This is a genomic window from Flavobacterium notoginsengisoli, assembly GCF_014207905.1.
Classification (GTDB): domain Bacteria; phylum Bacteroidota; class Bacteroidia; order Flavobacteriales; family Flavobacteriaceae; genus Flavobacterium; species Flavobacterium notoginsengisoli_A.
In genome coordinates, this window is the sequence record NZ_JACHLB010000010.1 from 57,672 (window position 1) to 115,342 (window position 57,671).

Annotated in this window: 43 protein-coding genes and 4 tRNA genes (1 of these 47 only partly in view); 36 read left to right on the forward strand and 11 right to left on the reverse strand. The window is 33.4% G+C overall.

Annotated features, from left to right (window positions below):
* Window positions 1-1,671, reverse strand: the 5' portion of a protein-coding gene (lysS, locus tag HNP35_RS22315) for a lysine--tRNA ligase (RefSeq protein ID WP_184167685.1). Its footprint begins 33 nt before the window's first position; only the first 1,671 of its 1,704 coding nucleotides appear in the window; it begins with the start codon at window positions 1,669-1,671; the stop codon falls past the left edge of the window.
* 274 nt (window positions 1,672-1,945) lie between these two features.
* Between lysS and HNP35_RS22320 the strand changes: the two genes are divergently transcribed.
* From HNP35_RS22320 to HNP35_RS22335, 4 genes are all read left to right on the forward strand, one after another.
* The gene (locus HNP35_RS22320) at window positions 1,946-2,671 is read left to right on the forward strand and encodes a hypothetical protein (RefSeq protein ID WP_184167682.1); all 726 of its coding nucleotides are present in this window, start codon (window positions 1,946-1,948) and stop codon (window positions 2,669-2,671) included.
* Window positions 2,672-2,770: 99 nt separating this feature from the next.
* Window positions 2,771-3,523: a hypothetical protein gene (locus HNP35_RS22325; protein WP_184167679.1), complete on the forward strand. Its 753-nt coding sequence runs from the start codon at window positions 2,771-2,773 to the stop codon at window positions 3,521-3,523.
* Between the two features lie 5 nt (window positions 3,524-3,528).
* On the forward strand, window positions 3,529-4,227 hold the full coding sequence (gene lipB, locus HNP35_RS22330; protein ID WP_184167676.1) for a lipoyl(octanoyl) transferase LipB: 699 nt from the start codon (window positions 3,529-3,531) through the stop codon (window positions 4,225-4,227).
* 301 nt (window positions 4,228-4,528) lie between these two features.
* Window positions 4,529-5,380: a nuclear transport factor 2 family protein gene (locus HNP35_RS22335; protein ID WP_184167673.1), complete on the forward strand. Its 852-nt coding sequence runs from the start codon at window positions 4,529-4,531 to the stop codon at window positions 5,378-5,380.
* 123 nt (window positions 5,381-5,503) lie between these two features.
* Here HNP35_RS22335 and HNP35_RS22340 read toward each other — a convergent pair whose 3' ends face one another.
* The gene (locus HNP35_RS22340; RefSeq protein ID WP_184167670.1) at window positions 5,504-6,169 is read right to left on the reverse strand and encodes a ribonuclease HII; all 666 of its coding nucleotides are present in this window, start codon (window positions 6,167-6,169) and stop codon (window positions 5,504-5,506) included.
* 587 nt (window positions 6,170-6,756) lie between these two features.
* Here HNP35_RS22340 and HNP35_RS22345 point away from each other — a divergent pair.
* The 7 genes from HNP35_RS22345 to HNP35_RS22375 all read left to right on the forward strand — a co-directional run bounded on the left by HNP35_RS22345 (window position 6,757) and on the right by HNP35_RS22375 (window position 17,226).
* Complete coding sequence (locus HNP35_RS22345) at window positions 6,757-9,870, forward strand: SusC/RagA family TonB-linked outer membrane protein (RefSeq protein WP_184167667.1); 3,114 nt, start codon at window positions 6,757-6,759, stop codon at window positions 9,868-9,870.
* Between the two features lie 9 nt (window positions 9,871-9,879).
* On the forward strand, window positions 9,880-11,460 hold the full coding sequence (locus tag HNP35_RS22350; RefSeq protein WP_184167664.1) for a RagB/SusD family nutrient uptake outer membrane protein: 1,581 nt from the start codon (window positions 9,880-9,882) through the stop codon (window positions 11,458-11,460).
* 180 nt (window positions 11,461-11,640) lie between these two features.
* Window positions 11,641-13,614 carry a putative porin gene (locus tag HNP35_RS22355; RefSeq protein WP_184167661.1) on the forward strand — a complete coding sequence of 658 codons (1,974 nt, stop codon included), beginning with the start codon at window positions 11,641-11,643 and terminating at the stop codon, window positions 13,612-13,614.
* A gap of 43 nt (window positions 13,615-13,657) precedes the next feature.
* Complete coding sequence (locus HNP35_RS22360) at window positions 13,658-15,019, forward strand: pyridoxal-phosphate dependent enzyme (RefSeq protein WP_184167658.1); 1,362 nt, start codon at window positions 13,658-13,660, stop codon at window positions 15,017-15,019.
* Window positions 15,020-15,097: 78 nt separating this feature from the next.
* Window positions 15,098-15,580: a 3'-5' exonuclease gene (locus HNP35_RS22365; RefSeq protein ID WP_184167654.1), complete on the forward strand. Its 483-nt coding sequence runs from the start codon at window positions 15,098-15,100 to the stop codon at window positions 15,578-15,580.
* 72 nt (window positions 15,581-15,652) lie between these two features.
* A complete protein-coding gene (locus HNP35_RS22370) occupies window positions 15,653-16,924 on the forward strand; it encodes a DUF2851 family protein (RefSeq protein WP_184167651.1) in 1,272 nt (423 codons plus the stop codon).
* 74 nt (window positions 16,925-16,998) lie between these two features.
* Window positions 16,999-17,226, forward strand: a complete 228-nt coding sequence (locus tag HNP35_RS22375; RefSeq protein WP_026730439.1) for a PspC family transcriptional regulator — start codon at window positions 16,999-17,001, stop codon at window positions 17,224-17,226.
* A 51-nt stretch (window positions 17,227-17,277) separates the two neighbouring features.
* Here the strand turns inward: HNP35_RS22375 and HNP35_RS22380 are convergent, their stop codons facing one another.
* A complete protein-coding gene (locus HNP35_RS22380) occupies window positions 17,278-18,747 on the reverse strand; it encodes an APC family permease (RefSeq protein ID WP_184167648.1) in 1,470 nt (489 codons plus the stop codon).
* A 433-nt stretch (window positions 18,748-19,180) separates the two neighbouring features.
* On the opposite strand from HNP35_RS22380, the gene HNP35_RS22385 reads away from it, so the two are divergent.
* From HNP35_RS22385 to HNP35_RS22475, 19 genes are all read left to right on the forward strand, one after another.
* Window positions 19,181-19,912, forward strand: a complete 732-nt coding sequence (locus tag HNP35_RS22385; RefSeq protein ID WP_317618028.1) for a ComEA family DNA-binding protein — start codon at window positions 19,181-19,183, stop codon at window positions 19,910-19,912.
* Between the two features lie 14 nt (window positions 19,913-19,926).
* A complete protein-coding gene (locus tag HNP35_RS22390) occupies window positions 19,927-21,069 on the forward strand; it encodes an acyl-CoA dehydrogenase family protein (RefSeq protein ID WP_184167641.1) in 1,143 nt (380 codons plus the stop codon).
* Between the two features lie 122 nt (window positions 21,070-21,191).
* Entirely contained in the window at window positions 21,192-21,386 is a 195-nt protein-coding gene (gene rpsU / locus HNP35_RS22395) for a 30S ribosomal protein S21 (RefSeq protein WP_026730435.1), read from the forward strand.
* Between the two features lie 97 nt (window positions 21,387-21,483).
* Complete coding sequence (locus tag HNP35_RS22400) at window positions 21,484-22,377, forward strand: tyrosine-type recombinase/integrase (protein WP_184167638.1); 894 nt, start codon at window positions 21,484-21,486, stop codon at window positions 22,375-22,377.
* A 33-nt stretch (window positions 22,378-22,410) separates the two neighbouring features.
* Entirely contained in the window at window positions 22,411-22,713 is a 303-nt protein-coding gene (hpf, locus tag HNP35_RS22405; protein ID WP_035652108.1) for a ribosome hibernation-promoting factor, HPF/YfiA family, read from the forward strand.
* Window positions 22,714-22,803: 90 nt separating this feature from the next.
* A tRNA-Thr gene (locus HNP35_RS22410) sits at window positions 22,804-22,877 on the forward strand.
* 58 nt (window positions 22,878-22,935) lie between these two features.
* Window positions 22,936-23,016, forward strand: a tRNA-Tyr gene (locus tag HNP35_RS22415).
* A gap of 81 nt (window positions 23,017-23,097) precedes the next feature.
* Window positions 23,098-23,169: transfer RNA gene (locus tag HNP35_RS22420), tRNA-Thr, on the forward strand.
* A 55-nt stretch (window positions 23,170-23,224) separates the two neighbouring features.
* On the forward strand, window positions 23,225-24,412 hold the full coding sequence (gene tuf / locus HNP35_RS22425) for an elongation factor Tu (RefSeq protein WP_026730432.1): 1,188 nt from the start codon (window positions 23,225-23,227) through the stop codon (window positions 24,410-24,412).
* Between the two features lie 56 nt (window positions 24,413-24,468).
* A tRNA-Trp gene (locus HNP35_RS22430) sits at window positions 24,469-24,539 on the forward strand.
* Between the two features lie 18 nt (window positions 24,540-24,557).
* The gene (secE, locus tag HNP35_RS22435) at window positions 24,558-24,755 is read left to right on the forward strand and encodes a preprotein translocase subunit SecE (RefSeq protein WP_184167635.1); all 198 of its coding nucleotides are present in this window, start codon (window positions 24,558-24,560) and stop codon (window positions 24,753-24,755) included.
* A 10-nt stretch (window positions 24,756-24,765) separates the two neighbouring features.
* Window positions 24,766-25,317, forward strand: coding sequence for a transcription termination/antitermination protein NusG (gene nusG, locus HNP35_RS22440; protein WP_008466925.1), 552 nt, complete (start codon window positions 24,766-24,768; stop codon window positions 25,315-25,317).
* A gap of 67 nt (window positions 25,318-25,384) precedes the next feature.
* Window positions 25,385-25,822, forward strand: a complete 438-nt coding sequence (rplK, locus tag HNP35_RS22445; RefSeq protein WP_008466923.1) for a 50S ribosomal protein L11 — start codon at window positions 25,385-25,387, stop codon at window positions 25,820-25,822.
* 13 nt (window positions 25,823-25,835) lie between these two features.
* On the forward strand, window positions 25,836-26,525 hold the full coding sequence (gene rplA, locus HNP35_RS22450) for a 50S ribosomal protein L1 (protein ID WP_008466920.1): 690 nt from the start codon (window positions 25,836-25,838) through the stop codon (window positions 26,523-26,525).
* 22 nt (window positions 26,526-26,547) lie between these two features.
* Window positions 26,548-27,051 carry a 50S ribosomal protein L10 gene (gene rplJ / locus HNP35_RS22455; protein WP_184167632.1) on the forward strand — a complete coding sequence of 168 codons (504 nt, stop codon included), beginning with the start codon at window positions 26,548-26,550 and terminating at the stop codon, window positions 27,049-27,051.
* A gap of 89 nt (window positions 27,052-27,140) precedes the next feature.
* Window positions 27,141-27,512 carry a 50S ribosomal protein L7/L12 gene (rplL, locus tag HNP35_RS22460; protein ID WP_008466917.1) on the forward strand — a complete coding sequence of 124 codons (372 nt, stop codon included), beginning with the start codon at window positions 27,141-27,143 and terminating at the stop codon, window positions 27,510-27,512.
* A 266-nt stretch (window positions 27,513-27,778) separates the two neighbouring features.
* Window positions 27,779-31,591 carry a DNA-directed RNA polymerase subunit beta gene (rpoB, locus tag HNP35_RS22465; RefSeq protein ID WP_111376088.1) on the forward strand — a complete coding sequence of 1,271 codons (3,813 nt, stop codon included), beginning with the start codon at window positions 27,779-27,781 and terminating at the stop codon, window positions 31,589-31,591.
* 281 nt (window positions 31,592-31,872) lie between these two features.
* Window positions 31,873-36,180: a DNA-directed RNA polymerase subunit beta' gene (gene rpoC, locus HNP35_RS22470; protein WP_184167629.1), complete on the forward strand. Its 4,308-nt coding sequence runs from the start codon at window positions 31,873-31,875 to the stop codon at window positions 36,178-36,180.
* A 10-nt stretch (window positions 36,181-36,190) separates the two neighbouring features.
* On the forward strand, window positions 36,191-36,502 hold the full coding sequence (locus tag HNP35_RS22475; RefSeq protein ID WP_109192123.1) for a DUF3467 domain-containing protein: 312 nt from the start codon (window positions 36,191-36,193) through the stop codon (window positions 36,500-36,502).
* Window positions 36,503-36,751: 249 nt separating this feature from the next.
* Here HNP35_RS22475 and HNP35_RS22480 read toward each other — a convergent pair whose 3' ends face one another.
* Together HNP35_RS22480 and HNP35_RS22485 are read right to left on the reverse strand one after the other, a co-directional pair.
* Complete coding sequence (locus HNP35_RS22480) at window positions 36,752-38,344, reverse strand: peptide chain release factor 3 (RefSeq protein ID WP_184167626.1); 1,593 nt, start codon at window positions 38,342-38,344, stop codon at window positions 36,752-36,754.
* A gap of 148 nt (window positions 38,345-38,492) precedes the next feature.
* The gene (locus HNP35_RS22485) at window positions 38,493-39,935 is read right to left on the reverse strand and encodes an alpha-amylase (protein ID WP_184167623.1); all 1,443 of its coding nucleotides are present in this window, start codon (window positions 39,933-39,935) and stop codon (window positions 38,493-38,495) included.
* 498 nt (window positions 39,936-40,433) lie between these two features.
* Between HNP35_RS22485 and HNP35_RS22490 the strand changes: the two genes are divergently transcribed.
* From HNP35_RS22490 to HNP35_RS22505, 4 genes are all read left to right on the forward strand, one after another.
* A complete protein-coding gene (locus tag HNP35_RS22490; protein WP_184167621.1) occupies window positions 40,434-41,867 on the forward strand; it encodes a peptidylprolyl isomerase in 1,434 nt (477 codons plus the stop codon).
* Between the two features lie 78 nt (window positions 41,868-41,945).
* On the forward strand, window positions 41,946-42,899 hold the full coding sequence (locus HNP35_RS22495; RefSeq protein ID WP_184167619.1) for an AAA family ATPase: 954 nt from the start codon (window positions 41,946-41,948) through the stop codon (window positions 42,897-42,899).
* 413 nt (window positions 42,900-43,312) lie between these two features.
* Window positions 43,313-46,084: a bifunctional aconitate hydratase 2/2-methylisocitrate dehydratase gene (locus HNP35_RS22500; RefSeq protein ID WP_184167617.1), complete on the forward strand. Its 2,772-nt coding sequence runs from the start codon at window positions 43,313-43,315 to the stop codon at window positions 46,082-46,084.
* A 129-nt stretch (window positions 46,085-46,213) separates the two neighbouring features.
* Window positions 46,214-48,478 (forward strand): aconitate hydratase, encoded by a 2,265-nt coding sequence (locus HNP35_RS22505; RefSeq protein ID WP_184167615.1) that lies wholly within the window; start codon window positions 46,214-46,216, stop codon window positions 48,476-48,478.
* Between the two features lie 66 nt (window positions 48,479-48,544).
* Here the strand turns inward: HNP35_RS22505 and HNP35_RS22510 are convergent, their stop codons facing one another.
* Both HNP35_RS22510 and HNP35_RS22515 read right to left on the reverse strand, forming a co-directional pair.
* Window positions 48,545-49,945, reverse strand: coding sequence for a Kelch repeat-containing protein (locus HNP35_RS22510; RefSeq protein WP_184167613.1), 1,401 nt, complete (start codon window positions 49,943-49,945; stop codon window positions 48,545-48,547).
* 87 nt (window positions 49,946-50,032) lie between these two features.
* Entirely contained in the window at window positions 50,033-51,415 is a 1,383-nt protein-coding gene (locus tag HNP35_RS22515; protein WP_184167611.1) for a Kelch repeat-containing protein, read from the reverse strand.
* 268 nt (window positions 51,416-51,683) lie between these two features.
* Between HNP35_RS22515 and HNP35_RS22520 the strand changes: the two genes are divergently transcribed.
* On the forward strand, window positions 51,684-52,817 hold the full coding sequence (locus tag HNP35_RS22520; protein ID WP_246453651.1) for a peptidoglycan endopeptidase: 1,134 nt from the start codon (window positions 51,684-51,686) through the stop codon (window positions 52,815-52,817).
* Between the two features lie 7 nt (window positions 52,818-52,824).
* Here the strand turns inward: HNP35_RS22520 and HNP35_RS22525 are convergent, their stop codons facing one another.
* The 4 genes from HNP35_RS22525 to HNP35_RS22540 all read right to left on the reverse strand — a co-directional run bounded on the left by HNP35_RS22525 (window position 52,825) and on the right by HNP35_RS22540 (window position 56,034).
* Window positions 52,825-53,208, reverse strand: coding sequence for a response regulator (locus HNP35_RS22525; protein ID WP_184167605.1), 384 nt, complete (start codon window positions 53,206-53,208; stop codon window positions 52,825-52,827).
* Entirely contained in the window at window positions 53,198-54,622 is a 1,425-nt protein-coding gene (locus HNP35_RS22530) for a sensor histidine kinase (protein WP_184167602.1), read from the reverse strand. Before HNP35_RS22530 ends, HNP35_RS22525 begins: the two co-directional genes overlap by 11 nt.
* Before the next feature lie 279 nt (window positions 54,623-54,901).
* A complete protein-coding gene (locus tag HNP35_RS22535) occupies window positions 54,902-55,660 on the reverse strand; it encodes a methyltransferase domain-containing protein (RefSeq protein ID WP_184167599.1) in 759 nt (252 codons plus the stop codon).
* 29 nt (window positions 55,661-55,689) lie between these two features.
* Window positions 55,690-56,034: a hypothetical protein gene (locus tag HNP35_RS22540; RefSeq protein WP_184167596.1), complete on the reverse strand. Its 345-nt coding sequence runs from the start codon at window positions 56,032-56,034 to the stop codon at window positions 55,690-55,692.
* 223 nt (window positions 56,035-56,257) lie between these two features.
* Between HNP35_RS22540 and HNP35_RS22545 the strand changes: the two genes are divergently transcribed.
* Complete coding sequence (locus HNP35_RS22545; protein ID WP_184167593.1) at window positions 56,258-57,670, forward strand: APC family permease; 1,413 nt, start codon at window positions 56,258-56,260, stop codon at window positions 57,668-57,670.
* Window position 57,671: the final 1 nt, after the last annotated feature.

A 57,671-nucleotide genomic window follows, 5' to 3' on the forward strand; every position in this document is an offset into this window, starting at 1 on the left:
ATCAACGACAACTTTAGTCAAACCGTGTTTAGATAAGTTTTTCATAGAAGCATCCCATTTTTTACCGCTTAAATTAGCTGTAATTTTTAGTTGCGTTAGATCCATTCTGTTTTCATTCTTCGTAAGCAAGTCAATAATGAATTTTTCTTCATCAGAAAGTTCAATTTGAGCTTGTTTTTTCTCAGGACGCATTTGAGGGAACAATAAAACTTCTTGAATAGAAGCGTTATTTGTTAAATACATAATCAAACGATCCATTCCAATTCCCATTCCAGAAGTTGGAGGCATACCGTATTCAAGAGCTCTTAAGAAATCTTCATCGATAATTCCGTTTGCTTCATCGTCACCTTTCTCAGAAAGACGCATTTGATCTTCAAAACGCTCTCTTTGATCAATAGGATCATTTAATTCAGAATAAGCATTTGCAATTTCTTTACCGCAAACCATTAATTCAAAACGCTCAGTCAAGTCTGGATTGTCGCGGTGTTCTTTACAAAGTGGAGACATTTCTTTTGGATAATCTGTAATGAAAGTTGGCTGAATATAATTTCCTTCACATTTTGCTCCAAAAATCTCATCAATCAATTTTCCTTTACCCATTGTTTCGTCAACTTCGATTCCCATTCCTCTTGCAGCTTCAAACAATTCCTGTTCTGTTTTTCCAGAAATATCAAAACCAGTAAAATGTTTGATAGAATCTGTCATTGTTACACGTGCATAAGGCGCTTTAAAGTTGATTTTGTGCTCGCCAAAAGTAACTTCGCTTGTACCATTTACAGCAATCGCACAATGCTCAAGAAGACCTTCAGCAAAATCCATCATCCAGTTGTAGTCTTTGTAAGCTACATATATTTCCATTGCAGTGAATTCTGGATTATGCGTTCTGTCCATACCTTCGTTACGGAAGTTTCTAGAGAACTCATAAACACCTTCAAATCCACCAACAATTAATCTTTTTAAGTATAACTCATTCGCAATACGCATATAAAGCGGAATATCAAGTGAGTTGTGGTGCGTAATAAATGGTCTTGCCGAAGCTCCACCAGGAATTGACTGTAAAACCGGAGTATCAACTTCCAAATATCCTGCATTGTTAAAATACTCTCTCATTGCAGTAAACAATTTTGTTCTCTTAAGGAAAGTTTCTTTAACCTGCGGATTTACCGTTAAATCTACATAACGCATTCTGTAACGTAATTCAGCGTCATTGAAAGCATCGTGTACATTTCCTTCTTCGTCAACTTTCGGTAACGGAAGCGGACGTAATGTTTTACTTAAAAAAGTAAAACCATTAACACGAATACATTTTGCACCAACTTGTGTAGTAAACAATTCACCTTCAATACCAATAAAGTCACCTAAATCAGTAAGTTTTTTGAATACTTGGTTGTATAAAGTTTTATCATCACCTTCACACAAAACATCGCGATTCACGTACAATTGAATACGTCCTTCGCTATCTTGTAATTCAGCAAAACAAGCTTTACCTTGATCACGAACACTCATCAAACGTCCCGCAACGATAACCTTCTTACCTTCCTCAAAAGATTCCTTTATCTGCTTTGAAGTATGATTTACAGGAAAAAGATTAGCTGGATAAGGATTGATTCCCAGATTGCGTAAATTTTGAAGTTTTTCTCTTCTGATGATTTCTTGTTCTGATAATGCCATTTTGTGCTATTTTTTTAAGTGTGCAAAGATAAAAAAAAGAATGCAGATTTTAGAATGCAGATTTTAGATTTTTTGAAGCAGCAATTTATTGGCTTTCAATCACCTTTAGTCCCGCTATCCGTTACAATCTTTTATGCCGAACACCGGCATAAAAGGATTTCCACTTCTATCGGGGCTAGTTTATAGGTTTTTGTTTTTATAAGATCTTTTTTGTAAGAAATTAAATAAAAAACTAAGTATCTTAGCAACTTGTAACCTTGTAGTCTACTAAAAAATGAAATACCTATCGTGCTTATTAATTCTAATTTTATTTGTAAGCTGTCAAATTACCGAGACAATTATAATCAATTCAGACGGAAGTGGTACAATAGAAATAGAGCAACTTAGAGATGAAAATAGTTATATGCAATTGGTTGGCGAAGAATATTCTAAAGAAAATGTATTTCAGGATACCACGTATATTTTTAAAGGATATATCGAAAAATACAAACAAAACTTTGCGAAATATAAACCAGAAGAACAGCAATTGTTTCAAAAATATGCCAATGTAAAAACACAGATCAAACGAAGTTCTTATGAAAAAGAATTCAGAACCGTTTTCACACTTCATTTTGATAAAGTGCACGAAATTCCAGATTTGTTCAAAACGGAAGATTATGCATCAGATATTCAGCATAATTATGCTTTAACGGCAGAAGAACATTATTTTAGAATAGGCTATGCGTTTGACGGAAAAGTATTCAAACGTTCAGACGCAATTATCAATACAGCTGAATTTGAAAAAGCAAAATTACAAGTTGAAAATTTCGAGAAAAAGTACAGTTCTTCAAAATTGGCTCAGATTTATGTTTTGAAATATCATTTTCCAAAAAAAATAAAATCGGTTTCCAATCTAAAAGCAATAATCAATTCAGATAAAAAATCTTTAACATTAGAATTTAAATTATCTGATTGTTTGCGCAATCCAGAAATGACAAATCTTGAAGTGGTTTTGGAATAATAAAAAAGAAAGTTGAAAAACTCAACATCTTAGTAACTTAGGATCTCAGAATCTCAAAACCTAAAAAACTTCGTATCTTTGATGAAAAATTGTACTCTTATGAAATTATACAAATTATTAAGTTTTTCTTTTTTAATAGCAACATTAACAAGTTGTACTTTTACTGAAAACATTTACATTAACGATAATGGCACTGGAAAATTTTCTGTAGATATGGACGGTTCTTCTCTAATGGAAATGGCTGGCGATCAGATTGCGGGTCAAATGGGAGAAGAGGCTAAAAAAGATATAGACTCGACTTTTACATTCAAACAATTATTCGAACAGAAAAAAGATAGTATTGCAAAATTGTCTCCAGAGACTCAGAAAGAACTTAAAAAACTGGAAAATTTTGTTGTTACAACCAAAATGAGTTCTGCTAAAAAACAGTTTTTAATGACTTTAGGAACCGATTTTAAAAATGTAAACGAACTTCAAGATATTTTACAAACCTTAAGTACATTTCAAAAATTAGAAGGAGGAGCGGGTGCGAGTCCTTTAGGAAATGGTTTTGGAGATAATAATAGTAAATTAAGCTACACTTACGACGGAAAAAAATTTACAAGAAGAGCAGTAATCGACCAACAAAAATTGGCTGCAAAACCTAAAGATTCTGCAGGAGATATGTCAAAAATGATGTTTGCATCTTCAAATTATATTGTCAAATACCATTTTCCAAAAAAAATAAAAAAAGTTTCTAATCCGAATGCATTATTTAGCGACGATAGAAAATCACTTACCATTCAATACTCTTTTACGGATTATATGGAGAATCCCGACAAACTTAACTTCGATGTTGAGTTTGAAAAATAATTAAAATGAACAAAAAAATCCAACTTCAGGATCTTGGAAAAAGAGATTATAAATCGACTTGGGAATATCAGGAAGAAATTTTCAAAGATATAGTCGATTTAAAAATCAAGAACAGAAGAGAAGAACTTGATCTGCCAACACCAAATTATTTATTGTTTGTTGAGCATCCGCACGTTTATACTTTAGGTAAAAGCGGAGATTTAGAAAACTTATTATTAAACGAGAAACAACTAGAAGCAAAAGGAGCAACTTTCTACAAAATCAATCGTGGTGGCGATATAACCTATCACGGACCAGGACAGATTGTAGGTTATCCGATATTAGACTTAGAGAATTTCTTTACCGATATTCATAAATATTTGCGTTTTCTCGAAGAATCAATTATTCTCACACTAGCAGAATATGGTTTAGAATCGGGTAGAAGCGAAGGGGAAACCGGAGTTTGGCTCGGCGTTGGAACTCCATTTGCACGTAAAATTTGCGCAATGGGCGTACGAGCGTCGCGTTGGGTAACCATGCACGGTTTTGCTCTAAATGCAAATGTAGATTTAGGATATTTCGATAATATAATTCCGTGTGGTATTCGCGGAAAAGGTGTAACTTCTTTAAACGTTGAACTTGGTGTAGAAAAGGTTGACGAAGAAGAAGTAAAAGCTAAAATTATCAAACATTTAAAAGAGTTATTTGAAGCAGAATTTATCTAAAATTCTCTTCTAGATATTATAAACCGTTTCAAGTTATTTGAAACGGTTTTTTGTTTTATTCCGTAAATGCTACTAGTTTAGGTTTAATTCGACTGTTTTGTGTCTAAAAAAGAAATTTCAAAATTTAAACAGAAAGCGTTTTTTTATAAAAATAGCTTCCAAAAAAACGAAAAAACAATTGGCAAAAGTTAAGATTTTGAAAGTATGGCAAATTATAGGACTAACGTAATTTTATTCTGTATTTGTGCTAAATTTGAAAACATCACAAGTAAAGTTTAATCAAAATCTAACCAAATTCCTTATGAGAAAAATCTACTTATTATGTTTTCTATTTATTCTTAATGGTCTTTTTGCTCAGAAGAAAGAAAAATTATATCCAATTACTGCATACGAAAAAGTTTGGCAAGAGAAAAACAGCGATTCCAGATTGAAATTGATCAAAACAATTTGGCTGGAAGACAGTACTTTTGAAGATCCCTCGGCATCTATAAAAGGAGTAGTGGCCTTTAATAATGTAATAAACGAATTTTATAAAAAGTTTCCAGACGCAATCTTAACATCGGGGCCAAAAATTGTAAAAGACAATTATGTGACTTGGGAATGGAAAATTGTCGATTCGAAAAATAAGCTGATCATGGGAGGCCGCGATTTTGCACGATTAAATGGAAAAGGGCAAGTGAGTAAAATTATTGGTTTTTGGGATAAAGATGCAGCATTGTCTGAAGCTGACCTTTTAAAAAATCTTGAAGCTGATAATTTAAAAGTAGTGGCAAAATATTACGAATGCCTTTTTAAAACAAGAGATTTTAATACAATGGCAACTTTGATAGAAGATGGTGCTATTTACAATCAAGCAATAGGACTGCCGTACGGAGGAACTTTTATAGGTTTTAGCGAATGGAATAAAATGTTTGCTAAGTCAACAGAATTTTTTGATTTGCAAATAGAAAAAGAACCGACTTACTTTAGTGATGCTTCTAAAAATGAAGTTATCATTTATTTCACAATTAGCTGTAAATCTAAAAAATCTGGTAAAACTATGTCAATGCCAATATCAGAACACTTTGATTTAAAAAATGGAAAAATAACTGCAGTGAGACCTTTCTATTATGATACAAAGCAATTTGCAGAATTTTTAAAAAGTAAAAAGTAAAAAGTAAAAAGTAAAAAGTAAAAAGTAAAAAGTAAAAAGTAAAAAGTAAAAAGTAAAAAGTAAAAAGTAAAAAGTAAATAGTGACTAGTAATTAGAAAAAAAACGACCTGAATGGTCGTTTTTTTATTCGAAAAAATTCAGTTCGAGTTGTTCTGGCAAAAGCCTAAAACTCATTCGATGATATTTTGTAGTGCCGTATTTTTTTATGGCTTCTCGATGTTCTTTAGTTGGATAGCCTTTATTTTTTTTCCAGTTGTACATCGGGAATTCTTCATGAATCATATCCATATATTCGTCTCGATATGTTTTGGCTAATACAGAAGCTGCGGCAATACTTAAATATTTTCCGTCACCTTTTATGATACTTTGATTAGGTATTGATTTTAGTAATGCAATTTCTTCAGAAGTAAATTGTTTTCCACACGTATTTTTAAGGCCAAGTTTAGCATTTAAAGCACGATTTCCATCTACTATAATATATTCAGGAACGTGTTTGAGTTTTAAGATGCATTCTTGCATTCCTTTCATAGAAGCATTCAGTATATTTATTTCATCAATCTCATCTGGAAACAAATGGGTAACAGCAAAACATAAAGCTTCTTGTTCTATAATAGGTCTTAAAAGTGCTCTTGCTTTTTCAGAAAGCTGTTTACTATCATTTAAAGTTTGATTTTCAAAATGTTCAGGTAAAATTATTGCGGCGGCGGTAACTGGACCCGCAAGACATCCTCGGCCAGCTTCGTCAGTTCCAGTTTCTAAAATAAATCCTGAGAAATTTTTTTCGAGCATTTTATTCATTTTGAAACACAAATATTATCATTTTTTAAAGATTGACCTAAAATTGAAGTTCTAAAAAAATAAAATATTTTTTTTGTAAGATATTTAAGAATATATTTGTAGGAAAATTAACAAAAATATGGAGTTACATGTTAAGTAACTGAGGTAGAGTTTTTCGTTTTTTAAGGTTTGAAAATCAGATTATAGCCACACTTATTTCCTGAAAAATAAATTAGAGATAATTTTTTTTGTTTCAAAAAAATGATTGAAAGACAAAAACCTCAAAAATGTGAGTTTAACATTTTTTTTTAATCCATGTTTTGTTAGGATAATATTTATAAAATATCATAACTGTAACTTAAAAAAGTGAGATTTGTTACACTTAATTATGTTAATTATTTGTTAAAATTAGAAAGTGATAAAAAAAGCGTTTTTAACCATTTTGTTAAATATAACTAGGTTTAAGCGTGGTTTTGTTGCTTTATTAATTGTAAGTGTTAAGGAAACATTAAAATAACATTAGAAAGTGTTAATAAATCGTTTGTGATTTTAAGAAATAATTATGATGTTTGCGAACTACTAATTCAAAATAACTTAAAATGAAATTAAAATTAAAATGGATTTGTACGCTCCTTGTAGCGTTATCTATGCAGTTTTCTTTTGCTCAGGAGAGAACTGTAACTGGAAAGGTATCTGATAAGACAGGTGTTATTCCAGGAGTAAATGTCCTTGTGAAAGGATCTAAAACAAGTACTCAGACAGATTTTGATGGAAGCTATTCTATCAAAGCAAAAACGGGTGATGTTTTGATTTTCTCTTACGTAGGAATGAACAACAAAAATGTAACCGTAGGAACTTCTAACACAATTAGCGTTGAATTGGAGTCTGAGGCACAATTAATGAACGAAGTTGTGGTTGTTGGTTACGGTGTACAGAAAAGAAAAGAGGTAACAGGATCTATCTCTAAAATTGCTGGAAAAGACATTGCTAACTTAGTTACTCCATCTTTCGAAGGTGTTTTAGCTGGTAGAGCAACGGGAGTTCAGGTTTTAACAAATACTGGTCTTTTGGGTGCTGCTCCAAAAATTAGAATTAGAGGTATCGGATCTATTTCTGGTAGTACAGAGCCATTAATTGTAGTAGATGGTATTCCAATTTTTTCTGGAGATATTGGAGGAGTTTCTGCAACAAACGGTTTAGCAGATATTAATCCTGAAGATATTGAGTCTTTTGATGTATTAAAAGATGGAGCTGCAACGGCTATTTATGGATCTCGTGCTGCCAATGGGGTAATTTTGATTACAACTAAGAGTGGTAAAAAAGGTACTTTAAAAGTAAGCTATTCAAGCGTTTTTGGTGTTGCAAGTGCTGCTAAAACATACGATTTGTTGCAAACTCCGGACTTCTTGGTGATTTCTAATGAGAAAAGAACAAACGCAGGCCAAACTCCTTGGGCTGTTGGAAATACGTACAATACAGATTGGCAAGCAGCTGTTTTAAGAAATGCTCCACAAGTAACGCATAATCTTAATTTTAGCGGAGGTTCTGAGAAAACTAAATACTACTTGTCTTTAGGACTTTCAGATATGGATGGTATCAACTTGGCTAATAGCATGAAAAAATACTCTATTAGAACAAACATTGATCAGGAAATAAACAAATGGTTAAGTGTTGGAACAAACTTAGCTGTAAGTAGAACAGAATACGATGGTTTGAATAGTAATGCTAGTGGTCTTTCTGGAAACATCTTTAATACAATCAGACAGTTACCTAATATTCCAATTTATGATGCTTTAGATCCAACAGGATACAACCTTTCAGCAAATAATGCTACAGTTGGTCAGTGGGATAACACGGCAGCTGTTGGGGATAACATTACAAACATCATGTATGTTTTAGACCACAATAAATACAAGTCTACAACAACGAGAATTATCGCAAGTGCTTATGCAAATGCGCAAATTACTAAAGATTTAAGCTATAAATTACAAATTAGTGCTGATAATGCTATGACTGATGGTTTTCAATATTGGAACCCTATTCATGGTGATGGACGTGGATCTAATGGTTTAGTTTACCAAGATAACAGAAATCTTTTGAGATGGAACTGGCAAAATATCTTGAACTACAAACATACTTTTGCAGAAAACCACAACATTGGTTTAACAGGAGTTGCTGAATACCAAAAATCTAGAGACAAATTGTTATGGGGTCAAGGAAGTGACATCATTAGTGATTTCTTTGATGAGAATCTTGTAACAAATACATTCAACACTAAAGATGCAGGTGGAGGTATTACAGAAAAAGGTATTATTTCTTACTTAGGTCGTTTTACTTATAACTTTAAAGAAAAATACTTTTTACAAGCTTCTCTTAGACGTGACGGAATTTCACAATTTGAATCTGATGTTAGATACCACAACTTCCCTGGAGTTTCTGCTGGTTGGACAGTTTCTAAAGAAAGTTTCATGGAAGGAATTAGCGGAGTGCTTTCTGATTTGAAATTCAGAGGTTCTTATTCTGAAGTAGGTAACGTTGATGTATTGAATGGTGCAGCTTATCCTTCTAAAGACCTTACAATTGGTTCTCCTTATGGGCCATCAAACGGAATTGGATACTACCAATTTAGTAATCCTTTATTGCAGTGGGAAACTTCTAGTAAAGTTGACTTTGGTGTAGATTTAGGATTCATGAACAATCGTTTGACTTTAGCTTTTGATTATTTCAAAAATAACATTGATAACTTAGTGTTGGCAGCTCCAACATCTCCTTCTATTGGTATTCCAAATAATACAGTTAACCAAAACGTTGGTAAAATGTACAATCAAGGATATGAGTTCTCTCTTAACTTTAAAGCAATCAATACGCAAAATTTCTCTTGGGATCTTTCTTCTAACTTAACTCTTACTAAGAATAAAGTTACAGCTCTTTACCAAGGACAGTCTATCGTAGGTGGTTCTTCTACAGATACAAATATTGCCCCAAATATTATTATTGCTGAAGGTGAGTCAATCAACTCTTTATATGGTTTCCAATATTGGGGAGTTAACCCTGCAAATGGTAACCCAGTTTATTACAAAGCAGATGGAAGTTTAGTTCAAGGTAATTTAAGTACTCAAACTTACTTCAAATTTGATGCTAATAACCCAGGTGGACCGATGGATGCTACAACAGCAGCTACTTTAAGTACAGCTGATAAAAAGATCTTAGGAAATACATTGCCAACATATTATGGGTCAGTTTCATCTAATATGAAATATAAAAACATCGATTTTGGTTTCATGTTCAGATTTAGTGGAGGAAATGAAATCTTCAACTCTACAAGAAGAGAGTTGATGAATCAAAACTTCAACAATAACGGAACTGAAATCTTAGGAAGATGGCAAAGTGCTGCTAATCCTGGAGACGGATGGACACCAAGATTATATGCAAGTTCAAATACATTTACTAACCTTTCTGGAAGTGCTAGTACACGTTTTGTTGAAAAAGGAGATTTTATCTCACTTGATAACATTACTTTAGGTTATACATTGCCAAAAGTATTATTAGACAAAATTGGTGTAGATACATTTAGACTTTTTGTTCAAGGACAAAACATCTGGTTAATTTCAGATTACAAAGGATTGAATCCTGAAATGGAAACTTCTGGAGTAGATATTAATGGTACTCCACGTGCAAAAGTGGTATCAGTTGGATTAAATGTAAGTTTATAATAAAGAAATATGAAAAATATAATAAAAACAATTTTACTTTCTGCAGTGGTACTTGGGATGAGTTCATGTACAGAAGAAAAAGTAATCGATCTAAAGCCGATCAACAATATCTTAAGTCCTGATGCTTTTACTACACCTACATTAATATCAACATATATGAATGGGGTTTATAATGCAGCTGCAATAGGACAGTATAATGCCGCTCCAACTAGCCCGAACGGTGGTCGTGGATATGTATGGGGAGCAGCTTATGTTGAACAAGGTGAAGCTAGAGGAGAAGATGTTGTGAATATGGCAACTTTCTATGAGTTAACTTATAGAGGTACTTATGATCCAACAACTGCTAATAACGTTTACTATTGGGTTGATGGTTACAGATTGATCAACAGATGTAACCTTATGATTGAAGGAACTAATGAAGCTGTAGCAAAAGGTATTATTACTAAAGCAATTGGTGACAATTATATTGGACAGTCTAAATTCTTAAGAGCAATTACGCACTTAGAATTATTGACTTATTTTGCTAGACCTTATCACTATACTCCTGGTGCAACTCACCCTGGTATTCCTTACAGAACAGTTGGAGTAAATACATTCGAAGAAATTGAGTCTGAATCTGCAAAACCAAGAAATACAGTAGCGGATTGTTATGATAAAATTTTAGCTGATTTAAATGATGCTGAGGCTTTAATTACTTCAGGTAGCAGTACTGCTTTTGCATCTAGACCAATTGGTAGAGCTTCTAAGTGGGCAGCTATTGCTTTCAAAACTAGACTTTATCTTCAAAAAAGAGATTGGCCAAATGTTTTGGTTGAAGGAGCTAAATTAAACGGAGCTTTTGCATTAACTGCAGATCCATACGCACCTTTCCAAAACACTACTGGAACTAATGCTAGTAACTCAGAGTCTATTTTCTCTATTCAGCATTCAGCTACGGCTAATCCAGGTGTAAATGCTGCTTTAGCTAGTATCTTAAAAGATAGAGCTTTAGTATGTATCAGCCCAATCATTTGGAGAGATCCACAATGGTTAGCTGATGATAAACGTAGAGAAGATGGAAAGTTTATCTATACAGCATCTAGCATTAAATATACTAACAAGTATACAGATGTGACAAACAGAACTGATGCTGCTCCAATTATTAGATATGCTGAAGTAGTGTTGAATATGGCTGAAGCTCAAGCTCGTCAATCAAATTTACCGGCAGCTTTAACTTTATTAAACTCTGTAAGAAACAGATCTTTGGCAAATCCAACTACTCAGGCTTATACAGCTGCTTCTTTTACAACAGATGCTGCAATGGTTGCTGCTATTCTTAAAGAAAGAAGAATTGAGTTTTTACAAGAAGGACGTAGATGGACTGATATTCACAGATTACAAGGAGATCCAATAGCAGCGGTTGCTACAAGCGGTATTCCTGCTAAAATGGCAAATGCTGCGCCTACTGCTGCTGCATTCGTTTTAGGAAATACTTATGTAATAGCTACTCCTATTGCGGCAATTCCTGCAGCTGACCGTAGATTCTTATGGCCAATACCACAATTAGAAATGAATACAAATCCAGGTTTAGGACAAAATCCTGATTGGTAATAGGTAATTATTTTGAATTTTTTTTGGGAGCCCCGTATACTTTTGTATACGGGGTTTTCGTTTCAAAATAGTGAAACAATTTTCACTTTATATTATATATTATGTTTTTTCGTTAATACGTTTTTATCTTTACCTTTGCTCAGCATATTTTGTCAAAATAAATTTATACAAAGTCATCAAATGAGAATATTCATTTTCCTATATCTATTAGTTTTACCAACTTTATTGTTTTCTCAAGAAAAAAAAGCCGCTCCTAAAAAGGATTTAGATATGAATACGGAATATTCTAGTATTACAGATACCGTAAAGAAGAAAAAAGCGAAAATAGCAACCATAGACCAATATAAGATAGTTACCTTAGAGCATGATACTATTTATGCAGATACTTCGCTGACTATAAAAAGTGCTTACAGGCAAAATCATCTTAGAAAAGACCTTTTCGGACTTTTGGAGTTTTCGAATATCGGGCAACCATTAAATACATTGCAATATAGTTTGACAAGTTTTTCTCCGTATCCTGAAATAGGATTTACAGGAAAACATTCTAATTATATGCAGGCAGATCAAATAAGGTATTATTCTGCAGCAACGCCTTTTACGGAATTGTTTTTTAATACAACAATTAATAAAGGACAGAATGTAGATTCCTTTATCACTTTAAATACATCAAAGAATCTTAATTTTTCAATCGCTTATAGAGGTTTAAGATCTGAGGGAGATTATATTAATCAATTAGTTAGCGCAGGTAATTTCAGATTTACAACTAGTTATGCTACAACTAGCAGGCGTTATGCGATCAACGCGCATTTTGCTAATCAAGATATAATGAACGAAGAAAATGGAGGGATCACAAATGTGTCCAATTTTGAAAGTGATGATCCCGATTTTAAAAACCGACAAAGATTGCAGGTTTATTTAACAGATGCAGAATCTCTATTGAAAGGAAGAAGATTATTTTTTGATCATGCCTTTAGAGTCAATCCAACTGATGGAAATAATAATTTATATCTAACGCATCAGTTTAATTATGAGTATAAAAATTATAATTATAAACAGCCAACTGTAGCTTCTTCAATTACAGATAATAATAATGTTACTACAAAAGTAAATCGTTTCGGAGATTCTTATGTAGCAAGCAACATCAATGATGAAACAAAATATGAAAGGCTGTATAATAAAGTAGGAGCTGCTTATGAGAACTCTCTTTTAGGGAAGTTTAACTTTTTTATAGACGATTACAGATCCAATTATAAATACGAAAGAGTCATTGTTGATTCTTTAGGTCATGCAGTTCCGGCTAATTTATATATGCAGATTAATAATGTGGGAGGTCAATATGAATATCAGAAAAATAAATGGAACGGTAGATTTTTATATTCAAGATCAATTACCAATCAATCGCTTTCAGATTTAGATGCTAAATTGAGATACGATTTAAACGAAAAAATCAAGTTTGATTTTAGATATCGTAACATCAATAAACTGCCAAATAATAATTATAATTTATTTCAAAGTAGTTGGATTTCATATAATTGGTCGCATAATTTCAAAAATGAAAAAATAAATTCGTTAAGTGCAGAAATAACAACTCCTTGGTTAACAGGACAAGTTCAATACACTGTACTGAAAGATCATTTGTATTTTAGAGACACGTCGGCAGTAGCAAATGTTCAAATTGTTACACCAGAACAGTATGGGAATGTCATAAATTATTTAGAAATAAAAGCTAGCCGTGAATTTAAATTTGGTCCTTTTGCATTAGATAATACACTTTTATATCAAAAAGTAGATCAATCAGATTTGATTTTAAACGTTCCAGATTTTGTAACCAGAAATACGTTTTATTATTCAAATCATTTTTTCAAAAAAGCATTGTTTATTCAAACAGGTATTGTATTTAATTATCTGACGAAATATTATGGAGATGATTACAATCCGGTTGTTGCAGAATTCTTTGTTCAGCAAGAAAAAAAGACGGGCGGTTTTGCCACATTTGATCTCTTTGTAAATGCTAGAATTCGTCAGACACGTTTTTACTTAAAAGCGGAACACATAAATGCGCTTTTCTCACAAAGCGATTATTACTCGGCACCTAATAATCCTTATCGTGATTTTGTATTGCGTTTTGGTTTAGTTTGGAATTTCTTCCAATAAAAGCCGAATTTAATTAGAACCACTATCTTAAACTCAAATAAAAATGGACTTTTCAAAAAACATTTTAGAAACAATTGGCAACACGCCATTGGTAAAACTCAACAAAATTGTTGCTGAAATTGATGCGTTAGTATTGGCAAAAGTCGAAACCTTTAATCCAGGTAATTCTGTGAAAGACAGAATGGCTGTAAAAATGATTGAAGATGCAGAGGCTGATGGCCGATTGAAACCTGGAGGAACTATTATTGAAGGAACTTCAGGAAATACAGGAATGGGATTAGCACTTGTAGCAATCGTAAAAGGATATAAGTTAATTTGCGTAATCTCAGATAAACAGTCTAAAGAAAAAATGGACATTCTTCGTGCTGTTGGAGCCAAGGTTGTTGTTTGTCCTACAGATGTAGAACCGACAGATCCTCGATCTTACTATTCGGTTTCTAAGCGTTTGGCAGAAGAAACACCAAATTCTTGGTATGTAAATCAGTATGATAACATGTCAAATTCATTGGCACATTACGAACAAACAGGTCCAGAAATTTGGAAACAAACTGAGGGTAAAATCACGCATTTCGTAGTTGGTGTTGGAACGGGAGGAACAATTTCTGGTGTTGGAAAATATTTGAAAGAGAAAAATCCAAACATTAAAATTTGGGGAATCGATACTTATGGTTCAGTTTTTAAAAAATACCACGAAACTGGAATTTTTGATGAGAATGAAATTTATTCTTACATAACAGAAGGAATTGGAGAAGATATTTTACCTAAAAATGTCGATTTCTCTTTAATAGATGGATTTACAAAAGTAACAGATAAAGATGCAGCGGTTTATACTAGAAAAATTGCTTTAGAGGAAGCTATTTTTGTTGGAAATTCTGCCGGAGCATGTATTAAAGGTTTACTCCAGTTAAAAGAACATTTTAAACCTGATGATGTTGTTGTAGTGCTTTTTCATGATTCTGGAAGCCGTTATGTTGGTAAAATGTTCAATGATGATTGGATGCGTGAACGTGGATTTTTAGAAGAAAACGTTACTAAGGCCGAAGATGTGATTAAAGATCATATTGATAAAGAATTAATTGTTGTACGTACAGAAGAATTAGTTTCGCACGCAATTGAACGTATGCGTAAGTATAAAATTTCGCAAATTCCTGTTGTCGATATTAACGGATTTGTCGGCTCTGTTGATGAAACAGACTTATTTAGAAGTTATGTGGCAGATAAAAATGTAGCCGAAAAACCAATTAAAGAAGTAATGGGAAAACCATTTCCAATTGTAAAATTAGGAACGCCAATCGAAGAAGTGTCAAAACTTTTCTCAAAAGAAAATGATGCAGTATTGGTTGACTTAGGAAATGGACACCATCATATTATTACGAAATATGATATTATCGGTTCGATAAAATAGGGATCTAAAAATAAAATTAATCCATAAATCTGATTGTTTAACGATTGGATTTGTGGATTTTTCATTTAAAAATTTAAAATGAATTTTACAGCAATTGATTTTGAAACAGCAACTGGATATCATCCTTGTTCGGTAGGAATTGTTACAGTTCAAAACGGGGTAATTATAGACGAATTTGTGTCTTTAATTAAGCCTCCAAATAATGAATATAATCCATTTACTATCCGTGTTCATGGGATTTATCCTAAAGATACAATTAATGCGAAATCTTTTTTTCAAGTTTATCCCGAAATTGAAAAGAGATTGAAAAATCGTGTTGTTGTGGCGCATAACGAAAGTTTTGATCGTAATGTTTTAATGAAAACAATGTTGCTTCATGGCTTGAATTACGAGGATTTAAACATTGCAGCAAAATGGGAGTGTACCGTCAAAATCTATAAAGCAAAAGGATTTAAACCAACAAAATTAAGTGATTGTTGTCGCCAAATGAATATCCAGCTTAATCATCACGAGGCTTTGTCAGATGCGCGTGCTTGCGCTAAACTATATATGCTTAAATAAATTATTTTTTGTAAGAAAAGTAATAAAAAAATATTATTTTTAGATTTTAAAAATATGCTTTAAAATTTAAAAATGAGAGAAGACTTTCTTCATTATCTCTGGAAATTCAAGAAGTTTGATTCTTTGAATTTAAAAACTGCTAAAGGAGAGGTAATTACAGTTCTTAAAATAGGTGATTATTTGGAGCTTTCGGGCCCGGATTTTTTCAACGCCCATATAGAAATTGGAAATCAAAAATGGGCAGGCAATGTTGAGATCCATTTAAAATCTTCAGATTGGTATCTTCACAATCATGAAAATGATCCTGCATATAAAAATGTTATTCTGCATGTAGTGTGGGAAAATGATACAGCAATTTTTAGAGAAGACAATACAGAAATTCCTGTTTTGGTTCTTAAAGATTATGTGGAAAAAGAAATAATTGAAAACTACAGCGCATTAGTTTCTCCAAAAACTTGGATTTCATGTGAGAAGCAACTGAAGGATGTAGATCGATTTGTTTTTGCGAGCTGGAAAGAGAGATTATTTTTAGAACGTTTAGAACGTAAATCTAAGTTTATTTATGATTTATTAGAAGAGACAAATAAAGATTGGGAAGCTGTTTTGTTTTGCCTTTTAGCAAAGAATTTTGGTTTAAATACGAATGGAAATTCCTTTCTGCAAATTGCTAAATCAATTCCGTTTTCAATTATTAGAAAAGAAAGTTTTGAAAACGAAAACCTCGAAGCGTTATTCTTTGGGACTGCTGGTTTATTAAATGTGGAAAAAGAAGACATCTATTTTAAAGATTTAAAATTTAGATATTTTTATTTGCTGCATAAATATCAATTAGAGAGAACGTTTGTAGAACCGCTGCAATTTTTTAAACTCCGCCCAGATAATTTTCCAACAATTAGACTTTCGCAGTTGGCAGGTTTATATCACAAGTATCAAAACTTATTTTCTAAAGTAATCGATTTAAAAGCTGTTGATAGTGTTTATAATTTGTTTGCTGTTTCGGTAAGTAATTATTGGATAGATCATTATCAATTTGATAAAGAAAGTCCTAAGAAAGCAAAGTCATTATCAAAATCGTTTTTAGATTTGATAGTTATAAACACTATTATTCCTATTCAGTTTGCTTATTCTGCTACATTAGGAGAAACCGATATCGAAAATTTAATGGATTTCATGAATGAAGTCGCGCCAGAGAAAAATGCGGTAATAGATAAATTTAATTCGTTTGGAATAAAATCAAAAAATGCATTTGAAAGTCAGACTTTATTAGAACTAAAAAATGAATATTGTAATCATAAAGCTTGTTTGAAATGTGGAATTGGAGTAGAGCTTCTAAAAAATAATTAGATAATTTTGTATTTTTGTAACTCACATTATTATGTGAAATCTAAAATCTTAACTCAAAAATCTAAAATTATAAAATGTCTGCTATTTTAAAACTTAAATTCTTTTTTGAAAAATACGGTTTTCATGTTTCTTCAAGATTGGCAGATAAACTTGGAATGCGCGTAACAAATGTGAGATTGTTTTTTATTTATATCTCTTTTGTTACAGCTGGTTTAGGATTTGGAGTCTATCTGACTTTGGCATTTTGGATTCGATTGAAAGATTTAATTCGCTCAAAAAGAACATCAGTATTTGATTTATAAAAAAAAGCTCCAAATTTAGATTTGGAGCTTTTTATTTGAAAATAGTATTTTTTATTCTTCAGTAGTATCTTGATTAAGTCTTGATCTTTTCTTGCTGTATCCGAAATAAACCAGAATACCAATAGCAAGCCAGCCAAGTGATAATAATTGAGCATCGATACTCAAATTGATAATTAAATATGTATTGATTGCAATACCTAATACTGCAATAACTGGCAATGCAGGAACTTTAAATGTTCTGTTTAATCCAGGTTGTTTAACTCTCAAGATCCAAACAGCAATACAAACCATTGTAAAGGCAAATAAAGTACCGAAACTTGTCATATCTGCTAACTTGTTAATTGGGGTAAATGCGGCAACTGTAGCGATGATACCTCCTAAAATCATTAAGTTAGTTTTTGGCGTTCCAGAAATAGGATTTACTTTAGAGAAAACAGATGGAATTAAACCGTCTTTAGACATTCCAAGGAAAATTCTAGATTGTCCCATAATCATTACCATTAATACAGAAACTAAACCAATTGTAGCAGCAATTGTAATAATAAATCCTGCCCAACCTTGTCCTGCAATGTCAAAAGCATAAGCAACAGGAGCTTTAATAGCTTCTGGATATTTTCCTAGTGGGTTAAAGTCTTGGTAATTCATCATTCCTGTTAATACTAAAGAAACAAGAATATATAAAGTTGTACAGATTAATAATGAAGCAATAATAGCAAACGGAACATCTTTTTTAGGATTGATAGCTTCTCCAGCTTGTGTAGATACGGCATCAAAACCAACATAAGCAAAGAAAATTGCTGCAGCTCCCGAAACAATACCTCCAATTCCGTAAGCATTGTGAGTAGTTTCCTTTTCAATAATTTGAGTGGCTTCTGGAATAAATGGGCTCCAGTTTGCAGTATTAATAAAGAAAAGACCAGCAATAATTACGAAGATCACCGCAGATACTTTAAGGATAACAATTGCATTATTTGCTTTTGCAGCACTTTTTGTTCCTTTAATAAGTAATGAAATAACTAGTATAACGATTAAGAAAGCAGGAAGATTCATTGAAAATCCTTCTCCTGTGTAGCTTGTAGGGTCTGTTGTAAGCCATTCAGGGAGTTGAATGTGAAATATTTTAAGCAATTTATTAAAATATCCTGACCAGGAAACGGCGACGGTCATCGAGCCCATTGCATATTCGAGAATAAGTCCCCAGCCAATTATCCAAGCAAAAATTTCTCCAATAGTACCATAAGCATATGCATAAGCAGATCCTTCAACAGGTAATATCGAAGCAAATTCAGAATAGCAAAGAGCCGCAAATACACAGGCAATACCTGCAATAATAAACGAAATTGCTAATGCTGGACCTGCATGATAATAAGCCCCAGTACCAGTAAGTACAAAAATTCCTCCACCGATAATGGCACCAACACCAATGGCAGTAAGACTCCATTTTCCTAGGACTCTCTTTAAATCACTTTTTTTCATATCAGCCTCAAAGGCAGATATTGGTTTAACTCTCCAAATTGACATACTATTTTATTGGTTTATTTGTTATTAAGTGCCAAATGTATTGTTTTTTGTAAAAAATAAAAACATTTATCATGTTTTAAGTTATAAAATCTTTATTTTTTTTACAGTACTCTCAAGAATATTTCCTTATGTGTTGACATTCATTAAATTAATTGCTTATTTATAAAACATTCAATAATTTTTTAAAAACTACTTTTCTTACTAATTTTTATTGATAAATTTGAAAGTTTTTTCTTTCTTTTTTATTTAGTTATAAAACTAAAGTTTTTTTTATATCATGAATTTCAAGCAGTTTAGTAGGTTTTTTCATTTTTCAAAGCAACAGCAAATAGGAGTATTTATTCTCTTTGTTATAATAATTGGATTGCAGTTTTTCTATTTATTTTCTGATTTTGAAGTTTTGGATATAAAAGACCTAAATAAAGATAAGTGGATGGCTTATCAATCTGAAATAGATAGACTTAAATTAAATACAGAAGGTAAAAAAACGACTAATTATCCGTTTAATCCTAATTTTATTTCTGATTATAAAGGTTATAAATTAGGAATGACCGTTGAAGAGATAGATCGTTTAATGAAATTCCGAAAAGAAAATAAATATGTAAACTCGCCAGAAGAGTTTCGGAAAATCACAGGAATTTCAGATTCATTATTGAAAAAGATAGCTCCCTTATTTAAATTTCCAAATTGGACAAAGCAAAAAGCCAATTTAAAAGCACAGCAAATAGATTTTGTTCGAAATGATTTTCCAAAAAAAGAAAAGCTGAAAGTAATGGATATCAATGAAGCTAGTCAAGAAGATTTGATGAAATTATATGGAATTGGAGAAGGATTATCAGGAAGAATACTAAAGCAAAAAGAGATTCTAGGTTGTTTTGTTTCAATGGAGCAGATGAAAGACATTTGGGGACTTTCGCCAGAAGTTATAGCTGAATTAAATACTCATTTTAAAGCGGTAATTCCTCCGACATTAAAGAAAATAAATGTCAATGATGCGTCTTTAAAAGAGTTGTCGCAATTTTCATATTTCAAATATGCCTTAGCAAAACAAATTGTAACATATAGAAGTATGAATGGAAATTTTAAGAATATTGAGGATTTAGCAAAAATTAAAGATTTTCCTGTAGAAAAAGCAAAAATAATTAGTTTATATTTGGAGTTCTAAAAAGAACACGACCAATGAATTTTGATTATAACGAAACACAAATAATGATTGCACAGTCAATAAAAGACTTTGCAGAAAAAAACATGAGACCTTACATAATGGAATGGGATGAAGCTCAAATTTTTCCAGTTCCTTTATTCAAACAGCTTGGAGAAATGGGATTTATGGGGGTTTTAGTGCCGGAAGAATATGGTGGCTCAGGTTTAGGATATCATGAATATGTAACTATTATAGAGGAGATTTCGAAAGTAGATCCTTCAATAGGTCTGTCAGTTGCGGCTCACAATTCTTTGTGTACGAATCATATTTTAACTTTTGGAAATGAAGAGCAGAAGAAAAAGTGGCTTCCTAAATTAGCTTCGGCAGAATATTTAGGAGCTTGGGGATTAACAGAGCATAATACGGGCTCTGATGCAGGCGGAATGAACACAACTGCGGTAAAAGATGGAGATCATTGGATAGTAAATGGAGCTAAAAATTTTATAACACATGCTATTTCAGGAGATATTGCTGTTGTAGTGGTTCGAACTGGAGAAAAAGGAGATTCAAAAGGAATGACAGCTTTTGTGTTCGAAAAAGGAATGCCAGGTTTCACATCGGGTAAAAAAGAGAATAAGTTAGGAATGAGGGCTAGTGAAACAGCGGAATTGGTTTTTGATAATTGTCGTATCCCTGATGAAAATAGGTTAGGCGAAGTGGGTCAAGGTTTTATTCAGGCGATGAAAATTCTAGACGGAGGAAGAATTTCGATAGGGGCTTTGTCCTTAGGAATTGCTAAAGGAGCTTACGAGGCGGCACTGAAATATTCAAAAGAAAGACATCAGTTTGGTCAGCCAATTAGTAGTTTTCAAGGGATTTCATTTAAATTGGCAGATATGGCAACAGAAATCGAAGCTTCTGAGTTATTATTGCACAAAGCCGCATACTTAAAACAACAACATAAACCAGTTACAACATCTGGAGCAATGGCAAAAATGTATGCTTCAGAAGCTTGCGTTAAAATTGCGAATGATGCAGTTCAGATTCATGGTGGGTACGGTTATACTAAAGATTTTCCTGTCGAAAAATTTTACAGAGATTCAAAATTATGTACAATCGGTGAAGGAACAACAGAGATTCAAAAATTAGTGATTTCTAGAAATTTATTGAAAGATTAAAGTTTTATAGGCACTTTAATATTCTGTAAATTCTATTCTGAAAAAATAATTCATAATTTATGGCTTGTATTTAATAATTAATTTTTACATTTGCAGCCTTAACGAGAGGAGGTGTCTATATTATGTTAATTATACCAATTAAAGACGGAGAAAATATCGATAGAGCATTAAAGCGCTATAAAAGAAAATTTGATAAAACAGGAACTGTTCGTCAATTAAGAGCACGTACTGCTTTTATTAAGCCATCTGTTATTAAAAGAGCTCAAATTCAAAAAGCGGCTTACATTCAAGGCTTGAAAGATAGTTTAGAAAGTTAATATCAGCTTTTAAAAATAATAACCGTTAGTAATCAAAATGTTTTAATTTTGATTCTAACGGTTTTTTTATGTTTAATTTTGAGATATTTTATTTTCTATGAAGACAAATAAAGAGGCTTTTTGTGACTATCTGCTATTGGAGAAAAAATATTCTTCTCATACTGTTAATGCGTATTTGGGGGATTTAACTGCTTTTGAGGTTTTTGTTGCAGAAGAATTCGGTCAAGAGAATGCTGATTTGGTTAATTATGGGCAGATTCGAAGTTGGATTGTTTCTTTGGTAGATCAGGATGTTTCTAATGTTTCAGTTAATAGGAAAGTGGCATCGCTAAAAGCTTTTTATAAATTTCTTTTGAAATCAAAGCAAATTGAAATTAATCCGATGTTGAAGCATAAGTCTTTGAAAACGCCTAAAGTGGTTCAGGTTCCTTTTTCTGAAAAAGAAATAAAAGATTTGATGGAGCAAATTGATGACCCTGTTGGATTCGAAGAAATCCGTGATAAATTGATTGTTGAGATGTTTTATGTGACGGGAATGCGTCGTGCAGAGCTGATTGGTTTGCAATTGAAAAATATAGATTGTTCTGCGGGATTGATAAAAGTTTTGGGTAAAAGAAATAAAGAGCGTTTGATTCCTATTTTGTCAATAATATCTAGTCAGATTGATATATATATAAAGGAGCGGGACGGTTTAGAAAATATTGTTGATTCGGATTATTTTTTTGTTTCGAAAAAAGGATTAAAATTGAGTGAATCTTTTGTATATCGTTTAATAAATTCATACTTTAGTAGAGTCTCAGAAAAGGTGAAAAAAAGTCCGCATGTGCTTCGTCATACTTTTGCAACTCATCTATTAAATAATGGGGCAGATTTGAATTCAGTTAAAGAGTTGTTAGGGCATTCTAGTTTGGCATCTACGCAAGTTTATACTCATAATAGTTTGGCGGAACTTAAAAAGGTGTATATAGGTGCGCATCCGCGGAATAAATAATAATTCTAAAATGTTAATCCTAAAATTTTTATTATGAAGGTAGATGTTCATGCAGTTAACTTTACTGTTGACAGAAAATTGGTCGATTTTATTCAGGAGAGAATGGATAAGTTGGAGAAATACTATGATCGTGTAGTTTCGTCAGATGTTTTTTTGAAGGTTGAAAGAACTAGTGATAAAGAAAATAAAGCGGTGGAGATTAAGATTAATGTTCCTGGGGATGATTTTTTGGTTAAAAAACAGTGTAAGACATTTGAGGAAGCGGTAGAGCTTTCTGCGGAATCGTTAGAACGTTTACTTGTGAAAAGGAAAGAAAAAATAAGAGCACACATTTAATTGAAATTTTTTTTGAAAAATGTTTTGATTAAAAGATAAAATAGCTACATTTGCAGTCCGTTAGAAATAGCGGACTTTTTTATTGCATTCGCCGATGTAGCTCAGCTGGCTAGAGCAGCTGATTTGTAATCAGCAGGTCGTGGGTTCGAGTCCCTCTATCGGCTCAAAATAATTCAAATGCGATTTGAATTTGTTCATTAAAATAATGAGATTTTAAAACTAGGGGAGATACTCAAGCGGCCAACGAGGGCAGACTGTAAATCTGCTGTGTGAACTTCGCAGGTTCGAATCCTGCTCTCCCCACAAAAAAAGAGATTGAGGTTTAGTGTTTTAGGTTTTAGGGATCTAAAATCTAAATTCGAAAATCTAAAATCAGAACTCTCTGCCGGTGTAGCTCAGGGGTAGAGTGCTTCCTTGGTAAGGAAGAGGTCTCGGGTTCAAATCCCGACATTGGCTCAAGTAAGTAGGAAATTGAAAATTAATATATAACTAAGATTAAAAATTAAGTAAAATGGCAAAGGAGAATTTTAATCGTTCCAAACCGCACTTAAACATAGGTACAATTGGACACGTAGATCACGGAAAAACTACATTAACTGCTGCAATTACAAAAGTATTGTCAGATGCTGGTTACTGTCAAGCAAAATCGTTTGATCAAATCGATAACGCTCCAGAGGAGAAAGAAAGAGGTATTACTATTAATACATCTCACGTAGAGTATGAAACAGCTAACCGTCACTACGCTCACGTTGACTGTCCAGGTCACGCGGATTACGTAAAGAACATGGTTACTGGAGCTGCTCAAATGGACGGAGCTATCTTAGTAGTTGCTGCTACAGATGGTCCAATGCCACAAACTCGTGAGCACATCCTTTTAGGTCGTCAGGTTGGTATTCCAAGAATCGTTGTTTTCATGAACAAAGTGGATATGGTTGATGATGCTGAGTTATTAGAGCTTGTTGAAATGGAAATTAGAGATTTATTATCTTTCTACGAATATGATGGAGATAATGGTCCTGTAGTTCAAGGTTCTGCTTTAGGAGGATTAAACAATGATCCAAACTGGGTACCTAAAATTATCGAATTAATGGAAGCTGTTGATGCTTGGATCGAAGAGCCAGTACGTGACGTTGCTAAACCATTCTTGATGCCAGTTGAGGACGTATTTACAATTACAGGTCGTGGAACTGTTGCTACAGGTCGTATCGAAACTGGAGTTGCTAACACTGGAGATCCTGTTGAAATCATTGGTATGGGAGCTGAAAAATTAACTTCTACTATTACAGGAGTTGAGATGTTCCGTAAAATCCTTGATAGAGGTGAAGCTGGAGATAACGTAGGTTTATTGTTAAGAGGTATTGATAAAGCTGATATCAAAAGAGGTATGGTTATTATTAAGCCAGGTTCAGTAAAACCACACGCTAAATTCAAAGCTGAGGTTTATATCTTGAAAAAAGAAGAAGGTGGACGTCACACTCCATTCCACAATAACTACCGTCCACAGTTCTACGTACGTACAACTGACGTAACAGGAGTTATTTCTTTACCAGCAGGTGTAGAGATGGTAATGCCAGGTGATAACTTAACTATTGAGGTTGCTTTATTAAGCCCAATCGCTATGAACGTAGGTTTACGTTTCGCTATCCGTGAAGGTGGTAGAACAGTTGGTGCTGGTCAGGTAACTGAAATCGTAGAGTAATTCTATAAAAATAAATAAGAAAGCCAGTGATTATTTTTTAATCACTGGCTTTAATTACGGGCGTAGTTCAAGGGTAGAATAGCGGTCTCCAAAACCGTTGATGGGGGTTCGAATCCCTCCGCCCGTGCAATAAAAAATATATCAAATGACAAAAGTTACTAATTATTTATCAGAGGCTTTCGAAGAGTTAAAGTCAAATGTTACTTGGCCAGCTTGGGCTGAAGTTCAAAAATTGACAATTGTTGTGTCTGTATTTTCGATTCTATTTGCTTTGGCAACTTGGGGAGTAGACGAATTTTTTGCAAAAGCTTTGGCTGGATTTTTTAACTGGTTAAAAGGATAATTTTTTTGTGATGGCAGATAATAATGTGAAAAAATGGTACGTAGTTAGAGCGGTTAGTGGTCAAGAGAATAAAGTGAAAGCTTATATTGAGACTGAGATTGCTAGATTAGGTATGGAGGATTATGTTTCCCAAGTTTTGGTTCCTACTGAAAAAGTAGTTACTGTAAAAGATGGGAAAAAATCATCTAAGGATAAAGTGTATTTTCCTGGATATGTTATGATCGAAGCTAACTTGGTTGGTGAGATTCCTCATATTATTAAGTCAATTACTAGTGTTATTGGATTTTTAGGAGAAACTAAAGGAGGAGAACCTGTTCCTTTAAGATTGTCTGAAGTCAACCGTATGTTAGGAAAAGTGGATGAACTAGCTGTAAATACAGATACACGTTCTATACCATTTAGTGTTGGAGAAACGGTTAAGGTTATTGATGGACCTTTCAATGGATTTAATGGATCTGTTGAAAAAATCAATGAAGAGAAGCGTAAACTTGAAGTAATGGTTAAGATTTTCGGAAGAAAAACTCCATTAGAGTTAAGTTTTATGCAAGTTGAAAAAGTATAATTTTTTGTTACACTATAATAAACCATTGTGATCGCTTCCATTGATCACAGTGTTAAATTTTTTAAAAATGGCTAAAGAAATTAGTAAGGTAGTTAAACTACAAGTTAAGGGAGGTGCTGCGAACCCGTCGCCACCGGTTGGACCTGCTTTAGGAGCTGCTGGGGTTAACATCATGGAGTTTTGTAAGCAATTTAATGCTAGAACTCAAGATAAACCTGGCAAAATTTGTCCAGTGCAAATCACTGTGTACAAAGACAAATCATTTGATTTTGTTGTTAAGACTCCTCCAGCAGCAGTTCAGTTAATGGAAGCTGCAAAGCTAAAATCTGGTTCTGGTGAGCCTAATCGTAAAAAAGTAGCTAGCGTTACTTGGGAACAAATTAGAACTATTGCTGAAGACAAAATGCCAGACTTAAATGCTTTCACAATTGAGAAAGCTATGAGTATGGTTGCTGGAACAGCTAGATCTATGGGTATAACTGTATCAGGAGATGCTCCTTTTTAATTAAGAAAAAGAAATGGCAAAATTAACAAAAAAGCAAAAAGAGGCTGCTTCAAAAATTGAAAAGAACAAATTATACTCTTTAAAAGATGCTGCTGCATTAATTAAAGTTGTTGCTTCTGCAAAATTTGATGAGTCTGTTGATATCGCAGTTCGTTTGGGTGTTGATCCAAGAAAAGCGAATCAAATGGTTAGAGGTGTAGTTACATTACCTCACGGAACAGGAAAAGACGTTAAAGTATTAGCATTGGTTACTCCAGATAAAGAAGCTGAAGCAAGAGAAGCTGGAGCAGATCACGTTGGTCTTGACGATTACTTACAAAAAATTAAAGACGGTTGGACAGATGTTGATGTGATCATTACTATGCCTGCTGTTATGGGTAAATTAGGTCCATTAGGTCGTATTTTAGGACCTAGAGGTTTAATGCCAAACCCTAAGACAGGTACTGTAACTATGGATGTTGCAAAAGCTGTTCAAGAAGTTAAAGCTGGTAAAATTGACTTTAAAGTTGATAAAACTGGTATCGTTCACGCTGGTATTGGTAAAGTTTCTTTCGGAGCTGAGCAAATCGTTGAGAACGCACACGAAATTATTCAAACATTAATAAAACTTAAACCAACTGCTGCTAAAGGTACATACATTAAAGGTATTCACCTTACAAGCACAATGAGTCCTGCTATCGCATTAGACCCTAAAGCAGTATAATTGGTAGTTAAAAATTTTTAGTATGACTAGAGAAGAAAAATCAATCGCGATTGAAAATTTAACTGCGCAGTTAGCTGGTACAAATATCATTTACATTTCTGATATTTCTGGTTTAAACGCAGAGATAACTTCAAACTTACGTAGAGCTTGTTTCAAAGCAGGTATCAAATTAGAAGTTGTAAAGAACACTTTGCTTGCAAAAGCAATGGAAGCTTCTGATAATGATTATGGTGATTTACCTACAGTTTTATCAGGTAACAGTGCTATCTTTATTTCTGATGTTGCTAACGCACCTGGAAAAATTATCAAAGATTTCCGTAAGAAATCTGATAAACCAGTTTTAAAAGGAGCTTACATCAATTCTGAAGTATATATTGGGGATAACCAATTAGATGCATTAGCTACAATTAAATCTAAAGAAGAGCTTATTGGAGAAATCATTGGATTATTACAATCTCCAGCTCAAAGAATTATTTCTGCTTTACAAAACAAATTCGCAGGAAGCGAAGAAGAAGGAGCAGAGTAATTATAGTGAGGGAGTTTGCTTCCTTGCTGCTTAATTAGGCACAATAAATAAATTATATTTTTTACAAATCATTTTAAACGATAGAGAAAATGGCAGATTTGAAACAATTCGCAGAACAATTAGTTAACTTAACAGTTAAAGAAGTTAACGAATTAGCAACAATATTAAAAGACGAGTACGGGATCGAGCCTGCTGCTGCAGCTGTAGTAGTTGCTGCTGGTGGTGGAGACGGTGCTGCTGAAGAAGCACAAACTGAATTTACAGTTGTATTGAAAGATGCAGGAGCTTCTAAATTAGCTGTTGTAAAATTAGTTAAAGAATTAACTGGTTTAGGTCTTAAAGAAGCTAAAGATGTAGTTGACGGTGCACCAAGCAACGTTAAAGAAGGTGTTTCTAAAGAAGAGGCTGAAGGTCTTAAAAAATCTTTAGAAGAGGCTGGAGCTACTGTTGAGCTTAAATAATTAAACTCAGTTTAGAACTAGGTTTAGACCTTGGATGGCAACATCCAAGGGTCTAAACCATTTTTCGTATAATAAAATATATTAAATTTTATTATTCCATAGTTTAAAATACGAAAAAGTTTTTGATCAATACGAAGAAAGAAAATTGAACTTCTTTATGCTGTTTTATTTTTAAAGATGTATTGATTATAATAAGAAAGTATAGATTAAACAGTGTGTTTTTACACAAAAAAATTACTTTTTTTTAATCAAAATTTTGTCCATTGATGATAACAAATCAGACTGAAAGATTGAATTTTGCCTCTACAAAAAATATTCCTGATTATCCGGATTTCTTGGATGTTCAGGTTAAATCTTTTAAAGATTTCTTTCAATTAGAAACGAAATCTGATGAAAGAGGCAACGAAGGGTTATACAATACCTTCATGGAAAACTTCCCAATTACAGATACAAGAAACAACTTTGTATTGGAATTCCTAGATTATTTTGTTGACCCACCACGTTATACAATTCAAGAATGTATAGAGAGAGGTCTTACTTATAGTGTGCCTTTAAAAGCTAGGTTAAAACTATACTGTACGGATCCAGAACACGAAGATTTTGAAACTATTGTACAAGATGTTTATCTTGGAACAATTCCTTACATGACTCCTAGTGGTACTTTTGTTATTAATGGTGCCGAGCGTGTTGTAGTATCTCAATTACACCGTTCTCCAGGGGTTTTCTTTGGACAGTCATTCCACGCAAATGGAACTAAACTTTACTCTGCAAGAGTTATTCCTTTTAAAGGTTCTTGGATAGAGTTCTCTACTGATATTAACAGCGTAATGTACGCATATATCGATAGAAAGAAAAAATTACCTGTAACAACTTTATTCCGTGCTATCGGTTTCGAAAGAGATAAGGATATCCTTGAAATTTTCGACTTAGCTGAAGAAATTAAAGTTTCTAAAACAGGTATTAAGAAATATATTGGAAGAAGACTTGCTGCACGTGTTTTGAACACATGGCACGAGGATTTCGTAGATGAGGATACTGGAGAGGTAGTTTCTATCGAACGTAACGAAATTATCCTTGATCGTGATACAATTATCGACAAAGATAATGTTGAAGAAATCATTGATTCTAATGTAAAATCTATTTTGTTGCACAAAGAGGATAATAACCAAGCAGATTATGCTATTATCCACAATACGTTACAAAAAGACCCTACAAACTCTGAAAAAGAAGCTGTAGAGCACATTTACCGTCAGTTGCGTAACGCTGAACCGCCTGATGAGGAAACTGCTCGTGGTATTATAGATAAATTGTTCTTCTCTGATCAACGTTATAACTTAGGTGAAGTTGGTCGTTACAGAATGAACAAAAAATTAGATTTAGATATCCCTATGGATAAGCAAGTGCTTACTAAAGAAGATATCATTACAATCGTTAAATATTTGATCGAATTGATCAACTCTAAAGCAGAGATTGATGATATCGACCACTTATCAAACCGTCGTGTTAGAACAGTTGGTGAACAATTGTCTCAACAATTCGGTGTTGGTTTAGCGCGTATGGCTAGAACTATTCGTGAGAGAATGAACGTTAGAGATAACGAGGTGTTTACACCAATTGATTTGATTAATGCTAAAACATTATCATCAGTTATCAACTCTTTCTTTGGTACTAACCAGTTATCTCAATTTATGGATCAAACGAATCCATTAGCTGAGATTACACACAAAAGAAGACTTTCTGCACTTGGACCAGGTGGACTTTCGAGAGAAAGAGCTGGTTTCGAGGTTCGTGACGTTCACTATACTCACTATGGTCGTTTATGTCCGATTGAAACTCCTGAGGGACCAAACATTGGTTTGATTTCATCTCTTGGTGTTTATGCAAAAGTTAACGGAATGGGATTCATCGAGACTCCATACCGTAAAGTTACAGATGGTGTTGTTGATTTAGAAAGCGCACCTATCTATTTAAGTGCTGAAGAAGAAGAAGGAAAAATGATTGCTCAGGCAAACATTGACATGGATGCTTCGGGTAAAATTACAGCTAGTAACGTTATTGCTCGTGAAGAGGGTGACTTCCCGGTTGTTGAGCCAAGTTCAGTACATTATACAGACGTTGCTCCTAACCAGATTGCATCGATTTCTGCATCTTTGATTCCTTTCTTGGAGCATGATGATGCGAACCGTGCGTTGATGGGATCAAACATGATGCGTCAGGCAGTTCCTTTGATCCGTCCTGAAGCACCGATTGTTGGTACAGGTTTAGAGCGTCAGGTAGCTTCTGATTCAAGAGTATTAATCAATGCTGAAGGGCATGGTACTGTTGAATACGTAGATGCTAACATCATTACTATTAAATACGATCGTACAGAAGACGAGAGAATGGTAAGTTTTGATGCTGATGAGAAAACGTACAACTTAATTAAATTTAGAAAAACCAATCAAGGTACAAGTATCAACTTGAAACCTATCGTAAGAAGAGGTGACAGAGTTGTTCCTGGACAAGTATTGTCTGAAGGATATGCTACTCAAAATGGAGAATTAGCTTTAGGTAGAAACCTAAAAGTTGCGTTCATGCCATGGAAAGGATACAACTTCGAGGATGCGATTGTAATTTCTGAGAAAGTAGTTCGTGATGATATTTTTACTTCTATCCACGTTGATGATTATTCATTAGAGGTTAGAGATACTAAGTTAGGAAACGAGGAGTTAACAAACGATATTCCTAACGTTTCTGAAGAAGCTACTAAAGATTTAGATGAAAACGGTATGATCAGAATTGGAGCAGAGGTTAAGCCTGGCGACATTTTGATCGGAAAAATTACACCAAAAGGAGAATCAGATCCAACTCCAGAGGAGAAATTGCTTCGTGCAATCTTCGGGGATAAAGCTGGTGACGTAAAAGATGCTTCATTAAAAGCTTCTCCATCTTTACATGGTGTAGTTCTTGACAAAAAATTATTTGCAAGAGCCGTAAAAGATAAACGTAAACGTACTCAGGATAAAGACGCTTTAGGTGCTTTAGAAATGGAGTTCGAAACTAAATTTGTTGAATTAAAAGACAGATTAGTTGAGAAATTATTCTTGATTGTTAACGGAAAAACATCTCAAGGTGTAATGAATGATTTGGGTGAAGAAGTTTTACCAAAAGGTAAAAAATATACTCAAAAAATGCTTTACGCAGTAGAAGATTTTGCTCACTTAAGCAAAGGTCAGTGGGTTGCTGATGACGCTACTAATAAAATGGTTAATGATTTGATTCATAACTATAAAATTAAGCTGAACGACTTACAAGGTGCTTTAAGAAGAGAGAAATTTACTATTACAGTTGGAGATGAATTACCATCTGGAATCTTGAAATTGGCTAAAATCTATATCGCTAAAAAACGTAAGTTAAAAGTTGGTGATAAAATGGCGGGTCGTCACGGTAACAAAGGTATTGTTGCAAGAATCGTTCGTCATGAAGATATGCCATTCTTAGAAGATGGAACACCAGTAGATATCGTATTGAATCCACTAGGGGTACCTTCACGTATGAACATTGGTCAGATCTATGAAACAGTATTAGGATGGGCTGGTATGAACTTGGGTAGAAAATTTGCTACTCCAATCTTCGACGGTGCTTCTCTAGACGAAATCAATGCTTTGACTGATGAGGCTAATGTACCACGTTTCGGACATACTTACCTATTTGATGGTGGAACTGGAGAGCGTTTTGCACAAAAAGCAACTGTGGGTGTAATTTACATGCTTAAATTAGGACACATGGTTGATGATAAGATGCACGCACGTTCTATCGGACCATACTCATTGATTACGCAACAGCCACTTGGAGGTAAGGCTCAATTTGGAGGTCAGCGTTTTGGAGAGATGGAGGTTTGGGCACTTGAGGCTTATGGAGCTTCTAGTACCCTACGTGAAATCTTAACTGTTAAGTCTGATGACGTTATTGGTAGAGCTAAAACTTACGAGGCTATCGTTAAGGGTGAAACTATGCCAGAACCAGGTTTACCAGAATCATTCAATGTATTAATGCACGAATTGAAAGGTCTAGGTTTAGATCTTCGTTTGGAAGAATAATAAAAGTTTTCAGTTATAGTCTCAGTATTCAGTTTAACACTGAAAACTGGGACTTCGACTGTTTACAAAGTGTTACAAGTTTTTAAAGATTTATACCCGTAACCCGTTCCGATTTTTTATAACAATGCGAGGCATTTTATAACTAGCACTTCAAATTTAATTTTGAGGTTTAGAGAAGTAACCCGAGGTAGTAGCTGAATGATTAACTTTTTAATTTTTAAAAAGTAGATTATAAATCTAAATTCAATTTTTTAATTGCAAATAAATCAATAGTAAAAACTATGATGAATAACAGAAACAATAAAGAAAAAAATCCAGTAAAAAGATTTAACAAAATTTCTATTGGATTGGCTTCACCAGAATCTATCTTGAAAGAATCAAGAGGAGAGGTTTTAAAGCCAGAAACAATTAACTATAGAACTCACAAACCAGAGCGTGACGGACTTTTCTGCGAAAGAATCTTCGGACCAGTAAAAGATTTCGAATGTGCTTGTGGTAAGTATAAAAGAATTCGTTACAAAGGTATCATCTGTGACCGTTGTGGTGTTGAAGTTACTGAGAAAAAAGTACGTCGTGATAGAGTAGGACACATCAACCTTGTTGTGCCAATCGCTCACATCTGGTACTTCCGTTCTCTTCCAAACAAAATTGGTTATATCCTTGGTCTTCCATCTAAGAAATTAGATATGATCATTTACTACGAAAGATACGTAGTAATCCAAGCAGGTATCGCTAAAAATGCAGATGGAGAATCATTACAAAGATTAGATTTCTTAACTGAAGAAGAATACTTAAACATTTTAGATACTCTTCCACAAGAAAACCAATATTTAGATGATTTAGATCCTAATAAATTCGTTGCTAAAATGGGAGCGGAGTGTATTATGGATTTATTAGCTCGTATTGACTTAGATGCTTTATCTTATGAATTAAGACACAGCGCTAACAATGAGACTTCTAAACAAAGAAAAACTGAGGCTTTAAAAAGATTACAAGTTGTTGAATCTTTCCGTGAGTCTAACGAAAACCGCGAAAACCGTCCAGAATGGATGATCATGAAAGTGGTTCCAGTTATCCCGCCAGAATTACGTCCGCTTGTGCCACTTGATGGAGGTCGTTTTGCAACTTCAGATTTGAACGACTTATACCGTCGTGTAATCATCCGTAACAACCGTTTGAAAAGATTAATGGAGATTAAAGCTCCAGAAGTTATCTTAAGAAACGAGAAACGTATGTTGCAAGAATCTGTAGATTCATTGTTCGATAACACTCGTAAAGCTTCTGCTGTTAAAACAGAATCAAACAGACCATTAAAATCATTATCTGACTCATTAAAAGGTAAACAAGGACGTTTCCGTCAAAACCTTTTAGGAAAACGTGTGGATTATTCTGCTCGTTCGGTAATTGTCGTTGGTCCAGAGTTAAAATTATATGAGTGCGGATTGCCAAAAGATATGGCTTCTGAGTTATACAAACCTTTCGTTATCCGTAAATTGATCGAAAGAGGTATTGTAAAAACAGTAAAATCTGCTAAGAAAATCATTGACAAAAAAGAGCCTGTAGTTTGGGATATCCTTGAAAACGTAATTAAAGGACACCCAGTATTACTTAACCGTGCTCCTACTTTGCACAGACTTGGTATTCAGGCATTCCAACCAAAATTAATTGAAGGAAAAGCGATCCAGTTACACCCATTAGTATGTACGGCATTCAACGCCGATTTCGATGGTGACCAGATGGCGGTTCACTTACCATTAGGACCAGAGGCTATTTTAGAGGCACAATTATTAATGTTGGCTTCTCACAATATCTTGAACCCTGCAAATGGTGCTCCAATTACTGTACCTTCTCAGGACATGGTCTTGGGTCTATACTATATGACCAAAGAGCGTATTTCTACCGAAGATCACAAAATTATTGGTCAGGATCTGACTTTCTATTCTGCTGAAGAAGTAAATATTGCATTAAACGAAGGAAGATTAGAATTGAATGCTCGTGTAAAAATCCGTGCAAAAGATTTTAATGACGCTGGAGAATTAGTGTACCAAATTATTCAAACAACTGCAGGACGTGTATTATTTAACGAAGTAGTACCTGAAGCAGCTGGATATATCAACGACGTATTGACTAAGAAAAACCTTAGAGATATTATCGGACACATTTTAAGTGTAACTGATGTGCCTACAACGGCAGCTTTCTTGGATAATATGAAAGATATGGGTTATAAATTCGCATTTAGAGGAGGTTTATCATTCTCTTTAGGTGATATTAGAATTCCAGAACAAAAAACGAAGTTAATTGCAGATGCTAGAGAGCAAGTTGAAGGTATCTCAACTAACTATAACATGGGTCTTATCACAAATAACGAGCGTTACAACCAAGTTATTGACGTATGGACTTCAGCAAATGCTCAGTTGACAGAGTTAGCAATGAAAAATATTAGAGAAGACCAACAAGGTTTCAACTCTGTATATATGATGCTTGACTCTGGGGCGAGGGGTTCTAAGGAGCAGATTCGTCAGTTAACTGGTATGCGTGGTTTGATGGCTAAGCCTAAAAAATCTACTGCTGGTGGTGGTGAGATTATTGAAAACCCGATTCTTTCTAACTTTAAGGAAGGTCTTTCGATCCTTGAGTACTTCATTTCTACTCACGGTGCTCGTAAAGGTCTTGCGGATACGGCTCTTAAAACGGCCGATGCTGGTTACTTGACAAGAAGGCTTCATGACGTTTCTCAGGATGTTATTGTTAACATCGAAGACTGTGGAACTTTAAGAGGTGTTGAAGTTGCAGCATTGAAGAAAAATGAGGAAATCGTTGAATCTTTAGGAGAGAGAATTCTTGGACGTGTTGCATTGCAAGACGTAATTAATCCTCTTACTAATGAAGTAATGGTGAAATCTGGAGAGCAAATTACTGAGTCAATTATGAGAACTATCGAAGCTTCTCCAATTGAGAAAGTAGAAGTTAGATCTCCATTAACTTGTGAAGCTTTAAAAGGTATTTGTGCTAAATGTTACGGTAGAAACTTAGCTACTGGTAAGATGACACAAAGAGGTGAAGCTGTCGGAGTTATTGCAGCTCAGTCTATTGGAGAGCCAGGTACACAGTTGACACTTCGTACGTTCCACGTTGGAGGGGTTGCTGGAGGTATTTCTGAAGAGTCTAGTATTGTTACAAGATTCAACGGTAGACTTGAAATTGAAGATTTAAAAACAGTTAAAGGTGAAGACGGAGAAGGTAATTCTGTTGACATTGTAGTTTCTCGTTCAACTGAATTAAAATTGATTGATGAAGGAACTGGAATTGTTTTAAATACACATAACATTCCTTACGGATCTAGTATTTTTGTAAATGATGGAGACGTTGTTACTAAAGGAACTGTAATCTGTAAATGGGATCCATATAACGGTGTAATTGTTTCTGAGTTTACTGGTAAGATTGCTTACGAAGATTTAGAGCAAGGGCAATCGTTCATGGTTGAGATCGATGAGCAGACAGGTTTCCAAGAAAAAGTAATTTCTGAGGCTAGAAACAAAAAATTAATCCCAACTTTATTAGTTTATGGTAAAGAAGGTGAATTGATTCGTTCTTACAACTTGCCAGTAGGTGCACACTTAATGGTTGAAAACGGTGAGAAAATTAAAGCAGGTAAAGTATTAGTAAAAATCCCACGTCGTTCTTCTAAAGCAGGCGATATCACGGGAGGTTTACCAAGAATTACTGAGCTTCTTGAGGCTCGTAACCCTTCAAATCCAGCAGTTGTATCTGAAATTGATGGAGTTGTATCTTTCGGTAAAATCAAAAGAGGTAACCGTGAGATCGTTATCGAATCTAAATTTGGTGAGGTTAAAAAGTATCTAGTGAAACTTTCAAGCCAAATCTTAGTTCAAGAGAATGACTTCGTAAGAGCGGGAGTTCCATTGTCTGATGGTGCAATTACACCAGATGATATCTTAAGAATTCAAGGACCAGCGGCTGTTCAACAGTACTTGGTAAATGAAATTCAAGAGGTTTACCGTTTACAAGGGGTAAAAATCAATGACAAGCACTTTGAGGTTGTTATTCGTCAAATGATGCGTAAAGTAAGAGTTCAGGATCCAGGTGATACTTTATTCTTAGAAGATCAATTAATTCACACTAAAGATTTCATCGTTCAAAACGATAAATTATACGGTATGAAAGTGGTTGAAGATGCTGGAGATTCTTCAGTATTGAAACCAGGTCAGATTATTACGCCTCGTGAATTACGTGATGAAAATTCATTATTGAAACGTACAGATAAAAATCTTGTTGTAGCAAGAGATGTAATTACTGCAACTGCAACGCCAGTTCTACAAGGTATTACAAGAGCTTCGTTACAAACTAAATCATTCATTTCTGCGGCTTCATTCCAGGAGACAACGAAAGTACTTAACGAGGCTGCAGTAGCTGGTAAAGTAGATGACTTAGAAGGATTAAAAGAAAATGTAATTGTTGGACACAGAATTCCTGCAGGAACTGGTATGAGAGAATACGATAATACAATCGTAGGTTCTAAAGACGATTACAACGAAATGATGGCTAATAAAGAAGAATACATTTATTAATTAGGAAACTATGAGTAATCCGAAACAACAACAAGAGCAAATTAATATTGAGTTAGACGAAACTATTGCAGAAGGAATTTATTCTAATCTTGCAATTATTAATCACTCATCATCAGAATTTGTTTTAGATTTTGTAAGCATTATGCCGGGTATTCCTAAAGCCAAGGTAAAGTCAAGAATTGTCTTGACACCACAACATGCTAAAAGATTGTTAAGAGCAATAGGTGAAAACATCCATAGATTTGAGGCCGCACATGGCGAAATCAAAGAAACGGAGCAAGCGCCAATTCCGCTTAATTTTGGTCCAACAGGACAAGCATAAAACTTTAAAAGCCCCTTTTTTAAGGGGCTTTTTTATTGCTCTATTTTTAGAAAGAGATGCAGTTAAACGGATTTTATTTTGTTTTTATCGACTATTTTTTTGTTTCTAGAGCGATTAATTTACTTTAGTAGCTGTTCATTATATAGAAAAGTTTCTAGAATAAATATATGACTTAGTAAGGTTGAATTAATTCGAATAAAAAAAAGCGCTAATTTAATATTAGCGCTTTTTTTTATTTTGCATGATTTCTTAATCAAATTCCGATGTAAAATATAATTTCACACTTGGATATTTGCTTTGTGTCATTTGAATTGTAAAATCAGAATCGGCTAAGAATACCAATTGACCATATTTATCATGAGCAAGGAATTTCTGCTTGATTCGTTTAAATTCTTTGAATTCTTCATTTTTAGCGTCATCAGGTTTTACCCAACAAGCTTTATGTACAGGGAAGTTTTCATAAGTACATTTTGCTCCGTATTCATGTTCTAAACGGTATTGAATAACTTCATACTGAAGTGCTCCAACCGTTCCGATAACTTTACGGTTGTTCATTTCTAAAGTAAATAACTGAGCAACACCTTCATCCATCAACTGATCGACTCCTTTTTCTAATTGCTTAGCTTTCATTGGGTCGGCATTGTTAATATATCTAAAGTGTTCTGGAGAGAAACTTGGAATTCCTTTAAAACTCATTACTTCACCTTCAGTTAAAGTATCTCCAATTTTAAAGTTTCCGGTATCATGCAAACCAACAATATCACCAGGATAAGAAATGTCTACAATCTCTTTTTTCTCCGCAAAGAAGGCATTTGGACTAGAAAACTTCAAATTTTTCTTTTGACGAACGTGGTAGTACGGTTTATTTCTTTCGAAAGTTCCAGAAACGATTTTAATAAAAGCTAAACGGTCGCGGTGTTTTGGATCCATATTAGCGTGGATTTTGAAAACAAAACCAGACATTTTTTCTTCTGTTGGTTCAACTGTACGAGTTTCAGAATCTTTTGCTCTTGGGGATGGAGCGATTGTAATAAAACAATCTAATAGCTCACGAACTCCAAAGTTATTTAAAGCAGAACCAAAGAACACTGGCTGAATTTTTCCGTCTAAATAGTCCTGACGCTCAAATTTTGGATAAACTTCATCAATTAATTCTAATTCTTCACGAAGTTTATTAGCTGCTTTTTCTCCTACAATTTTATCTAATTCTGGATTGTTTTGTACATCAGAAAAAGCAATTGTTTCTTCAATATTTTTACGGCTGTCCCCGCTAAAAAGGTTGATGTTTTCTTCCCAAAGATTATAAATTCCTTGAAAATCATAACCCATTCCGATTGGAAAACTTAAAGGCGTGACTTTTAAACCTAATTTTTGCTCAACTTCATCCATCAAATCGAAAGCATCTTTACCTTCACGATCTAATTTGTTAATGAAGACAATCATAGGAATGTTACGCATTCTACAAACTGCAACTAATTTTTCTGTTTGTTCCTCAACCCCTTTTGCAACGTCAATTACAACGATAACACTGTCAACAGCAGTTAAAGTTCTAAAAGTATCTTCGGCAAAATCCTTGTGTCCTGGAGTATCAAGGATATTGATTTTTTTGTCTTTATAATTAAAAGCAAGTACAGAAGTCGAAACCGAGATACCTCTTTGGCGTTCGATTTCCATAAAGTCACTCGTTGCTCCTTTTTTAATTTTATTATTCTTTACAGCTCCCGCTTCTTGAATAGCCCCTCCAAATAACAGTAATTTCTCTGTTAATGTAGTTTTACCTGCATCGGGGTGCGAGATAATTCCAAATGTTCTTCTGCGTTGTATTTCTTTTAAAAAGCTCATATTTCGTATAAATAGGTTGCAAAAGTACTATTAAATACGGCTTTATAAAAATATTCACTTCTTAATTTTGGAAGTCTTTATTTTTAAAAGCATTTAAATAAAAAAATAAGGCTGTTTTGCAACAGCCTTAAGATAGTCATTTTTAAAATTACTGATTAATTGACCAAATTGAATATCCTTTTGGGGGACACTGTATTTTTACCCATTTGTCTGCTTGAGTTGTTGGGTACCAAGTTGAATTTCCTGTAAAATCTTTAATTTGTGTATTGGCCCAATTAGTCTGAATCCATCTTTCTTGCCAAACATCTGAATTGTTGATGTAAACTACTAAACCAGGATTTCCATTATAACCATTTCTTCTTGCGACATATTCATCGTTGTCAGAATATAAAATAGAAGTTGTTCCGGTTGCTTTGTTATTGTGAATCCAGATTAAGTTATTCAGTTTATTTTTATCTAGCCATTCTTCATAATCTCTGTAGAAAATAGTTGGGTAACCTTCGTGAGTTAATATATATGAGTACGCCAACATTTTGCTCCAAATTTCGTCTGTGTCATGATTGGTTACAAAAGTTACCGCTTTGTACGGGTTTCTTTTCCACATCATATCATCATTTAAAAGAGCAAGATTATTTCCATCAAAAGCATCATTCATCTTGTAATAACAAGCAAAATCAAAAACAGAGCTATTTGCTGCGTTTGCCCAATCATTTAGCACATTTACATTCGAATCCCATAATTCTCCAACAGAAAATCCGCCAACATTAGCATTCCACGCATTTACAACCCATGCGCCAAAACCTTTAACATAGTCAAATCTCCAGCCGTCAAATTTCATGGTATTTTTATAATATTTACCAACTCCATCAGCACGAAGCCACAACCAATCTTTTACATAAGGATCGGCATGGCATAAATCTGGGAATCCACCAAAAGAACCTTCATCATTATTGCCGAAACTATTTTTATAAAAATTAACATAAGTACGCTTAAATTTTCCAGAAGCAATTCCATTAAAATTAGTCCATGTATTTGTACCTGTAAAAGGATTAGCTTCAGATTGTCCTCCGCTATTATGATTAATTACTATGTCAGCATAAACTTTCATGTTTTCCGTATGTGCTTTTGTAATTAAACTTACCAATTCTGCTTTTGATCCAAAGCGAGTTTCAATAGTTCCATTCTGATTATAATCTCCAAAATCAAAATAATCAGTTGGGTCGTAACCCATCGAAAATGCTCCATTTTGAGCCTTAGAAGCAGGAGGAAGCCATATAGAGCCAATTCCAGCATTTCCCCATGCAGTTACTTTGCTGCTTACAGTGTTCCACCAATTTCCACCAGCAGGAACATCCCAATAGAATGCTTGCATCATAACGCCACCTCCGGGATTGTCTACATATTTTGCAGTTGTGGATGAATTAGGGATTCCAGTACTAAAGGGTTTTCCATCGTGATGGGTAACTTCAATAATTTTGAATTGCTCACTTTCGGCTTTTGAATCTAGTTCGTTAACTTCATTTGTAGAACACGAATAAAATAATCCTGTAATAGCCGTAAATAGGCATAACTTTAAAATAGGTTTTTTCATAATAGATGTGGTTGAGTTAAATAGTCTTTTTGTAATTAATAATTTTGTTGTTATTAAAACTAAAAAATGATTTTATAACGGTATATAAATTATCAATTACGCACCTAAAGTATGTTTTTTTTGATTTAATTTCATTTTGTAGGAAAATATTATATTACGAAAACGTTATAGTGTTGAGAACTTTTTTTATCTAGCTAATTTTAAGTGTTTTATTAAAGCTTAAAATCAAATGCCACAGATCATTTTTGGTGGTGTTGTGTATTATGCTGAAAGAGAGAAGAAATAAATCTTTGAAAGCAGATTTGAAAGCTATCCTATAATTTTTTGTTAATACTATATCGGATAGTTGTATTATGTAATTGAATTGTTATTTTTGTTCGTTATAAGTTATAAAAGAGCTATACTAATTATTTATGTTTCAGGAAGTATTTCGAAAAATATAAATAACTTTGGCAGGTTATCTCAAGCAGGCTTTACATTCAAATAAAATTTAAAATAATGTTATTAAAAAAATTACAGCTAAAAGCAATTGATTACAAGTTTGTTCTAACAGTTTGTTTTTTTCTTTTTTTTGCTCCAATTGTCGCAGCACAAGAAATAATTCCAGATGTTGTTGCTGAAAAACCTGCTGAAAAACCTTCAGGTGGAAAATTAAAAATTGATGGAATTATTGCTACAGTAGGAGATTACATCGTATTGGATTCTGATATTGATAAAGGATTTTTGGAAATTACCGCGCAAGGAGGATCTATTAAAGATATTACAAGATGCCAAATGCTTGGAAAGCTTCTAGAAGATAAATTATACGCTCACCAAGCCATTCAGGATAGTATTATTGTAAGTGATGCAGAGGTTAGAGGTATGATGGAAGAGCGTTTAAACTATATGACTCAACAAGTTGGTGGTGACATTAATAAAGTTGTTGAGTATTATAAAAAGAGCTCTGTAGAAGAATTTAAAACTTATTTTGCTGATATCTTGAAAGAGCAAAAATTGGCATCAGAAATGAGAGATAAAATCGTTAAAGATGTTGAAATTACTCCTGAAGAAGTTCGTAATTTCTTTAAGAAAATTCCAAAAGATGAATTGCCAACTTTTGGTGCCGAAATGGAAGTAGCACAAATTGTTGTTGAACCTAAGGTTTCTAAAGAAGATAAGCAAAAAGTAATTGATAGATTGAATGCCATAAGACAAGATGTTTTAGAAGGTTCGAGTTTTGCAACTAAGGCGGTTTTATATTCTCAGGATCCTGGTTCTGCTCCAAACGGAGGATATTATAAAATGACAAGAAAGACTCCTTTCGTAAAAGAATTTAAAGATGTTGCTTTTAGTTTACAAGCTGGAGAAATTTCTGCACCATTCGAAACTAATTTTGGTTTTCATATTATAATGGTAGATAAAATAAAAGGACAAGAAGTAGAACTTCGTCATATCTTAATTTCTCCAACTGTTTCTGATGCAGCTTTAAAAGAAGCAAAAGAAAGAATTACCAATATCAGAAATAAAATTGTTGGGAACGAAATTTCATTTGCAGATGCTGCAAGAAATGAATCTGATGAAAAAGAGACAAGAGCAAACGGAGGAACTTTAGTAAATCCTACAACTCAAGATACTAGATTTGAATTAACAAAAATGGATCCTGTATTGTACAGCCAAGTTTCTAATTTAAAAGGGAATGAAGTTTCTCAGCCTCTTTTAAATACAGATGATAAAGGTAAAAAAACCTATAAATTAATTACAGTAACCAACAGAATTGATGAGCATACTGCAGATTACGCTAAAGATTATACTAAAATCAAAGAGTTGGCATTGAAAGAAAAGCAGATCAATGCAATCGCAAAATGGTTTGATGCAAAAATTAAAGATACTTACATTAAAATTATTGGAGAGTACAAAGAATGTGCTTTCGCAAACAACTGGTTGAAAAAATAATTTTTATTAAATAAATAAAAAGAGTTAGTTTTATGAATTCGTAGAGCTAACTCTTTTTAATTTTAAATACACTCATAAATGTCTGACGTAACAGCAATTCACAATTTAGTTCAAAAAAGGAATGAACTAAAAAAAGAAATAGCGAAAATAATTGTAGGGCAAGACGCCGTTGTAGATCAAATTTTACTTTGTATATTTTCAGGAGGACATGCACTTTTAATTGGTGTACCAGGTTTGGCAAAAACCTTAATGATAAATACCTTATCTCAAGCTTTAGGTTTAGATTTTAAAAGAATTCAGTTTACACCAGATTTAATGCCTTCGGATATTTTGGGAAGTGAAATTCTAGATGAGAATAGAAATTTCAAATTTATTAAAGGGCCTATCTTTTCTAACATTATCCTTGCTGACGAGATTAATAGAACACCTCCAAAAACGCAAGCAGCTCTTCTAGAAGCCATGCAGGAAAGATCGGTTACTATTGCAGGACAACATCATAAATTAGATTTGCCGTATTTTGTCTTAGCAACACAAAATCCAATTGAGCAGGAAGGAACTTATCCGTTGCCAGAAGCACAGTTGGACCGTTTTATGTTTGCGATTAAACTAGAGTACCCGACTTTTGAAGAAGAAGTTCAAGTGGTAAAAAGAACCACTTCAGATGAAAAAACAGTAATTAATCCGTTGTTTAATGCGCAGGAAATTATCGATTTTCAGCATTTAATTCGTAGAATTCCTGTTGCTGATAATGTTATCGAATATGCTGTAGCTTTAGTTAGCAAAACCAGACCAGATAATTCATTGTCTAATGATTTTGTGAAAAACTATTTAGATTGGGGAGCTGGACCTAGAGCTTCGCAAAATTTAATTTTAGCAGCCAAAGCGCATGCCGCTTTCAATGGGAAATTTTCGCCAGATATTGAAGATGTTCAGGCAGTTGCGACCGGAATTTTAAGACACAGAATTATTAAAAATTATAAAGCAGATGCTGAAGGGATAACAGAAGAAGTTATTATTAAGAAGTTGATGTAAATTATAGCAATAAATTTCAAAAAGGTCTGATTATTTTGTCAGACCTTTTTTTGGTTTTATAATGATTTTTTTTTGGATATAATAAATTTGATCAGCTTAAAAAGTGGGTATAATTGATGTTGAAAATCTCAACTATAACGTTATAATTGCTTATTTAGAACGTTTCTTTACTAAAACAGAGGTAAAATCTTACTTGGTTTATAACATCAAATTTCGACTTTGTTAAAGAAAAGATTTTAAAATATCAAAAAATCAATTTTGTATTAAAAAAATGTTTTTTTATTAAAAACAAGCATTGAAAATCGTTTTTTAACAATAATATTTTTTGAAAACGCGACTTCTATTATATTTTTTTTAATTCTCAGCTTTAATCTTTAAATTTGCGTACAAAAAAAAATACTTCTACTTAAATTATGAATACTTACAAAGATTACATTCAAGAAATTGAAGAAAGAAAAGCCTTAGGTCTTCATCCGAAGCCAATTGATGGAGCTGAATTAGTAAGCGAAATCATTTCACAAATCAAAGATTTAGATAACGAATACAGAGAAGATTCTCTTAAGTTTTTTATTTATAATACATTGCCAGGTACTACTAGTGCTGCTGGCGAAAAAGCTAAGTTTTTAAAAGAAATTATTCTGGGCCAATCTGTGGTAAAAGAAATTACTCCAGCTTTTGCTTTTGAATTATTATCGCACATGAAAGGTGGACCTTCTATTGAAGTTTTACTTGATTTAGCTTTAGGAAATGATGTGGCTACTGCAAAAGAAGCTGCAAAAGTACTTAAAACACAAGTTTTCCTTTACGAAGCAGATACGGATCGTTTAGTAGAGGCATTCAAAAATAATAATGAAATTGCTAAAGAAATTCTTGAAAGCTATGCTCAAGCTGAATTCTTTACAAAACTTCCAGAAGTAGCTGACGAAATTAAAGTAGTTACTTTTATTGCTGGAGAGGGAGATATTTCTACAGATTTACTTTCTCCAGGTAATCAAGCGCACTCGCGTTCAGATCGTGAATTGCATGGTCAATGTATGATTACGCCTCAAGCACAGCAAGAAATTAGAGAATTGCAGGCACAACATCCAGATAAAAGTGTAATGTTGATTGCTGAAAAAGGAACAATGGGAGTTGGTTCTTCTAGAATGTCAGGTGTTAACAACGTGGCACTTTGGACAGGAAAACAAGCAAGTCCTTATATTCCATTTGTAAATATTGCTCCAATCGTTGGAGGAACAAATGGAATTTCTCCAATTTTCTTAACTACTGTTGACGTAACTGGAGGTATTGGTTTAGATCTTAAAAACTGGGTTAAAAAAGTTGACGAAAATGGAAATGTTCTTCGTAACGAAAATGATGAGCCAATTTTAGAACAAGCTTATTCTGTTGCTACAGGAACAGTTTTGACTATCAATATTAAAGAGAAAAAATTATATAACGGAGATCAAGAATTAATTGATATTTCTAAGGCATTCACGCCTCAGAAAATGGAATTTATTAAAGCTGGTGGTTCATACGCTATTGTTTTTGGTAAAAAATTACAAACATTAGCAGCAAAAGTTTTAGGTGTTGAAGCTCCGCTTGTATATGCTCCATCAAAAGAAGTTTCTCACGAAGGTCAAGGTTTGACTGCTGTTGAGAAAATCTTCAACAAAAATGCTGTTGGTATTGCTCCTGGCAAAGTTTTGCACGCTGGATCTGATGTTCGTGTAGAAGTTAATATCGTAGGATCTCAAGATACTACAGGTTTGATGACTGCTCAGGAATTAGAGTCGATGGCGGCTACAGTAATTTCGCCAATCGTTGACGGTGCTTACCAATCAGGTTGTCACACTGCTTCTGTTTGGGATAAAAAAGCGCAGGCTAACATTCCTAAATTGATGAAATTCATGAACGATTTCGGATTAATTACAGCTCGTGACCCGAAAGGTGTTTATCATTCAATGACTGACGTAATCCACAAAGTACTTAACGATATTACTATTGACGAGTGGGCTATCATTATTGGTGGTGACTCTCATACAAGAATGTCAAAAGGAGTTGCTTTTGGTGCTGACTCAGGAACTGTTGCTCTTGCATTAGCTACAGGAGAGGCTTCTATGCCAATTCCAGAATCTGTAAAAGTGACTTTCAAAGGAGATATGAAAGGATACATGGACTTCCGTGATGTTGTTCATGCTACTCAAGCGCAAATGCTTCACCAATTTGGAGGAGAAAATGTATTCCAAGGAAGAATCATTGAGGTTCACATCGGAACACTTACTGCTGACCAAGCCTTTACATTTACAGACTGGACTGCAGAGATGAAAGCAAAAGCTTCTATCTGTATTTCTGAGGATGATACTTTAATCGAATCATTGGAAATTGCGAAAGGCAGAATCCAAATTATGATTGATAAAGGAATGGATAACGATAAACACGTTCTTCAAGGATTAATCAACAAAGCTGATAAGAGAATTGCTGAAATTAAATCGGCAGAAAAACCAGCTTTAACTCCAGATGCTAATGCTAAATATTATGCTGAAGTTGTAGTTGATTTGGATCAAATTGCTGAGCCAATGATCGCTGACCCAGACGTAAATAACGCTGATGTTTCTAAACGATATACTCACGATACAATCAGACCTTTATCTTTCTACGGAGGAGATAAAAAAGTAGATCTTGGATTTATCGGTTCTTGTATGGTTCACAAAGGAGATATGAAAATCCTTGCTCAAATGTTGAAAAATGTTGAAGCACAAACAGGTAAAGTGGAATTTAAAGCACCGCTTGTAGTAGCGCCACCAACATATAACATTGTGGATGAGCTTAAAGCTGAAGGTGATTGGGAAGTTTTACAAAAATATTCAGGTTTCGAATTTAATGATGATGCTCCAAAAGGTGCAGCACGTACTGAATACGAAAACATGTTATATTTAGAGCGTCCAGGATGTAACCTTTGTATGGGTAACCAAGAAAAAGCGGCTAAAGGAGATACTGTAATGGCAACTTCAACTCGTCTTTTCCAAGGAAGAGTTGTAGAGGACAAAGAAGGTAAAAAAGGAGAGTCTCTTCTTTCTTCTACTCCAGTTGTGGTATTGTCTACAATTTTAGGAAGAACTCCTACTATTGAAGAATATACTGCGGCAGTTGACGGTATCAACTTAACTAAGTTTGCGCCTTCAAACAAGTCATTAGTTATGTAATCTTACGATTATTAATATTTTAAAAGCCCGAGCGATAAACTCGGGCTTTTTCTTTTATAGCTCTTCTATTTTTTGTAACTTGTGATGTTCAAAATCAAATAAAAAAAACAAAAACAAACATAAAAAACTATGGCTTTTGATATCGAAATGATTAAAAAAGTGTACGAAAACATGCCATCACGTGTCGACAAAGCACGAGAACTTGTTGGTCGTCCACTTACATTAACAGAGAAAATTTTATATAATCACCTTTGGGATGGAGCACCATCTAAGGTTTTTAAGCGAGGAGTTGATTATGTTGACTTCGCGCCAGATCGTGTTGCTTGTCAAGATGCAACAGCACAAATGGCATTATTACAGTTTATGCATGCTGGAAAATCTAAAGTAGCAGTGCCAACAACAGTTCACTGCGATCACTTGATTCAAGCAAAAGTAGATGCTGTAACCGATTTGGCTAGAGCAAAAACACAAAGTAATGAGGTTTTTGACTTTTTATCATCTGTTTCTAATAAATATGGAATTGGTTTCTGGAAGCCAGGAGCAGGAATTATTCACCAAGTTGTACTTGAAAATTACGCTTTTCCTGGAGGAATGATGATTGGTACCGATTCTCACACAGTAAACGCAGGTGGTTTAGGAATGGTTGCAATTGGAGTAGGTGGAGCTGATGCTGTAGATGTAATGTCTGGTATGGCATGGGAGCTTAAATTTCCGAAACTAATTGGGGTTAAATTAACGGGTAAATTGTCGGGTTGGACAGCTCCTAAAGATGTTATTTTGAAAGTTGCTGGTATTCTGACTGTAAAAGGAGGAACTGGTGCTATTGTAGAATATTTTGGCGAAGGAGCAACATCAATGTCTTGTACTGGTAAAGGAACTATCTGTAATATGGGGGCTGAAATTGGGGCTACAACTTCAACTTTTGGTTATGATGCTTCAATGGGGCGTTACCTTCGTTCTACAAATAGAGCAGATGTTGCAGATGCAGCAGATAAAATTGCGCCATATTTGACAGGAGATCCAGAAGTTTATGCAAATCCAGAGCAATATTTTGATCAAGTAATCGAAATTAATTTGTCTGAATTAGAACCGCATTTGAATGGACCTTTTACTCCAGATTTAGCTACACCGATTTCTAAGATGAAAGACGAGGCAATCAAAAATAATTGGCCATTGCAGATTCAGGTTGGATTAATTGGTTCTTGTACCAATTCATCTTACGAAGATATTTCTCGTGCAGCTTCTTTGGCGAGACAAGTTGCGGCTAAAAACTTAAAGACAAAAGCAGAGTTTACTATTACACCAGGTTCTGAAGTCGTTCGTTCTACTATTGAAAGAGACGGATTTATTGATACGTTCCATAAAATTGGCGCTACGGTTTTTGCAAATGCTTGTGGACCATGTATTGGTATGTGGGATAGAGAAGGAGCAGAAAAAGAAGAAAGAAACACAATTGTTCACTCTTTCAACCGTAACTTCTCAAAACGTGCAGATGGTAATCCTAATACCTTAGCTTTTGTTGGTTCTCCAGAATTGGTAACCGCAATGGCAATTGCAGGAGATTTAGGTTTTAATCCATTGACAGATAAATTAATCAACGAAGATGGGGAAGAAGTGATGCTTGATGCTCCAACGGGAGACGAGCTTCCTGCAAAAGGTTTCTATGCTGAAGACCCAGGATTTCAGGCTCCAGCAGCGGATGGTTCAGGAGTTCAGGTTGTGGTAAATCCGACTTCAGAGCGTTTGCAATTATTGGCTCCGTTTATTGCTTGGGATGGTAAAAATATTACTGGTGCAAAATTGTTAATTAAAGCATTTGGAAAATGTACAACAGATCATATTTCTATGGCAGGGCCTTGGTTACGTTTCCGTGGACATTTAGATAATATTTCAAATAATATGTTGATTGGAGCTGTTAATGCTTATAATCAAAAAACAAACTCTGTTAAAAATCAATTAACAGGACAATACGATGCGGTGCCAGCAGTTGCGCGCGCATACAAAGCTGCAGGAGTTCCTTCTATTGTAGTAGGAGATCATAATTATGGTGAAGGTTCTTCTCGTGAGCATGCCGCGATGGAACCTCGTTTCTTAGGAGTTAAAGCGGTATTAGTAAAATCTTTCGCTCGTATCCACGAAACAAATCTTAAAAAGCAAGGTCTTTTGGGATTAACTTTTGCAAATGAAGCCGATTATGATAAAATTCAAGAAGATGATACAATTAACTTCTTAGATTTAACAGAATTTGCTCCAGGAAAACCATTGACATTAGAATTTGTTCACGCAGATGGTACAAAAGATATTATCTTGGCAAACCATACATACAATGAAGGACAAATTGGCTGGTTTGTTGCAGGTTCTGCATTAAACTTAATTGCGGCTGGAAAAGCTTAATATTTGATTTATATAAACAAAAAAAAGCTCTGTAAAAACAGAGCTTTTTTGTTTTGGCAAATAAGATTAATTTCTATTTGCCACATTATTTTCAGATAAAACTCTAACACGGTAAGGCCTTGTGGTGTCAAATTCATCAAGAGAGATACTGTATACTTTTGATGAAGGAGATGTGTAGTAATTTCTAAAATCATATCCTCCAATAATATATAATTTGTCATTAATAAAATGCATTGCAGCAGATTTTAGCTCAAGCTTAATAGAATATTCTTTAATTAGTTTTGATTTTATATTGTAAACTAACAATTTTCCTTCTTCAAACATATAAATAATATCATCGTTATATGTAATTGCAGGATTTTCAAGGCGGCAAAGTAAAATTGCTTCAGATTTCCAGCTTTCCTTTATTAAATCAAAACTCTGAATCTCAGAAAAACTTCTGTTATCGGTATTGCCAATTGTAAAGATTTTATCGCCAATCAAAACCCCTTTAATTTCTTGGGCTACTGGCATTTTTGCTAATTCATACCATAACCCGGAAGTTAAATTGTATAAATGTACTTTATCAGTAAAAGTTTTTATACCGCTTTCAGTTGATCTTATTGAGCCACCCATGACGATGATGTTATCCTTGTAAGTGAAAGAAGCAAAATTTACAGCTTTATGAGGATTAGTTTTGTCAATTACAAGTTTATTTGTGTTAAGGTCAAAAACTTCAATTTCGTTATCTAAATATTCACGTTTTTTAGCGATTGGTGTTTTTTTTCCTCCTAAAACATAAAGTATATTGTTGTGAAAATTTATGTTATGATAAGCTCTTTTGTTAAAGTTTTGATTCGATTTCTCCCAAAGATCTGTTTTTGAATCATAAATAAATAGATTTCCCTTGAAGAAAATTCTTTCATTAGGATCACCTGCAAGTTCTTGCTGGTATCTATTTGCAAATCCAGGGTCGCTGAATCTAGTAGGGTCACCACCTATGTTTTTTCCCTTAATGGTGGTTAAAATATTCCATTGTTCGCTATTATCACCTCCAACAACATAAATTTTGCCATCTGCAACTACAGAACCAAAAGAATAAATGCCATATTCTAAAGAAGACAGTTTCGTAAAATCTATTTTTGATTTTAATTTCGACCAGCTATTATCGGTAATGGTTACATTTTTTAAAGTTTGCACATCTTCTTCAAGCATGATGATATAACCCGATTTCTTTAAATCTGAAATTGCAATTTTTGAGGTAATATATCCAATGTGAGAAACCTGAAGAGTGTCATTTGGCTTTATTTTATTATTCAATAAAAACTCTCCTTTCTCGTTGGTTAAAGTTCCAATTTTAGTCTTCAACGCATAAATGTTAGCATCTTCTATTGGTAAACTAGTAGCTTGAGATTTAATAATTCCGTTTATAGTTTGCGCATTTGCAATAAATGGCAGTAAAATAACAATGTAAAGTAGTTTTTTCACAATACAATTGAGTTTGGTTTTTACTAAGTTTAGAAAACGCCCAGTTTTTCGAGGCATTTTTCATTTTGATAATGATCTTTGCAAATATTAGTTCGACTGCGCTACATTGTTTTGCGATAAAATTCTAATACGATGTGGTAAGGTATTGTCAAATTCGTCAATAGAAATACTGTATACTTTTGATGAGGGAGTTTTTGCGAACGTGCCAAAAGAATAACCTCCAATAATGTATAATTTATTATTCAAAAAATGCATAGTGGCAGCTTTTAATTCAAGATCAACAAAGTACTCTTTAATTTGTTTTGATTTTGTGTTGTAAATTGACAATTTTCCCTTTTCAAAAAGGTAAATATCATCAGCGTTATAAGCAATTGAAGGATCTTCTAGTCGAGAAATTAAGGTTGCTTCGTTTTTCCATGTCTCATTTATCAAATCAAAACTCTGAATTTCAGATAAACTCTTATTGTCTTTATTTCCAATGGTAAAGATTTTGTCACCAATCAAAACTCCCTTAATTTCTTTGGCTACTGGCATTTTTTCCAGCTCATACCAAAGTCCTGAAGTGATATTGTACATGTGAACTTTGTCAGTGAAGGTTTTTTGTCCTCTTTCCGTATTTTTTATTGAGCCACCCATAGCAATTATATTGTCTTTATAAACAAAAGAAGCAAAATCTGCTGCTTGATGTGGATTGGTTTTGTCAATTGTAATCGTATTTTTATTAATGTCAAAAACTTCAATTTCATTCTCTAAATATTCAAATTTTTGATTTGTAGATACTCTTTTTCCACCTAAAATATAAAGTGTATTGTTGTAATAATTTACGTTATGATAGGCTCTCCTCTTGAATTTTGTATTCGATTTTTCCCATTTATCTGTTTTTGGGTCATAAACAAGTAAATCTTCTCTATAAAATTTTCTAGCGGTTAGCTGATTACGTAATTGCATGTATTTAATTTGAAACATAGGGTCATTGTCAGAGTCTATACCTCTTTCTTTTAAGATGTTTAATGCATTATCTTCGTCACTGATATCCCCCCCTACAATATAAATTTTGCCATCTATCACAGCCGAACCAAAAGAATAAAGAGGGTTATCTAAAGATGCCAACTTTGTAAAATCAAGTTTTGATTTTAATTTGGTCTTGTGATTTGAAATTTCTACATTCTGTAGATTTTGAATATCTTCTTCAAGTGAAATAATATAATTTGATTTTTTTAAATCAGTAACTGCAATTTTTGTTGTGATATATCCAATATGAGAAACCTGAAGTGTATCACCAGCTTTTATCTTTTTATTTAATAAAAACTCTCCATTTTCATCAGTTATTGTGCCAGTTTGAGTATACAACGCGTAGATATTAGCATCTTCTAAAGGGAGATTAGTGGTTTGAGATTTTACAATTCCTCTGATTGTTTGTGCATTTGTAATAAAAGGCAGAAAAATGATCAAATAAAGTAGCTTTTTCATAAGTTATCAGGATTTTGAATTAGTTTATGGCTTGTTGATAGTGGTTTTTGTAAAATCAACGGTTTCAAAAAGTTGACGCAATTTTCATACCTTTCTTGTTAATTTGGAGTAAAATAATTGTTAAAAATTATGGCATTTATAGTTTTAAGCGTTAAATTCGCCTGTGAGGTAATATATTTGTAACTTTTAAGTTTAATTCTGTAAGGAAACTTAAAAATAAGAAATACTAACTTAAATAGTAAATATGGTTTTTAGATTAATAATAGTAATGATTTTTTTTAGTGTTGGTGCTTTTGCACAAGACAATTTTACCAAACACAAAATTTCGCAAGGTGAAAATCTTTCTATTATTGCTAAAAAATATGGAGTTAAAGTCAAAGATATTAATGATGCCAATCCAAATGCTCCTAAAATTTTAAAATTAAATTCTATTCTTTTAATTCCTACTAAAAATAAAGAAGTAGCTAAAAGTAAAAATAAATCTGAAGCTAAAGCAGAACCAAAATCTCAAGCAATTGTAAATAATACTTCGGGTTCTCACGAAGTTCTGTCAAAAGAAACACTTTGGGGAATTTCAAAAAAATACAATGTAACAGTTGATGAATTGAAGAAAGCCAATCCCTTATTGGAAACGGAAGGTTTAAAAATCGGTCAAAAAATAGTTATTCCTTCGCTCAATTCACTATCAGACGAAAAGCCAGTAATACAAGAAATTGCTTCTAAAGATGTTGAACTTTATAGAGAAGTCAAAGCTAAAGAAACGAAATATGGTATTTCTAGAGAATATGGGATAACAGTTGCAGAATTAGAGCGCCAGAATCCATCGATTAAAGGAAAAGTTCCTGTTGGATATCTTCTGAAAATTCGAGTTCCAAAAGAAAAAGCAGATGCTATTCAAGCAACTAAAGCAATTGAAGAATCACAAAATGCAGCAATAAGTTCGCCCGTTCAAATTGCAGAAACGGCTGAAATTAAAAGAGATTCTACATTCGTAAAAATGGCAACCGGAAGTCATTCTGAACTTATAGATCAGCTTATTGCAAATGCAACAGAAAATATCGGAATTCGATATCGTTCGGGCGGAACAACAAAAGCAGGTTTCGATTGTTCAGGTTTAATGATTTGTACCTTTAATAATTTTGATATTAAACTTCCAAGAAGCTCAATTGAACAATCTCGTATAGGAACAAAAGTAGCTACAGAAGAAGCTCAAAAAGGTGATTTGATTTTCTTCAGAACCAATGGAAGACGCCATATTAATCATGTTGGGATGATTGTTGAGGTTGTCGATGGTGAAATCAAATTTGTACATTCTTCTACTCATGGTGGCGTAATGATTTCTTCTACAAAAGAGCCTTACTATACAAGAGCTTTTTCTCAAGTAAATAGAGTTTTAGAATAAATAAGCATTAAAGAAAAGTATTTTTTAATGTATCTAAGCAAAAAGGTTTGCTCCAAAAATCTGTAACATATTTATTTTCTTTTGCTTTTCTAATTTCATCTGTGTCCAGAGTTGAAGAAAGAACAAAAATTTCCACTTTGCTGTTTATTTTTTCTGCAAGTCTATCAAATTCATCTAAAAATTCAAATCCATTCATAATTGGCATCTGAATATCTAAAAAGATAATTAACGAAGCATGATTTGGATTTTTAAGAAGCCAGTCAATACCTTCTTTACCATTATTAGCAATAAATAACGGACTAACATTTAATCCTTTCTTTAGCAGTTTTTTAGTTATAAATTGGTCTATTAAATTATCTTCTATTAGTATAAATTCCGATTTAGATTGCATGTATATGTGGTATTGTTACAATAAATTTACTTCCAACGTTACTTTCTGAAAACACAGAAATTTCACCTTTGATGTTTTCAACGGCTTCTTTTACAATATAAAGTCCCAATCCTGATCCTTTATTTTTGTTTGTTCCAAAGTACATTTCAAATATATTTTCTTTGTCTTTATCGTTAATTCCGATTCCGTTGTCTGAAACTTCAATTTTATTTAAACCATCGCTAAAATAGGTTTTTATAGAAATAAACATTTCTTGTTTGCTTGCATCAGAATATTTAATAGCGTTTGAAATCAAATTGTTAATAATGATTTTTAAACGAAGTCCATCACTTTCAATTTCATCAACTAAATGTTCTTGGGTAAATTTAATTCTGTTGGCATTTTCAATATGCATCAATTGGAGAATAGCTTCATTAAACAATTCTTTTAGGCTTACTGGTTCCATGATTACTTCTTTTCTTTTATTTTTAGAATAATCAATAATATCGCTAATAAACTGATCTTGTCTTGCTAAACTATGATGCATCATTTGGAGATAATTCCGAATCTGACTAACATCATCTTCTAAAGATGTAATTTCAATAAGTCCTTTTAGAGAAGTTATGGGAGATCTCAAATCGTGAGAGGCGCTGTAGACAAAACGGTCTAATTCACGATTAACAACTATCAAATTTTCATTTTTTGCTTCGGTTTCTTTTTTTGAAATAAGAAGTCTTTTTACCATTATAGAATAATACATGCAGACGCTGCAAATGATGACTAAAATAAAAAAGACGTTTGTAAAGATTAGCAAATCTTTTATTTTTCTAGTTCCTTCTCCTAAAAGATTAGAAAAGTTTCTTTCGTTAATGGTTAATCTGTCGCTAATGGAACTAATTTCTTTTAAAAATTGTTTTTGATCTAGCGCTGTTAAAAGATTACGATTGATTTTGGCGTTTATCTGTTCACCAATTATAAATAGTTCAAAAATTAATTTATCTCCTTTTCCCCATTCGTCTATTGCTTTCGATAAAAAAGAAACTTCTTTAAAATTGTCAAAAAGCCAAATAATATCATTTAAATCATCTTCATGATTTCGTCCGGTAAGGAGGCCTTTTCTTGCAATATTATTATCTCCAGCTTTTAAAAGAGTAATTCGAGCAATGCCATCGCCTTGAGGAACTTTTAGTTCTTCGCAATATAATTTCCATTGATTCGGATTTTTGGTATATAAATAAGTGATGAGGTGTCTAGATGCGTCTTTCTGGCTTTTAGAATAATGAGATTCTCCATTTATATAAGCTCTGTTTGCAGATAATATTTTAATGGTGAAGAAGTTGATGCAAATTAGTAAAGCACAGGAAATAAAAATGATCAATATAAGGACAAAAACATTCGGAAAACGAAAGTTTTTTAAAGCTTGCAACTTAGACATAAATTTAAAATTAGTAGGTTAATGATAAAGTGCCTTTTGCGTATTTGATTAATTTGTAAACCAACTTTTGGGGAAAGATTGTTTTATGTTTTTAATTAAACACTTGTTAAAGATTTTAAGATTATTTAAATGTTATTAGAATGTTTTTTTCAAATGTAGTAAAAATAACCTTATGTATTTTTCAAAAAAAAGAAGTTATTTTTGAAAAGTATGTTTTTTGTTTAAACTATCATAAAGTAAATGTTGAGTGTCTTTTTTTTAATATGCTAATAAATTTAACTAAAATCTTGCATAAAGAATCAATCTTCTGAAGGCATAAATTGAAGGTACAACAGGAAAATATTTATTGATTCTGCTCTTAAATTCTATCGATAATTTTTCGAATTGCTCTTTATTTAGACGCTCTTCGTAAACAGTAAGAGCTGAACCAGAAATGAAATCAAAAAAGTCATTTTCTGATTTCGAAATCTGAGGATAAACTTTTTCATAGATTACGAGATCTTTTCCTCCGTTTTCAAAAAATATTTTGGCATATTCATCTAACGTTAAAACAGGAGAAGGACGCGTCCAATTGTTTAAGTATGAAGCAAAAGGTTCTTCCTGAACTAGGTTTAAAAGTATTCTGTTCAAAATGTTTTCATTTTGCTGAGGCATTTGAACAGCCAATTGACCTCCAGGATTTAGACGAGAAATAATTTTTGGAAAAAGCTCGCCATGATTATCAATCCATTGCAAAGCGGCATTCGAAAAAATAACGTCCCATTTGGTTTCGTCTTTTAATTGTTCCAAAATCGTTAACTCTCTAAAAGTTAGGTTTTTTGCAGTTGGAGCTTTTGCTAACATTTCAGCCGAATTGTCTATTCCTAAAACGCTTGAATTGGAAAGTTTATCATAAAGTCTTTTGGTGAGTTCACCAGTTCCACATCCTAAATCAATAATTTTTAGATTTGGCTCAACAACAATATGGCTTACTAAATCATCAAAGGGTTTAGAACGCTCAGTTTTAAATTCATCATATTTTTTTGGATCCCAAGTCATAGCTATTGTTTTATTTAAAGTATAAAACTTTAACGTTTAAAAATTAAAGGAAAAGATTGCCCCATTTGTTTGAAGGTTCCAGTAATAATTTGATTTTTATCAAGGATTCCTTCGTATTCAATTTTTAGATTTTCAACAGTAAATTTTAGTGTTGAATTTTCAAAAGTAGTAGAAGTTACTGGTATTCCAAAAGCTTTTTGATCGTGGCTGTCTAAAGTGGCAGTTAAGGTATTTTCTGATTTTGTGATATGCACAACGAGATTTAATTCTGCACCAGGAACCTTGAGTAGTCCTTTCCAGTCACCTTTAATATCTTGAGCAGAAATATGAACCGCAGCAAATAAGAATAGAAGAACAAAATTGATTTTTTGCATAGGATTTGAAGTTTTAAAAATGAAATTAATTTTATCTGAAAATTCTGTAATAAAATTATGCAATTACATTGAATAAAACTTTATTCTTGAAATGAATTCTTCAATATGCTTTTGTAAAAATAGATTCCCGTAAGTGACAAGCCCAAAATAATTGTGAATTTAGGATTGAAAGATTAGTATTTCCAAAAAAAGTATATCTTTAACCAACCCAAAACCAATAAAAATGCAAGAAAACGACCAAGAACATTTTAAAAGAGAACTCGGATTATTAGACGGAACCATGCTTGTTGTAGGTTCGATGATAGGATCTGGAATATTTATAGTAAGTGCCGATATCGCGAGAAGAGTAGGATCTGCTGGATGGCTCACGCTAATTTGGCTGATTTCAGGATTAATAACTGTTATTGCCGCCGTAAGTTATGGCGAATTAAGTTCTATGTTTCCAAAAGCTGGAGGACAGTATGTTTATCTCAAAGAAGCATACAATAAACTTATTGCTTTCCTTTACGGATGGAGCTTTTTTGCTGTTATACAAACTGGAACAATTGCCGCTGTTGGAGTGGCGTTTGCTAAATTTGCAGCTTATTTATATGAGCCTTTAAGCGATGAAAATATTCTGTATGAAATTGGCTTTTTTAAACTCAATGCCGCGCAATTGGTTTCTATTTTTACAATAATTTTATTGTCTTATATCAATAGCCGCGGTGTGAAAAACGGAAAGATTTTACAAACCGTTTTGACCATCATCAAAATATTATCATTGCTCGGATTGATTGTTTTCGGACTAACATTGGCTGCAAAAGCTTCTGTTTGGGATGCGAACTGGGCAGATGTTTGGAGTACTCGTGCTTTTGATACAGAAAGCGGAAATTGGATGCCAATTGGAGGTACAGCTTTGATTACGGGAATTTCGGCTGCGATGGTCGGATCTTTATTCTCTAGCGATGCCTGGAATGGTGTTACTTTTATTGCGGGAGAAATTAAGAATCCGCAGCGAAATGTTGGTTTGAGTTTGTTTCTCGGAACTTTTATCGTGACAATCATTTATGTATTAACGAATATTATGTATTTGGCTGTAATTCCTTTGGATGAAATCGCTACAGCAAAATCTGATCGTGTGGCGGTTGTTGCATCTCAATATATTTTTGGAAATATTGGAACGCTTATTATAGCAATCATGATTATGATTTCGACGTTTGCTTGTAATAACGGATTAATTATGGCCGGTGCTCGAGTTTATTATACTATGGCAAAAGATGGTTTATTTTTCAAAAAAGCGGCTGTTTTAAATGAGTCTAGTGTGCCTGCATGGGCGCTTTGGGCGCAATGTATTTGGGCTTCGGCTTTATGTCTTACAGGAAAATATGGAGATTTACTAGATTTCGTAATTATTATCGTCTTGATTTTCTACATCTTGACAATTTATGGAATTTTTATTTTACGAAAAAAAATGCCCGATGCCGAAAGACCTTATAAAGCTTTTGGATATCCGTTTTTGCCAATGCTTTACATTATTGTTGCAACCGCAATTTGTATTTCGTTATTGATTACAAAATTTTCAACTTGTGGGTGGGGAGTGTTGATTATGTTAACCGGAATTCCAGTTTATTATTTAACCAAACCGAAAGAAAATTAAT

What these genes read in the sequence shown, in the direction of transcription:
- HNP35_RS22360 (WP_184167658.1), top strand. Translation starts at nt 13,658, where the DNA reads ATGGACTTTTCAAAAAACATTTTAGAAACAATTGGCAACACGCCATTG.
- HNP35_RS22545 (WP_184167593.1), top strand. Translation starts at nt 56,258, where the DNA reads ATGCAAGAAAACGACCAAGAACATTTTAAAAGAGAACTCGGATTATTA.
- HNP35_RS22335 (WP_184167673.1), top strand. Translation starts at nt 4,529, where the DNA reads ATGAGAAAAATCTACTTATTATGTTTTCTATTTATTCTTAATGGTCTT.
- HNP35_RS22400 (WP_184167638.1), top strand. Translation starts at nt 21,484, where the DNA reads ATGAAGACAAATAAAGAGGCTTTTTGTGACTATCTGCTATTGGAGAAA.
- rplK (WP_008466923.1), top strand. Translation starts at nt 25,385, where the DNA reads ATGGCTAAAGAAATTAGTAAGGTAGTTAAACTACAAGTTAAGGGAGGT.
- HNP35_RS22500 (WP_184167617.1), top strand. Translation starts at nt 43,313, where the DNA reads ATGAATACTTACAAAGATTACATTCAAGAAATTGAAGAAAGAAAAGCC.
- HNP35_RS22490 (WP_184167621.1), top strand. Translation starts at nt 40,434, where the DNA reads ATGTTATTAAAAAAATTACAGCTAAAAGCAATTGATTACAAGTTTGTT.
- secE (WP_184167635.1), top strand. Translation starts at nt 24,558, where the DNA reads ATGACAAAAGTTACTAATTATTTATCAGAGGCTTTCGAAGAGTTAAAG.
- rplL (WP_008466917.1), top strand. Translation starts at nt 27,141, where the DNA reads ATGGCAGATTTGAAACAATTCGCAGAACAATTAGTTAACTTAACAGTT.
- HNP35_RS22530 (WP_184167602.1), bottom strand. Translation starts at nt 54,622, where the DNA reads ATGTCTAAGTTGCAAGCTTTAAAAAACTTTCGTTTTCCGAATGTTTTT.
- HNP35_RS22515 (WP_184167611.1), bottom strand. Translation starts at nt 51,415, where the DNA reads ATGAAAAAGCTACTTTATTTGATCATTTTTCTGCCTTTTATTACAAAT.
- rplJ (WP_184167632.1), top strand. Translation starts at nt 26,548, where the DNA reads ATGACTAGAGAAGAAAAATCAATCGCGATTGAAAATTTAACTGCGCAG.
- HNP35_RS22325 (WP_184167679.1), top strand. Translation starts at nt 2,771, where the DNA reads ATGAAATTATACAAATTATTAAGTTTTTCTTTTTTAATAGCAACATTA.
- HNP35_RS22540 (WP_184167596.1), bottom strand. Translation starts at nt 56,034, where the DNA reads ATGCAAAAAATCAATTTTGTTCTTCTATTCTTATTTGCTGCGGTTCAT.
- HNP35_RS22475 (WP_109192123.1), top strand. Translation starts at nt 36,191, where the DNA reads ATGAGTAATCCGAAACAACAACAAGAGCAAATTAATATTGAGTTAGAC.
- HNP35_RS22390 (WP_184167641.1), top strand. Translation starts at nt 19,927, where the DNA reads ATGAATTTTGATTATAACGAAACACAAATAATGATTGCACAGTCAATA.
- HNP35_RS22380 (WP_184167648.1), bottom strand. Translation starts at nt 18,747, where the DNA reads ATGTCAATTTGGAGAGTTAAACCAATATCTGCCTTTGAGGCTGATATG.
- HNP35_RS22375 (WP_026730439.1), top strand. Translation starts at nt 16,999, where the DNA reads ATGTCTGCTATTTTAAAACTTAAATTCTTTTTTGAAAAATACGGTTTT.
- HNP35_RS22350 (WP_184167664.1), top strand. Translation starts at nt 9,880, where the DNA reads ATGAAAAATATAATAAAAACAATTTTACTTTCTGCAGTGGTACTTGGG.
- HNP35_RS22480 (WP_184167626.1), bottom strand. Translation starts at nt 38,344, where the DNA reads ATGAGCTTTTTAAAAGAAATACAACGCAGAAGAACATTTGGAATTATC.
- nusG (WP_008466925.1), top strand. Translation starts at nt 24,766, where the DNA reads ATGGCAGATAATAATGTGAAAAAATGGTACGTAGTTAGAGCGGTTAGT.
- HNP35_RS22340 (WP_184167670.1), bottom strand. Translation starts at nt 6,169, where the DNA reads ATGCTCGAAAAAAATTTCTCAGGATTTATTTTAGAAACTGGAACTGAC.
- HNP35_RS22365 (WP_184167654.1), top strand. Translation starts at nt 15,098, where the DNA reads ATGAATTTTACAGCAATTGATTTTGAAACAGCAACTGGATATCATCCT.
- HNP35_RS22495 (WP_184167619.1), top strand. Translation starts at nt 41,946, where the DNA reads ATGTCTGACGTAACAGCAATTCACAATTTAGTTCAAAAAAGGAATGAA.
- rpoB (WP_111376088.1), top strand. Translation starts at nt 27,779, where the DNA reads ATGATAACAAATCAGACTGAAAGATTGAATTTTGCCTCTACAAAAAAT.
- hpf (WP_035652108.1), top strand. Translation starts at nt 22,411, where the DNA reads ATGAAGGTAGATGTTCATGCAGTTAACTTTACTGTTGACAGAAAATTG.
- tuf (WP_026730432.1), top strand. Translation starts at nt 23,225, where the DNA reads ATGGCAAAGGAGAATTTTAATCGTTCCAAACCGCACTTAAACATAGGT.
- HNP35_RS22525 (WP_184167605.1), bottom strand. Translation starts at nt 53,208, where the DNA reads ATGCAATCTAAATCGGAATTTATACTAATAGAAGATAATTTAATAGAC.
- HNP35_RS22485 (WP_184167623.1), bottom strand. Translation starts at nt 39,935, where the DNA reads ATGAAAAAACCTATTTTAAAGTTATGCCTATTTACGGCTATTACAGGA.
- HNP35_RS22535 (WP_184167599.1), bottom strand. Translation starts at nt 55,660, where the DNA reads ATGACTTGGGATCCAAAAAAATATGATGAATTTAAAACTGAGCGTTCT.
- HNP35_RS22320 (WP_184167682.1), top strand. Translation starts at nt 1,946, where the DNA reads ATGAAATACCTATCGTGCTTATTAATTCTAATTTTATTTGTAAGCTGT.
- rpoC (WP_184167629.1), top strand. Translation starts at nt 31,873, where the DNA reads ATGATGAATAACAGAAACAATAAAGAAAAAAATCCAGTAAAAAGATTT.
- HNP35_RS22355 (WP_184167661.1), top strand. Translation starts at nt 11,641, where the DNA reads ATGAGAATATTCATTTTCCTATATCTATTAGTTTTACCAACTTTATTG.
- HNP35_RS22345 (WP_184167667.1), top strand. Translation starts at nt 6,757, where the DNA reads ATGAAATTAAAATTAAAATGGATTTGTACGCTCCTTGTAGCGTTATCT.
- HNP35_RS22385 (WP_317618028.1), top strand. Translation starts at nt 19,181, where the DNA reads ATGGCTTATCAATCTGAAATAGATAGACTTAAATTAAATACAGAAGGT.
- rplA (WP_008466920.1), top strand. Translation starts at nt 25,836, where the DNA reads ATGGCAAAATTAACAAAAAAGCAAAAAGAGGCTGCTTCAAAAATTGAA.
- rpsU (WP_026730435.1), top strand. Translation starts at nt 21,192, where the DNA reads ATGTTAATTATACCAATTAAAGACGGAGAAAATATCGATAGAGCATTA.
- HNP35_RS22505 (WP_184167615.1), top strand. Translation starts at nt 46,214, where the DNA reads ATGGCTTTTGATATCGAAATGATTAAAAAAGTGTACGAAAACATGCCA.
- HNP35_RS22370 (WP_184167651.1), top strand. Translation starts at nt 15,653, where the DNA reads ATGAGAGAAGACTTTCTTCATTATCTCTGGAAATTCAAGAAGTTTGAT.
- lipB (WP_184167676.1), top strand. Translation starts at nt 3,529, where the DNA reads ATGAACAAAAAAATCCAACTTCAGGATCTTGGAAAAAGAGATTATAAA.
- HNP35_RS22520 (WP_246453651.1), top strand. Translation starts at nt 51,684, where the DNA reads ATGATTTTTTTTAGTGTTGGTGCTTTTGCACAAGACAATTTTACCAAA.